Annotated in this window: 42 protein-coding genes, 2 tRNA genes, 1 pseudogene and 1 riboswitch (1 of these 46 running past the window's edge); of the genes and pseudogenes, 21 read left to right on the forward strand and 24 right to left on the reverse strand. The window is 47.8% G+C overall.

Going from position 1 to position 57,671, the window contains the following annotated elements; all coding sequences use genetic code 11:
• A pseudogene (locus H6F56_RS01180) lies at window positions 1–329 on the reverse strand (photosystem II q(b) protein); the annotation flags it as partial.
• A 209-nt stretch (window positions 330–538) separates the two neighbouring features.
• Between H6F56_RS01180 and cofG the strand changes: the two are divergent.
• Window positions 539–1,510, forward strand: a complete 972-nt coding sequence (gene cofG, locus H6F56_RS01185; protein ID WP_190664985.1) for a 7,8-didemethyl-8-hydroxy-5-deazariboflavin synthase subunit CofG — start codon at window positions 539–541, stop codon at window positions 1,508–1,510.
• On the opposite strand, the gene cpdA is transcribed toward cofG, so the two are convergent.
• Window positions 1,485–2,282 (reverse strand): 3',5'-cyclic-AMP phosphodiesterase, encoded by a 798-nt coding sequence (gene cpdA / locus H6F56_RS01190; RefSeq protein WP_190664986.1) that lies wholly within the window; start codon window positions 2,280–2,282, stop codon window positions 1,485–1,487. The two genes, cofG and cpdA, sit on opposite strands and share 26 nt — an antisense overlap.
• A 302-nt stretch (window positions 2,283–2,584) precedes the next feature.
• Between cpdA and H6F56_RS01195 the strand changes: the two genes are divergently transcribed.
• From H6F56_RS01195 to H6F56_RS01205, 3 genes are all read left to right on the forward strand, one after another.
• Window positions 2,585–2,655 (forward strand) — tRNA-Cys (locus H6F56_RS01195).
• A gap of 785 nt (window positions 2,656–3,440) precedes the next feature.
• Window positions 3,441–6,656, forward strand: coding sequence for an alkaline phosphatase (locus H6F56_RS01200; protein WP_190664987.1), 3,216 nt, complete (start codon window positions 3,441–3,443; stop codon window positions 6,654–6,656).
• A gap of 188 nt (window positions 6,657–6,844) precedes the next feature.
• Window positions 6,845–7,039 carry a hypothetical protein gene (locus H6F56_RS01205; RefSeq protein ID WP_190664988.1) on the forward strand — a complete coding sequence of 65 codons (195 nt, stop codon included), beginning with the start codon at window positions 6,845–6,847 and terminating at the stop codon, window positions 7,037–7,039.
• Between the two features lie 127 nt (window positions 7,040–7,166).
• Here the strand turns inward: H6F56_RS01205 and H6F56_RS01210 are convergent, their stop codons facing one another.
• From H6F56_RS01210 to H6F56_RS01225, 4 genes are all read right to left on the reverse strand, one after another.
• On the reverse strand, window positions 7,167–7,628 hold the full coding sequence (locus tag H6F56_RS01210; protein WP_190664989.1) for a hypothetical protein: 462 nt from the start codon (window positions 7,626–7,628) through the stop codon (window positions 7,167–7,169).
• Window position 7,629: 1 nt separating this feature from the next.
• A complete protein-coding gene (locus H6F56_RS01215; RefSeq protein ID WP_190664990.1) occupies window positions 7,630–7,989 on the reverse strand; it encodes a hypothetical protein in 360 nt (119 codons plus the stop codon).
• Between the two features lie 407 nt (window positions 7,990–8,396).
• A complete protein-coding gene (locus H6F56_RS01220; RefSeq protein WP_309236415.1) occupies window positions 8,397–8,726 on the reverse strand; it encodes a hypothetical protein in 330 nt (109 codons plus the stop codon).
• Window positions 8,727–9,233: 507 nt separating this feature from the next.
• On the reverse strand, window positions 9,234–9,407 hold the full coding sequence (locus H6F56_RS01225) for a KTSC domain-containing protein (protein ID WP_190664992.1): 174 nt from the start codon (window positions 9,405–9,407) through the stop codon (window positions 9,234–9,236).
• Window positions 9,408–10,083: 676 nt separating this feature from the next.
• Between H6F56_RS01225 and H6F56_RS01230 the strand changes: the two genes are divergently transcribed.
• The 3 genes from H6F56_RS01230 (at window position 10,084) to H6F56_RS01240 (ending at window position 12,512) form a co-directional block, all read left to right on the forward strand.
• A tRNA-Thr gene (locus H6F56_RS01230) sits at window positions 10,084–10,155 on the forward strand.
• A 268-nt stretch (window positions 10,156–10,423) separates the two neighbouring features.
• Window positions 10,424–11,011, forward strand: a complete 588-nt coding sequence (locus H6F56_RS01235; protein WP_190664993.1) for a DUF3611 family protein — start codon at window positions 10,424–10,426, stop codon at window positions 11,009–11,011.
• 508 nt (window positions 11,012–11,519) lie between these two features.
• Window positions 11,520–12,512, forward strand: coding sequence for a helix-turn-helix domain-containing protein (locus H6F56_RS01240; RefSeq protein WP_190664994.1), 993 nt, complete (start codon window positions 11,520–11,522; stop codon window positions 12,510–12,512).
• A 108-nt stretch (window positions 12,513–12,620) separates the two neighbouring features.
• On the opposite strand, the gene proB is transcribed toward H6F56_RS01240, so the two are convergent.
• The 7 genes from proB to H6F56_RS01275 form a co-directional block, all read right to left on the reverse strand.
• Window positions 12,621–13,733, reverse strand: coding sequence for a glutamate 5-kinase (gene proB / locus H6F56_RS01245; protein ID WP_190664995.1), 1,113 nt, complete (start codon window positions 13,731–13,733; stop codon window positions 12,621–12,623).
• A 293-nt stretch (window positions 13,734–14,026) separates the two neighbouring features.
• Window positions 14,027–14,551, reverse strand: coding sequence for a YqeG family HAD IIIA-type phosphatase (locus tag H6F56_RS01250; protein ID WP_190665249.1), 525 nt, complete (start codon window positions 14,549–14,551; stop codon window positions 14,027–14,029).
• A 16-nt stretch (window positions 14,552–14,567) separates the two neighbouring features.
• A complete protein-coding gene (mltG, locus tag H6F56_RS01255) occupies window positions 14,568–15,662 on the reverse strand; it encodes an endolytic transglycosylase MltG (RefSeq protein ID WP_190664996.1) in 1,095 nt (364 codons plus the stop codon).
• Between the two features lie 196 nt (window positions 15,663–15,858).
• On the reverse strand, window positions 15,859–16,446 hold the full coding sequence (locus H6F56_RS01260; RefSeq protein WP_190664997.1) for a DUF3727 domain-containing protein: 588 nt from the start codon (window positions 16,444–16,446) through the stop codon (window positions 15,859–15,861).
• A 248-nt stretch (window positions 16,447–16,694) separates the two neighbouring features.
• On the reverse strand, window positions 16,695–17,144 hold the full coding sequence (gene ruvX, locus H6F56_RS01265; protein ID WP_190664998.1) for a Holliday junction resolvase RuvX: 450 nt from the start codon (window positions 17,142–17,144) through the stop codon (window positions 16,695–16,697).
• Window positions 17,145–17,161: 17 nt separating this feature from the next.
• The gene (locus H6F56_RS01270) at window positions 17,162–18,403 is read right to left on the reverse strand and encodes a GNAT family N-acetyltransferase (RefSeq protein WP_190664999.1); all 1,242 of its coding nucleotides are present in this window, start codon (window positions 18,401–18,403) and stop codon (window positions 17,162–17,164) included.
• A 199-nt stretch (window positions 18,404–18,602) separates the two neighbouring features.
• Entirely contained in the window at window positions 18,603–19,781 is a 1,179-nt protein-coding gene (locus tag H6F56_RS01275; protein ID WP_309236423.1) for a F420-0:Gamma-glutamyl ligase, read from the reverse strand.
• A 374-nt stretch (window positions 19,782–20,155) separates the two neighbouring features.
• Between H6F56_RS01275 and cruF the strand changes: the two genes are divergently transcribed.
• On the forward strand, window positions 20,156–21,109 hold the full coding sequence (gene cruF, locus H6F56_RS01280; protein ID WP_190665001.1) for a gamma-carotene 1'-hydroxylase CruF: 954 nt from the start codon (window positions 20,156–20,158) through the stop codon (window positions 21,107–21,109).
• A 288-nt stretch (window positions 21,110–21,397) separates the two neighbouring features.
• Here cruF and H6F56_RS01285 read toward each other — a convergent pair whose 3' ends face one another.
• Window positions 21,398–21,550 carry a hypothetical protein gene (locus H6F56_RS01285; protein ID WP_190665002.1) on the reverse strand — a complete coding sequence of 51 codons (153 nt, stop codon included), beginning with the start codon at window positions 21,548–21,550 and terminating at the stop codon, window positions 21,398–21,400.
• A gap of 165 nt (window positions 21,551–21,715) precedes the next feature.
• On the opposite strand from H6F56_RS01285, the gene cruG reads away from it, so the two are divergent.
• Both cruG and H6F56_RS01295 read left to right on the forward strand, forming a co-directional pair.
• Window positions 21,716–22,891 (forward strand): 2'-O-glycosyltransferase CruG, encoded by a 1,176-nt coding sequence (gene cruG / locus H6F56_RS01290; RefSeq protein WP_199312517.1) that lies wholly within the window; start codon window positions 21,716–21,718, stop codon window positions 22,889–22,891.
• A 119-nt stretch (window positions 22,892–23,010) separates the two neighbouring features.
• Entirely contained in the window at window positions 23,011–23,811 is an 801-nt protein-coding gene (locus tag H6F56_RS01295) for a ZIP family metal transporter (RefSeq protein WP_199312518.1), read from the forward strand.
• Between the two features lie 142 nt (window positions 23,812–23,953).
• Here the strand turns inward: H6F56_RS01295 and rnhA are convergent, their stop codons facing one another.
• The 3 genes from rnhA to H6F56_RS01310 all read right to left on the reverse strand — a co-directional run bounded on the left by rnhA (window position 23,954) and on the right by H6F56_RS01310 (window position 27,679).
• Window positions 23,954–24,904 carry a ribonuclease HI gene (rnhA, locus tag H6F56_RS01300; RefSeq protein WP_190665003.1) on the reverse strand — a complete coding sequence of 317 codons (951 nt, stop codon included), beginning with the start codon at window positions 24,902–24,904 and terminating at the stop codon, window positions 23,954–23,956.
• A 268-nt stretch (window positions 24,905–25,172) separates the two neighbouring features.
• A complete protein-coding gene (locus H6F56_RS01305; RefSeq protein WP_190665004.1) occupies window positions 25,173–26,147 on the reverse strand; it encodes a hypothetical protein in 975 nt (324 codons plus the stop codon).
• A 296-nt stretch (window positions 26,148–26,443) separates the two neighbouring features.
• On the reverse strand, window positions 26,444–27,679 hold the full coding sequence (locus tag H6F56_RS01310) for a tetratricopeptide repeat protein (RefSeq protein ID WP_190665005.1): 1,236 nt from the start codon (window positions 27,677–27,679) through the stop codon (window positions 26,444–26,446).
• A 53-nt stretch (window positions 27,680–27,732) separates the two neighbouring features.
• On the opposite strand from H6F56_RS01310, the gene dnaX reads away from it, so the two are divergent.
• Window positions 27,733–30,270: a DNA polymerase III subunit gamma/tau gene (dnaX, locus tag H6F56_RS01315; protein WP_190665006.1), complete on the forward strand. Its 2,538-nt coding sequence runs from the start codon at window positions 27,733–27,735 to the stop codon at window positions 30,268–30,270.
• Window positions 30,271–30,302: 32 nt separating this feature from the next.
• Here dnaX and H6F56_RS01320 read toward each other — a convergent pair whose 3' ends face one another.
• The 3 genes from H6F56_RS01320 to H6F56_RS01330 form a co-directional block, all read right to left on the reverse strand.
• Window positions 30,303–31,634, reverse strand: a complete 1,332-nt coding sequence (locus H6F56_RS01320; RefSeq protein ID WP_190665007.1) for a DUF2254 domain-containing protein — start codon at window positions 31,632–31,634, stop codon at window positions 30,303–30,305.
• Window positions 31,631–32,623 (reverse strand): mechanosensitive ion channel family protein, encoded by a 993-nt coding sequence (locus H6F56_RS01325; RefSeq protein ID WP_190665008.1) that lies wholly within the window; start codon window positions 32,621–32,623, stop codon window positions 31,631–31,633. Before H6F56_RS01325 ends, H6F56_RS01320 begins: the two co-directional genes overlap by 4 nt.
• 715 nt (window positions 32,624–33,338) lie before the next feature.
• Window positions 33,339–40,655 (reverse strand): amino acid adenylation domain-containing protein, encoded by a 7,317-nt coding sequence (locus tag H6F56_RS01330; protein ID WP_190665009.1) that lies wholly within the window; start codon window positions 40,653–40,655, stop codon window positions 33,339–33,341.
• Between the two features lie 464 nt (window positions 40,656–41,119).
• On the opposite strand from H6F56_RS01330, the gene H6F56_RS01335 reads away from it, so the two are divergent.
• Window positions 41,120–41,917 (forward strand): glucosamine-6-phosphate deaminase, encoded by a 798-nt coding sequence (locus tag H6F56_RS01335; RefSeq protein ID WP_199312519.1) that lies wholly within the window; start codon window positions 41,120–41,122, stop codon window positions 41,915–41,917.
• A 210-nt stretch (window positions 41,918–42,127) separates the two neighbouring features.
• Here H6F56_RS01335 and H6F56_RS01340 read toward each other — a convergent pair whose 3' ends face one another.
• Window positions 42,128–44,146 (reverse strand): serine/threonine-protein kinase, encoded by a 2,019-nt coding sequence (locus H6F56_RS01340; RefSeq protein ID WP_190665010.1) that lies wholly within the window; start codon window positions 44,144–44,146, stop codon window positions 42,128–42,130.
• Between the two features lie 246 nt (window positions 44,147–44,392).
• Window positions 44,393–46,078 (reverse strand): serine/threonine-protein kinase, encoded by a 1,686-nt coding sequence (locus H6F56_RS01345; RefSeq protein ID WP_190665011.1) that lies wholly within the window; start codon window positions 46,076–46,078, stop codon window positions 44,393–44,395.
• Between the two features lie 386 nt (window positions 46,079–46,464).
• Between H6F56_RS01345 and H6F56_RS01350 the strand changes: the two genes are divergently transcribed.
• The 3 genes from H6F56_RS01350 to cobW all read left to right on the forward strand — a co-directional run bounded on the left by H6F56_RS01350 (window position 46,465) and on the right by cobW (window position 49,471).
• Window positions 46,465–47,400 (forward strand): alpha/beta fold hydrolase, encoded by a 936-nt coding sequence (locus tag H6F56_RS01350; protein WP_190665012.1) that lies wholly within the window; start codon window positions 46,465–46,467, stop codon window positions 47,398–47,400.
• 85 nt (window positions 47,401–47,485) lie between these two features.
• Window positions 47,486–47,661: riboswitch (cobalamin riboswitch) on the forward strand.
• Between the two features lie 254 nt (window positions 47,662–47,915).
• Window positions 47,916–48,317, forward strand: coding sequence for a DUF1636 domain-containing protein (locus tag H6F56_RS01355; RefSeq protein ID WP_190665013.1), 402 nt, complete (start codon window positions 47,916–47,918; stop codon window positions 48,315–48,317).
• Window positions 48,318–48,439: 122 nt separating this feature from the next.
• Window positions 48,440–49,471, forward strand: a complete 1,032-nt coding sequence (gene cobW, locus H6F56_RS01360; protein WP_190665014.1) for a cobalamin biosynthesis protein CobW — start codon at window positions 48,440–48,442, stop codon at window positions 49,469–49,471.
• A 157-nt stretch (window positions 49,472–49,628) separates the two neighbouring features.
• Here the strand turns inward: cobW and H6F56_RS01365 are convergent, their stop codons facing one another.
• Complete coding sequence (locus H6F56_RS01365; protein WP_190665015.1) at window positions 49,629–50,471, reverse strand: M56 family metallopeptidase; 843 nt, start codon at window positions 50,469–50,471, stop codon at window positions 49,629–49,631.
• Window positions 50,471–50,890, reverse strand: coding sequence for a BlaI/MecI/CopY family transcriptional regulator (locus H6F56_RS01370; RefSeq protein WP_190665016.1), 420 nt, complete (start codon window positions 50,888–50,890; stop codon window positions 50,471–50,473). Before H6F56_RS01370 ends, H6F56_RS01365 begins: the two co-directional genes overlap by 1 nt.
• 219 nt (window positions 50,891–51,109) lie before the next feature.
• On the opposite strand from H6F56_RS01370, the gene H6F56_RS01375 reads away from it, so the two are divergent.
• From H6F56_RS01375 to H6F56_RS01400, 6 genes are all read left to right on the forward strand, one after another.
• On the forward strand, window positions 51,110–53,218 hold the full coding sequence (locus H6F56_RS01375; protein ID WP_190665017.1) for a TonB-dependent receptor plug domain-containing protein: 2,109 nt from the start codon (window positions 51,110–51,112) through the stop codon (window positions 53,216–53,218).
• Window positions 53,219–53,485: 267 nt separating this feature from the next.
• Window positions 53,486–54,499: a CobW family GTP-binding protein gene (locus tag H6F56_RS01380; RefSeq protein WP_190665018.1), complete on the forward strand. Its 1,014-nt coding sequence runs from the start codon at window positions 53,486–53,488 to the stop codon at window positions 54,497–54,499.
• A gap of 105 nt (window positions 54,500–54,604) precedes the next feature.
• Window positions 54,605–55,021, forward strand: coding sequence for a hypothetical protein (locus tag H6F56_RS01385; protein WP_190665019.1), 417 nt, complete (start codon window positions 54,605–54,607; stop codon window positions 55,019–55,021).
• 211 nt (window positions 55,022–55,232) lie between these two features.
• Complete coding sequence (locus H6F56_RS01390) at window positions 55,233–56,192, forward strand: CobW family GTP-binding protein (protein WP_199312539.1); 960 nt, start codon at window positions 55,233–55,235, stop codon at window positions 56,190–56,192.
• Window positions 56,180–57,247 carry a WD40 repeat domain-containing protein gene (locus tag H6F56_RS01395; protein ID WP_190665021.1) on the forward strand — a complete coding sequence of 356 codons (1,068 nt, stop codon included), beginning with the start codon at window positions 56,180–56,182 and terminating at the stop codon, window positions 57,245–57,247. Before H6F56_RS01390 ends, H6F56_RS01395 begins: the two co-directional genes overlap by 13 nt.
• Window positions 57,248–57,628: 381 nt before the next feature.
• A protein-coding gene (locus tag H6F56_RS01400) for an energy-coupling factor ABC transporter permease (protein ID WP_190665022.1) crosses the window boundary here: on the forward strand, window positions 57,629–57,671 show its start. 716 nt of this gene lie beyond the right edge of the window; 43 of the gene's 759 nt are visible here — the first part of the coding sequence; it begins with the start codon at window positions 57,629–57,631; its stop codon lies off the right edge, out of view.

Genomic DNA, 57,671 nt, shown 5'->3' on the forward strand with positions numbered 1-57,671 from the left:
CCGCCGTTGTATAGCCATTCATCTAAGCTGGCTGCTTCCCAAATTGGGTAGAAGTGCAGGCCGATGGCGTTAGAGGAGGGCACGACTGCGCCGGAGATGATGTTGTTGCCGTACAGTAAGGAGCCGGCAACGGGTTCGCGGATGCCATCGATGTCCACGGGAGGAGCAGCGATGAAGGCGATGATGAAGCAGGTGGTTGCGGTTAGGAGGGTGGGGATCATTAGGACGCCGAACCAGCCGACATAAAGCCGGTTTTCGGTTGATGTGACCCACTCGCAGAACCGTTCCCAAACGTTGGCGCTTTCGCGGCGTTGGAGAGTTGTGGTCATTTGTTTATGATTGCTATTGATTTTTCGAGGTGCGCGGTAGTGTTTTTTCTACCTTAATATATAGATTACTGTCTATATTGAGTTTTGTAAAGTAATTTAATCAAAATATTTTTGCCATTTTAGGTTTCAGGCTCAGCCTAAAAAGGCGAGGAGGCTACGCTAGCCCGGAATAAGGATGCCTGAGCCAAGTAAAGTAATGACTTTAAACTATGTCACGGATTGTTACATACAGCTCTGCTTACACCGTAGTGCCGACTTATGAATGCTTTAACCGTTGCACCTACTGCAACTTTCGGGTTGACCCGCAGCAAAGTCCCTGGCTGGAATTAAGCGACGCCCAAAGGTTGCTGAAGTCGCTGCACGGCACCGGCATGATTGAAATTCTCATTCTCAGTGGTGAGGTGCATTCGCAAAGTTCTCGCCGGCAAGCCTGGTTTGAGCGCATTTACAATTTGTGTGAACTCGCCTTATCACTAGGTTTTCTCCCACACACAAATGCCGGCCCTCTCAGTTTGGAAGAGATGGCAACGTTAAAAACTGTCAATGTATCGATGGGGCTAATGTTAGAGCAGCTGACACCCAAACTGATGCAAACGGTTCACCGGCACGCACCCAGCAAAGTTCCAGAGTGCCGGCTGCAACAATTGCAATGGGCGGGAGAACTGCAAATTCCTTTCACCACCGGCCTTTTATTAGGAATTGGGGAAACTCTAGACGACTGCGAGGAAACGTTACAAGCGATCGCAGACATTCACCGGCGATGGGGACATATTCAAGAAGTGATTCTGCAACCCCACAGTCCAGGGACTCAGCAGACGTGGGAAGGTTCAGCGTTTAGTGTTCACCGGCTAATAGAAGTGGTTAAAATCGCCCGTCAGATTCTCCCGGCGGAGGTCGTTTTGCAAATTCCCCCCAATTTAGTGCAAGAACCGGCAGCATTACTCGCTTGTTTAGAAGCCGGCGCGCGAGATTTAGGGGGAATTGGGCCGCGTGATGAGGTTAACCCCGACTACCCCCATCCCCACCATCAGCAACTCTCAGAAATCTTAAAACCGGCAGGATGGCAGTTGGTGCCACGCTTGCCGGTTTATCCTCAATATGACAGTTGGCTGCAAGGACGCTTACAGGACGCCGTCAAACAGTGGCGCAGTGCAATTAATAACCCGTTGACGCGAAATTAGGCTGAAACGCATAATTAACGCGCTCAACCTTGGTTTCACATCTGCCGTCGGGATAGAGTTTCAATAGGCGGAATCCTGGTTCCACCTCATCGAGGGAAAACTTGTTGCTTTGCGGTTTGAACTGAATACAAGTCGAGGGGGTAGTTAAGTAACGAACTCCCCGGCGTTCCCGTTCAATTTCTTGATGAATATGACCGCATAAGACGAGTTTAACTTGGGGGTGCCGGTCAAGAACAGCAAACAGCTCTTCTGGATTTTGCAGGGTGCTGCCATCTAGCCAGTGTGAATTCACCACGAAGGGTGGGTGATGTAACGCGACAAGGGTGGGCCGGTTGCCGACGAGATTGAGCTGCCAGTCTAACCAATCTAAGCTTGCCGGTGACAGAAAACCGTGAACGTATCCCGGTACGCCGGAGTTGAGCAGTAAAAAGCTCCAGTTGCCCACGTCAAAAGCTTTGTGAGGAAAGATGGGAGGCTCAGTTAACACTTGCTGCATCACCGGCAGACAGTCATGGTTGCCTGGTAGCCAGTAAGTGGGAATTCCTAAAGGACTGACTAAACTTAGCAGGAGTTTGTAAGATTCTGGTGTCTGATCTTGGGACAGATCGCCGGTGAGTAGCAGCAAGTCTGGCTGAGGCTGCAACGCTTGCAGTTGTGCCAAAACAGCTTGAAATGACGATAAGGTTGCCAGACCCAGCAATTCCTGCTTAGCATCGGCAAACAAGTGGATATCAGTGACTTGAGCAACGAGGAGAGGGGTCACTTGGCTCATGGCTTGGCTATTCAACTGGAGTGCGGAATTTATGGTTTCTAGACTAAAAATTTTGGGCTGGGAATAAGCTTTTTTTAAACGCCCGCGATTTGATATCTTTTTACAATAGCTTTAGCGAAGTTTGTAATTAGCGATCTGAGAGGGTCTTCTGTGTGATTTCGATCACATATCCTCTGGGGTTTTGCCTTGGCGGAGACTAAGGCAGCCGGCAGCACAGATTTTTTTGCAAAGAAACCAAGCCTGCAGGATTGTGTAAAGCGCAAAACCTGCTATAATGATAAACGCTGCGATAATTACAGCGCGGCGGCATAGCCAAGTGGTAAGGCAGAGGTCTGCAAAACCTCCACCCCCAGTTCAAATCTGGGTGCCGCCTTTTAAAAAACATCTAGACCAACTGATGTTCAACTAAACCTACGAAGTCACTACGACCGCACTTCACTTCATTTATAGAAGGTTTGCCAAAATTTGTAACTGGCAAGTGATCGCGGAGTGTTTTTGTCCTTGTTTCTATGGCAGAGTAATAGCGATTTAAGGTTTGGTCGCGACACATCAATTCTTTTAGTGCTGAGGAATGAAAACTGAGAGTTTTGAAATGACTCAGTCCTCAGTTTTGTCATATCTGTAATTTTTGCTTTTGAAATTAGTATAACCTCACTCCATCCAGCCCACGTAGTCTCAAACGTACGGTTCTTGATTGAGGTTTTTATTTTTAATTCTCTATTCAGAAATATTAGAACCTTCGCTGAGGGTAAAAAGAGTAGTTTAGTCATTTTGCCCCTATAAAATTACTACCCTACGACGGAGAAAACGATTGTAAATCCATTGACTTTTTAGCTCGCTAGATAGATATTGCTCGTCTTTACTTATTCTTAACGATGTAGAGGGGGTATTCCTTAACTTGCCTTAACTTAACGAAGTAATCCTTATACGTGTTGGTCGCGTATCTAACCAAATCGTTCACCTCCAACACCGCCCTTCTGAAGATAGGCAAAATTCCAATTAACTGACTTTGTACCTGCGCCATCTCAAGGGATGTGTTGGCTATAGCGTTCTCTCAGGCGGAGATGACCAACGGCATTGATGACTGCTCAACGGACAAGTGTCATCCCAGACAACTGTCACCGCTCAACTTATCGGTTCAACTCATCAATAATCGTCATGCCAAACAACAACACGTCGGACAACAGCGCCCCCCAAAATAACAGCGTCATTTTCATTCACCCCGATGGCACGACGCCCTCTCACTATGCCCTGGCTCGTTATGAGACAGCAGGGCCTGACGGTCGCATTAACTGGGACAGAATGGATAGCGCCGGCTCCTATTTGTCACATATTAAAGATCAGCTCACGGCCACGTCAAACGCAGGTGCAGTGGTTCATGCCTATGGCGTGAAGCCCCAGGCAGATTCCTATGGATTGGATGAGGAAGGGAATCCCATCGTTTCTTTGTCGGCGCAAGAAGGCTTGGCTGATCAGGGAACGACCATTATGGAAGAGGCGATCGCGGCGGGTAAAGCAACCGCTGTGATCAACTCTGGCTTTATTGCCGAACCTGGAACAGGCGTGTTTCTGGCTGATGTGGAAAGTCGCAGTCAGACAGAAGCGATTACAGCAGAAGTGGTGGAGTCTGGCGTTAATGTCATCTTGGGTGGTGGCGAAACCGATTACCTACCTGAAGGTACCGTTGGCTTCTTTGGTGAAGAGGGCACTCGCACCGATGGACGCAACCTGATCGAAGAAGCTGAGGAGATGGGCTACACAGTAGTCTACACTCGTGAGCAGTTGCAGAGCCTGCCCGAAGGCACCAGCAAAGTTTTGGGCATCTTTGCGGCAGAAGACACCTACAACGACACCACGGAAGAAGACAACGCTGGGAATCGGTTAGACAACTACGGTCAACCGGGCAATCTTAACCCGCCTACGGTTGGAGAAATGCTAGAGGCGGCTCTGCCGATTTTGGCAAAAGATGAAGATGGCTTCTTTGTGGTTCTCGAAGAAGAGGGCACGGATAACTTTGGCAACAATAACAATGGTCGGGGCGTGGTGGAAGCCGCCATTCGCGCTGATGAGGCGATCGGCGTTGCCCAAGATTTCATTGACAACGAGCGGCCCAACACATTACTGATCACCACCGCCGACAGCAATGCCGGCGGTGTACAGGCGAATGAGACCGATGTCATAGCAGGTGGTAACGTTGGCACCACTCCAGTCAACCCCACCCTGCCCAACCGCTCTGATGCCGTTGCCGTCCCCCTGGATGGACAGAACGGACGTACAACTGAACCCTTCATCACTGGGCCTGATGAAAATGGCCTTCGCTACGATTACGGCATTTCCTATGCTGGGCTGCCTGACTTTGGCTCTGACGTAGTCAGCAAAGCCTATGGTCTAAACGCGGATCTGTTACCCAGCACCCACGACAACACCGAGATTTACCGGCTGATGTATCAGACGCTGTTTAATGAAGCGCTGCCATCTCCCGTCCCGGCTCCTGAACCCACTCCTGCGACTCCTGCTACTGAGGACAAGGGTAACGTTATCTTCATTCACCCCGATGGCACGACCCCAGCTTATTTCACGCTGGCTCGCCTAGAGGAAGTGGGACCAGATGGCCGCCTGAATTGGGACATGATGTCTGATGCGGGCGTTTACATTAATAGCCTCGAAGACCAGATGACCGCCACCTCTAACGCCGGGGCAGTGGTTCACTCGCTGGGCACCAAACCTCAAGCTGATTCCTACGGGTTAGATGAAAATGGTGATCCTGTAATCTCTCGCTCTGGAAAGCAGGGTGTCACCATCATGGAAGAGGCGATCGCGGCAGGTAAGGCAACCGCTGTGATCAACTCTGGCTTTATTGCCGAACCTGGAACAGGCGTGTTTCTGGCTGATGTAGAAAACCGCAACCAGACGGAAGCCATCACGGCAGAAGTGCTGGAGTCTGGTGTTGATATCATCCTCGGCGGTGGCGAAACCGACTATTTGCCAGAAGGCACCACCGGCTTTTTTGGCGAAGAAGGTACTCGCACCGATGGACGCAACCTGATTGAGGAAGCCGAGGAGATGGGCTACACGGTGGTCTACAACCGCGAGCAACTGCAAGATCTGCCTGAGGACGCCAGCAAAGTTTTGGGGATCTTTGCAGCGGAAGACACCTACAACGACACCACCGAAGAGGCTAACACCGCAGCGGGATTGGACAACTACGGGCAGATGGGCAACGAAAACCCACCCACGGTTGCCGAAATGTTGGAGGCAGCTCTGCCCATTCTCAATCGCGACGCCCAGGGATTTATGGTGGTGTTAGAAGAGGAAGGCACCGATAACTTTGGTAATAACAACAACGGTCGGGGATTGATTGAGGCTACCCAGCGAGCAGATGATGCGATTGGCGTAGCAATGGACTTCATCAACAACGAAGACCCCAATACGCTGCTGGTTACATCTGCAGATAGCAATGCCGGTGGCCCTCAGGTGTATGATGTGGACGCCGATGAACCCGTTGGCACAATTGAAACCAATCCCACGCTGCCGGATGACTCCGATGCTGTGGAGGTGCCCCTCGATGGCCGAGATGGTCGCAACACTGAACCCTTTGTTGCGGCTGCCGATGCCAACGGCAACGAGTATCCCTTCGCGATCGCCTACGCCACAGTAAACGACGTTCCCGATGGTGTGTTGACCAAAACTTATGGTCTGAATGCGGGAGATTTGCCTAGCTCCCACGAAAACACCTACATCTATGAACTGATGTATCGGACGCTGTTTGGTCAAAACTCACTGCCCACACTCATCGAAGGCACTCCCCAATCAGAAACCCTGCTGGGTGGCCCTGATCGCGACTTAGTTCGCGGCAATGAGGGCGATGACATAATCGCAGGCTCCGTCAATGATGACTTCCTCTACGGTGAGGAGGGCAATGACCTGATCCGAGGTGACTTAAATACGGTTCAGGCGGGCGGCAGTGCCGGTGGTGATGACCTGCTCAGCGGGGGCTTAGGCGACGATCTCCTCTTTGGTCAGGGCGGCGATGACCAGCTTTATGGCGGTGACGGCAACGACCAACTCTTTGGCGATGCAGGCGATGACCTGCTCTTTGGCGGTCTGGGTCAAGATTCCCTGGTTGGTGGAGAAGGCAAAGATCGCTTCGTTCTCGCTTCCGGTGAGAATGGCGATGTCGATACACTTAACGATTTCCGTATTGGTGAAGACTTTATCGCCATGATGGAGGGAGTTGCGTTTGATCAGCTCGTGTTCTCTCAAAGCGGCGGCAGCACGGTTATCACCGCTAATGACAGTATGTTGGCGATGATTCGCGGCATCAACAGCACTGATCTCATTGCTACAGCCGATACTACGTTTGTCATGATGTAGGAACCATTAAGCAGAAGCGATTCAGTCAAAGCGCTCACAAAAAGTAGGGTGGTGTTGGACTTCCATACATCACCCTACTTTTTTGTTGCTTATGGCGCTCACTCCCATTACAAACCTTACCGCAGTTTTTATACCAATTTAAATTGGTATGACACATAATTCTTCGCTTACGTTTTCTCTAAAAATTGATGACTAAAAAACCTCAAAGCCATATTTTGCAAAACTTTGAGACACAAAGCGATTGTGACATTTATTTCTTCGGTTTTGACACTTATTTCTTTGCCCTACAGAAATTACGGGAAAGCCCAGTGATTGTATGTCAAGGCACAGCGGTGTCAATTTTTCTCTGCCGGCTCTCATCCCCTAATGCCCATGTCCCTTAAAAATTTAATTGGGTTGTGAGCGTAATAGTCTGTAAAACAGAGGCGGCGGCAAGGGTGAGGGGTTCTAACCAGTTTGAATCTGTCAAGCCTCGATAGAATGCTGTTAGCAGTAAGAAGGTGCGATTGTTTATTTCTTCTTTCTATCTAAATATCCTTTATAGCCAAATCCGCTTCCAAAACCACCCCCAAAAATGATGAGTAATTTTAAAACGTCCTGATAAACTGCTACATCTTTGTTAACCAAGAAAACAGTTAAAAATCCTAAAAATCCTAGCGCAACGATAAATGTTAAAAAACCATATATTCTTGCTGACTGGGTATCTGCAAAAGCCCTTTCATCATCTTTCTCAGATATTTCAAGTATTTTTGAAATATGCTGCTCGTTAATTTTATCTCGAATTGGCGATAAAGGCGAGATTGGGCCAGAAAAACGCTGCATCGAATATAGGGCCGTTATACCTCTCTTGAGTTCTGGAGGAAGATTTTCTAGCTCTTCGGGAAACTTTTCAATAGACCCTACTTCTTGTTCACCTTGTTTAGCTTCTTCATCTTGCAATTTTTTTCTTGATTCTGGGTCTTGATTAGACATACTATCTCAGGCTAAGAGTTTTAGTCACTTGTGAGGTTTCAGACTTCTCTATTTCTCTAGAAAGAAAATCTTCCAAACTTGAAGAAAAATTTGTATTCCAGAATTGACTTAATTTTTGTTCTAAAACTGCTTCAACTCTAGATTCCACCTCATTTTCAATAAATATAGAGCAGGCGTAACGAACCAGCGCCTTAAGCGCTTGGTCGCTAATTTCGCCCTTAGCATTTAAGTAAGAAAAGTAAGATATAACAATTTTCAGCCTTTCTAAATTCGAGGCTTTAAACCCATTTTGCTCTAAATATCCTCCTTTTTCTGAATAAAAATCTGATATTTCTGCCACTTCTTCATTTAATGAGAACACAGGAATATACCCCCTATTAACCGTAACTAATTTATCAGATATCAGTCTTAAAAAAACAAATTTTTGTATGAAATACAGGGATCTTATTGTAAGTACATTATATTACGGATTTGCGTAGTTATACATTAGCTTTATTTATCTTTCCGGACTTGGCTCGTCAAATCTTTAACTACTAGCAAGCAATCTGCGCGAACCGGCAACCTGAAATTACGAAAAACTCAGCAATGGTACAGGATACAGTGGTGTAAATTTTTTAATGCCTGCTCTCACCCCTTAAGGCCGGCATCCACAAAAAATTTAATGGTGATGGCCTGTAAAGCAAAAGCGGTGGCAATTATCCTCGCAGGTTTACTCGGATATTGCCACCGGCTCTGATTTCCTATGAACTAGATCATTCAAACTGGTTATTAAGAAGCAAAGACCAGTTGAGAAAGCACCAAACGTTTATGTACCGGCGATTGGGCTGAAGAGTCTGTTGTCTCTTCTTTGTGATTAACCGGCACGAGCATTGAATCTGTAGAACGCACCACCATTTCTCCGCAAACAACGGCTTGCCGCAAGTGCCGGCCTGTTTTCCACGCATGAAACTTAACCGGGTTCCACCGGGGGTTAGCTGGGTAGCCGGCGAATCCTGATCGCAACGCCGGCAAATTAGCATCTGAGATGCCGGTGTGAACGAAGACTCCCTCTGCCAACTCAACCACTGGATAATTGCAAGGCTTCATTGTTTTGGTCACTGGCTTCACCCCCCTTTGTGTTTAAGACAAAAAGATTTAATTGCGTTATTTGTAGTATAAATACTACTTTTTGGCTGAAATTGCTTACCTGTCCTTTAGTTTCAGTCTCCGAGAGACGCTGAATTTGCTAGCACGACAGGATATTTTTAGCTGTGCCGATTGAGCATACTACAGCACAACCAAGTCAATCACACTTTGCTGATCGTCTTTAGCTGGAAAGTTAAATCGCTTACGTGTCTCTCTCGTTTAGAGCCGACTCAGACACTTAGTTGTGATTTATTAGAATTATAAACAATGTGTGTAACTTTTTGCAACACAAATGTGTCAATAGGTTGATTTTCTTCCGACGAACCGACACATTTCTTAAAGATATCGGCAAAACAACCGCCCAGTTCAAGATTTGGGTAATTTTTTTAAAAAAATTAAGTCTTTTGGCCTAATCTAATAAGAACAGATTCATCGCCCGCCCTTCTTCACCTGTTCGTAAGGATAGCAGTGAATTACGGCTTAGCCCATATAGCTACCTTTAGAGCCAGCTTCCAGCAGTCCCTGCCACATATCCTTGGGGGCTTGAAAGTAGCGGTAGCTTTTGCCACTATTAAAAACAACTTCCAACGGCTCGGTTGCTTCGTCATAGTCGGCAGCCTGAATCATGCTAGATTCTACCGGATGTAGTTGCATCGTCTTCGCTTCAGGTAAATTTTAAGCAAGCGGAATTGACTATTTATATTAAACTCATGGTCTGTCTAATCACGCCTGTTTAAAAAAACAAAATAATGCAAAAATTTAAGAATAATGGTTTTAATTGCGGAACTTAAACAAAAAACATCCACTCAGTATTTCAATAGTAACTGCTAGCATGAATATCACTAAAAGTTTAGTTTTATCTAAATTTGCATAATAGGAATGCACATTTAATAAATACGAAAAAGTGTCTAATTATATTAAAGGTTTTTTAATTGATCGATCAGAAAAAAGGCTCTGGATGTCGATGATGTAAAGTTAATCCCCATCCAGGTAAAATTCTCATAGAAGTCCATCACAAAGATTGACAGCCGTTAAAAGTGCTTGAGTTGCTTTCATCCCTCAGATAAATTAGGGCGGGTTTCAGCTTCCCACACGGTTTCTCTCAGGGGAAAGGTGGGAATTGGCGCAGGTTCCTGTAGCCAGCGCCGGCCTGACGGGCTGACTCTGCACTGAATCAAGCATCATACATCACTGTCTAGCTCACAAGCAGTAGTCCAGGAAATGAGAGGTTGCGGGCTAAATTGCTGAGGGATGCCGGCATTTCGCAGCCAAAAAAATCGTAAGTCAGGGTAGCGGAAGTCAGCCAAGCTTTGCTATAATACGTTTTGTTGCTGGTGTAGCTCAGTGGTAGAGCAGCTGATTTGTAATCAGCCGGTCGCAAGTTCAAATCTTGTCACCAGCTTTAAAATCTAAGTGCAACGACAAACCACTCCTGTCGCTTTAGCGGAAATAGGAACTAGCCTCGCAGACTACGGATGTTTTAGCTCTACGGATTCGACCCGGAAGCGCAAGCAGATTGGCTCGAGCAAGCAACTAGGACAGATGCAGCTTTAAAAGTCTAGCCTTAGGACGGATGGGTTTTCTCATTCCACATCCCTCTATTGGGTGGGGTAGTTCATCAAAACAAGTATCGTAAGGATATATCCTAGCCACGCCCACTGGGAATTAGTATGTCAAACAAATCAGATCGCCCTGCGCTTCCCCCATCTGTTCAGCGAGTTGTCCCTGTATTTCGCTATGCCGGCTGGAGTAGCTTCTGGGTGCAATTAGTTCTAGCTGTTGTTGCCGGCCTAATTTTCTTATTTTGTATCCCTCTGGCCATCCCGCGCGGCAACGCCGTCAACACAGCTAACCCCGGTACTGGGCCAGGGACATTTTTTGCGATTAGCGGATTAGTCGTCCTTGGTATCAGTATCTATTGGTCTTGGCGATACACCCGCGTTGCCAACCAACTTCAATCTGCCAATCCCAACTTACGCCCCAAAAAAGCAGACGCCATGAAACTTCTGCGGCGCGGATTGCTCCTAAATTTAGTAGGGATGCTGTTGACCCTTCTAGGGGCAGAAGCGATTAACGGGACTCTATTGGCCAAGTCATTCAGTTCTCAAGGCGCTTTCTTCACCGATCCGGCAGCAGTGAGTCGATTGATTCAACCCCTAGATATCTTTCTGGTGTTGGGGAACACTCACACGATTGTGGCGCACTTTGTCGGCATTGCTACAGTGCTGTGGTTGATTGAGTGGGTTAATAAAGATTAGCCGGCCCTCAGCCTTCGGGCATATTTAAAACTCGCGATCTTTGCCCAGATTAAAACCTTAGCGATCCGGAATCACTGCCTATTTTGCGAAAGACGTACTTAGTACAATTCAAGCATCCTGTGAATTAACCACTAACAGCTAGTGAGCCGGCACAACAGAAAGGGATGGTTACAGTTTTCCCCAATACTGTTACCAATTGCCCACACTCTATCAGCAGCTAAATTTGGAATTTTAGATATTGGATGTTGGTTAAAAAACATTCAAAAATCTAAGCTCTCTTTTAAAATTAGCTGAAATGAAAAATATGATGTGTGTCTCCCATCCCACTTCTGTGTGGCTTAGTTAGTCATACCAAATCCGTATCCACAACCCCCTTTTTCTTGAGACTAAAGCCCCCTTCTCACTGTTTGTCTGACTTAAGACTCACGGCTCAGAACTCAGGACTGGAAGCGGACTGCGGACTTGGTATGAGATGCTGTTTCACTCAAGCACGGAGACAATATCAATCATGGCACTGAAACCGGCGGCGCACTCTAATGTGACTAGCCAGACAAACCTTGAAGCATCTCAAGAAGCCTTACGAGTTTTACTGGGTCAAATTGAAACTGAACTCTATCAGAGTGACACCTATCGCCGCGCTTTAGCCAGTTTTGAGACGCTGCTAGGGGAAAACGATCAGGGCAGCCAGATTCTGATCAAGGCAGTGGCCAGAGAAGCAATTGGACTGGCATTAAAAAAATTTATCAAACACTATCGAGCGCTGCCAGCCGCCAACCAGAAAGGTGAGGGCGCAAGCGCTCAAGATACCCTTAACCCGTCTGCTGTTGCCGATGCCGGCAAACCGTCTGCTCAAACCGGCACTGTTCTGTCTCAAGCAATCTCCTCAGCAGGTATGAAGAGTCGAACTCAAAAACTCTCGAAAGCTCAGCTGGCAGCCCAAAAAATCGAGCTACAGCGGGAAGAGCGTTTGCGCCAGATTGGCCAAGAACTGGAACAAGCACGTCAGGCTCGTTTCCTTTCCCGCCAGCAACTTCACCGTCAAACTCTAGTCCCACTCGCTCACCTAGAAGCGTTAGAAACAGGCCATATTGAGCAATTACCAGAGGATGTTTTTGTTCGGGGTTTTATCCGCCGGCTAGCGAATGCGCTGGGGTTAGATGGTGCCGGTATGGTTGCTTCTTTACCCGCACCCGACCCTATAAAATCTGTCGTACCGTCCTGGCAGCGACCTTTATCTGAATCTGGAATGCAATTGCGAACAGGACATTTGTACGTTGGTTATACCGCCCTCATGGCAAGTGCTGTAGGCGGACTTTCTTGGATGTCTGGGCAAGCAACACCTGGAGCAATTGCTGAACCTGATCCGGCTGCTTTATCTCCTAAAACTGTCTCTGAATCAATCAAGCCGGCGGAACCAACCGCAACGCCCGGTTTAACTTCAGGTAAAAATCGCGTAGCTGCCGGCTCTGATATTGCACCGCCGGAGGCGCTTGCTTTTTAGCTAGGGAAGAGGGAGTGAGGAGGAAAAAGCTGGAATCACCCCTGCCTATACCTTTAGGGTGGCGCAGCCTTGCTCCTCTTTCCTCCATCCTCAACGAGTTCGTAGCTTCTAGTTGCTCAAAACCAGGTTATCTCGGTGAACCACGGTTTCAGCGCCGGCATAACCTAAAATCTGGGAAATTTCATCAGACTTGCGCCCTCGAATTCGCTGTAGTTCCGGGCTGCTGTAGTTTACCAATCCTCTCGCCATTTCCCGACCGCTAAGATCACATAGCTGCACAGCATCTGAGGCATTGAATTCTCCTTCAATCCCGGTGATGCCGGCAGGAAGTAACGATTTTCCCAGCTGACAGATCGCTGCCACGGCACCGGCATCTAAAAACAGCTTCCCCGCGGGAATCAAACCGTGAGCGATCCAGCGCTTGCGGGCGCTGTCAGTTCGGGGTTGGGGTTCAAACTGAGTGCCAATAGGTTCTCCCTGCAAGATTTTGTCAATATTTCTAGGATAAGCGCCGGCAGTGATCACCGTACGAACCCCCGCACCCGTGGCAATGCGTGCTGCTTCGATTTTGGTTGCCATGCCGCCGGTGCCCCAACTGGTGCCACTGCCGCCGGTTTGTACCTGTAACTCTGTCAATTGTTCCAAGCGCTGCACTAACGCAATCGGTTGGGCGTCTGGCACTTCGCGCGGATCGGCGGAGTACAACCGATCTACATCGGTGAGTATAAATAGCCAGTCAGCTTCGATCAAGCTGGCTACCAGTGCCGAAAGCGTGTCATTATCCCCAAACTTGAGTTCTTCAACGGCTACGGTGTCGTTTTCATTGACCACCGGCACCACTCCCAACCGCAACAATTCTTGGAAGGTGTTGTAAGCATTTACATATCGGCTACGCTGCACCAAGTCGGTTCGAGTCAGTAGCACTTGAGCGATTGGCTGTTGCAGGGTTGTAAAAAAGTCATCGTATACCCGGATTAGCCGGCCTTGGCCCACTGCTGCGACTGCCTGCTTCAGGGCAATGCTGCGAGGTCGTTCTTGTAGTCCCAGGCGAGCGCAACCCACCCCCACGGCACCAGAGGAAACCAAAACAACTCGGTGCCCTTGCCGACGTAGGTCTGTGAGGGTTTCTACGAGGGTAGCAATGGTGGAAAGGGCGAGGTTGCCGGTGGCCGGCACCGTCAAACTAGAAGTCCCTATTTTTACAACGATGGTTTGCGGCATGAGAAGAGATCAGGGGACTTGGTGAGGCATTAGGGAATTAGGGCCTGGGGCATTGGGGATTGGGCATCTTTCCCCTAGCTCCTAATGCCTAGCCCATCAATTGTAAAGCGCCAGCTCCTTCTCAGAGAAGACTGGCGCTTTACAAAGGTATTTATTTTTTATGGTTAGGGTCTTTATATTTGCTGACCCCATTTGAACTACAACTATCATCGCCTGAAAAAAGCGAAGTCTTCAGTTTCATAATGTTTTTTTTATATTTCGCGATGTCAGGATTCATCACGGTTTGTAAAGTTTTATTGCTTTGGAGGCGTGAGGGTGGCTCCGAGGATTTGAGAAAACCACACCTCAAAGGAACGCCACTGATACCGGCGGATCGCTTCCGTGGGATCGATGACAGGCTCAACCAAAATGGTAAACATTCCCAAGCGGTTGCCGGCGAGGACATCGGTAAAAAGGCGATCCCCAACCATCGCCACCTGATCAACCGGCAGGTTCATGCCATCAACCGCTTGCCTTAACTTGCGTCGGGAGGGTTTAGCCGCTCCCATAATGTAGGGCACGTTCAAGGACTCGGCGATGCTGCGAATACGATAGGCGCTGAGGTTATTGCTGACGAGCCAGAGCTTTGCCAGGGGTCTAATAGTATCTACCCACTGCCGCATTTCTGGAGAAGCTTCAGCAACCCGCATAGGCACCAAGGTTTCATCCACATCCAGGACTAATCCTTTCAGCTGGTATTGCTGCACAATCGTCGGTGTCAGACTCAAAATTGAGTCTCCTAAAACTAAGTCAGGCTGTAAGAGTTTGCCCCAAGACATTGTTAATTGTTGATGGTTAGTTGGGTGATTTTTCAGTAGCCGAACGCTCATCCCGAATTTTCGCTTGAGCGGCTTCGTGTTCGGCTAAGGTGCGGCTAAAGACGTGAGTTCCGTCATATAGCGCCACAAAATAGAGAAATTCTGTGTTTTCTGGATTGAGAGTAGCTTTTAAGCTCTCAACGCCGGGACTGGCAATAGGGGTTGGCGGCAAGCCGGCATTGATATAGGTGTTATAGGGAGAAGGCGTATTAACTTGGGCCAAGGTTAGGGGTTTATCGGGTGTTTGGGTAACTCCCAAGCCGTATTCAACGGTGGGATCGGCACCTAATGACATTCCTTCTTGTAAGCGCTTGGTAAACACGCCGGCAATTCGGGCACGTTCCCCAGGAATGACAGCCTCTTTTTCCACGATGCTGGCGAGTGTCACCCATTCAAGCAAGCTCATCTTGGTCTGCTGATCTCCTTTTTGATAGATCGGAAGTGCCAACTGCTCAAACCGAGTGAGCATCTGTTTTAAAACTGCTTGCGGGGTAATGTCATCACCGACTAGCTCGTAGGTGTCGGGGTATAGGAAACCTTCGAGATGGGGTAACCCATTGGGCAGCCAGGGGTACTGGGCTTGCGGAATTTCGCTAGCTGCTTTGAGAAAGTCTTCGGCTTTAAAAAACCCTTGTGACTCAAAGTAGGCAGCCATTTGCTTGAGTGACCATCCTTCGGGAATGGTGAAGTTGAGCTTGACAACGTCGCCAGCCCAAATTTTATTGGCAATCTCTTGCATCGATTCTGTGGGGGCGATGTTATAAGTGCCGGCTTTAAAATCCCCACCCCCATTGCGTTGCATTAACCACCGCGCCCATAGTTTCCAAGCAGACGCGGAACGGATCAAACCGGCTGACTCTAGATCCTGGCCAATTTGTTGAGCCGATGTTCCGGGCGGAATTTGCAGCTGAACCGCTTTGTCTTGGGGTGAGTTTCCCGAAGCAACCGAGCCTGCCGGCGGCGCACTGGCCCAACTCCACCAAGACCAGCCCTGCCAAGCACAGACTCCTAGGGTCGTCAGTATGATAGCGAGGAACAACGACCACTTGGAAATGCGTTTGACAACTTTCATATTTAATGCTATTAAACAATCAGTTTCTACAGAAAAGTCGTGAATGCGTGGGGGCGTCAGCCTTTGCCGGCATAGCCTGCCCCCTGATTAAGTCAGCCCTAGGCGCTAAGAGAGCAAGCTTCGCCCTTAGGAGCGCGATGAAAGCCGGGATTTTGAGATGGGAATATTTAAGCGGCAAAACCCAAACTTTCCAGGCTTACTCCTCTAGTTCCTCGTCAAAGAGCCGATCTTCGATCAGTCCTTCTAGAGCTGGCAGCATTGGCTCTAGCTTTTGGAACTCTTCAGGGGAGAGCAATTCAGGCTCACCGTCGTCATTAATCCGAGCTAGAACAAAGAAGGGATCGAGGGGCGTATAAATGGCATACTCTAGCTCTTCGTGGTAGAAGCTCGCTAGCCACTGTAGCTCTTCATAATCACCCTCTTCTGTATCTTCATCTTCCCCGATATCCTCGGAGGATAAATCCGGCAAGTCACCTTCAACTGTGAGGGTGATGGCTGTGCGTTTGAGGGTGAGGTTTTGCTCTTCGAGAACAGCTTTGGCTATCGAAAAGAGCGGATCAACGTCCTCGTCTTCTATAGGGACTGCTTCCTCGTCATCCCCTTCTGCTTGCCAAGCAAAAATTTCGACGGGAGAATCGATGGGCAGGAGTAAAACGTATTCCTGACCTTCTAACTCCAAAGAATGCTCAATAGAACAGGTAAGCGTCCGTCCAGATTCATCCGTCAAGGTGACGGTATCTGAGGAAGGACGCCCATTCTCTTTAGGGGATTGGGATTTTGTCATTTGTCATTTGTCCTTTGTCCTTTGCCAGGTGTCAGCGGCCAGTTGTCAGCAGTTATGAGCGACTGACAAGTGAGCGCAGCCCACTGAGCAATGACCTAGGGGATGAGAACAGGGTGGATAGGTTGACAGTTTGGGGCAGTTTCCAAGGTCACTGGGAATAAACCAACGCTGAAAGCTCAATGCAATCGCCGTTGGTTTAACGTCTATTGGACGACTCTAGTGCATAGCAAATTGCACTCACCAGAATATCACGGTAGAGTACCTTCCCTCTTCGGCTGTCGGCGCTCGTCTAGCCACTGCTGTAAAATCAGGGCAGCTGCTTTGCGGTCAATCAGTCCTTTATTACGCGAGGGAGAGCGATTTTCTGCAATGATCATTTGCTCCGCCTGAAATGACGTTAAGCGCTCATCCACATATTCCACCGGCAGTTGCAGTGCCTCAGAAAGGCGGTTGGAAAATTTCTGCACGGATTTGGCTTGGAAACCCACATCGCCATTCATGGAATAGGGTAAACCGACAACAAGCACTTGCACTTGTCTTTCCTCGACCAATTGACGCAGTTGTGCCACATCTCGGTCAAAGGAGGTGCGCTCGATGGTCGTCAGTCCGGTGGCAATTAAGCCTGTGCCATCACAGCCGGCCACCCCGATGCGCTTGCTGCCAAGATCCAAACCCAGAGCTGAAATTCTCGCTGCCATAGTTATTAATTAATGTCTCAGTTTGTCAGTCCTGAGTCTCCTGGATGAAGTTCTGGCTCAGTTTTTTTACAGATCGCGCATTCTTCAGGGCTTACGACTACATTGAGTGCCGGCTGCGGTTCAGTAACCGGCTTGTTTTTTTGCAGCGGATTAAGCCACGACATCCGGCCCGGTACAGGTTTGCGTGCCGGCTGGAATCCCTGAAGCACATCAGAAAGCTGTAAAGCTTCCAGGGCGTTGAGTTTGGACTCACGCAACTTGTGCCAAACTGAGCGAGACATCAGCAGCGTGTGGGAAATACGCTCGGCTCCGATTTGCTCTAAATACTCTTCCCGTTCTGGCTGATAATCTGCAGAAGCCAGATGTAAGGATTGGGGCGGGAAATCCTTAGCAATGCGGGCCATTTGGGACAGCAATTCTGGATAAAGCCAAGTGTAAGCCGGGTGGACGGTCAACTGAGCGACATGAGGCTGTGAGCCATCGCGACTGAGCTGCACTTGAAAGTAGCCGATCGCTGCTTTTCGCTGCGGTTCAAACACATAGCCGCTCACGACTTCGGTGTGAGCAAGCCACTGTCTAAAGCCTTCAATTAAAGCGCTGACCAGGCCGGTTTGAAAATCTTGGATGTGGCGGTCGAACACCTGGCGAAGCAACGGCGGCATGGCCGCTGTGTCCAACTGGCACAACAGTTGAGCGTCGGCATTGCTCACCGGCAGCAAAGTGGGCAGATCCGGTTCCCGATTGGCCAATTGCTCTTGCAGTGCCGGCCCGATTGTCCAGTAGGTCATTTGGGCCAAGGGCTGAAACCCATTTTGCCGGTAGAGAGCTAGAGCGTTTTTATCATTAACATTCACCTCTAGCAGCCAAGTGCGAGCCTCCCAAACCACCTCTAAGCAGTGGCGCAGCAGCACCGAACCAATTCCCTGACTAGAGGCGGCTGGATCGATGACTACTCGCTCGACTCGCCAAGTGCTCCGCGTGCGGTTAAATGGTGAGATTTGAATCATGCCCCGAAACTTGCCTTCTTGCTCGGCAACATGACAGCAAAAGAGGTACTGGTAAGGATTGGGAAACAGGCTCAGCAGCTTTAGCCAACCAAACCAGCGCCGAGCTTGTGACAATTGCTGGCAAGTGTCAGTTAAACGGCTGTGTGTTTCGGCTTCAAACTCCTCCGCACAGCGTTTTTCCATCACTTCCAGATCCCGGTACTGGATGGGGCGGATCGTGGTATTGGGGTTCTGGGGTGAGACAGGAGCCATTAAACCTTCTACGCGGCCTCTATCCTTTTTGAACGAACAATGTAGAGGTTAGAGTTTTTTCTCTTTTCTCCATTTTCCATTCTTCATTCTCCAGGGGAGCCGTGCCCTCCATGTATACGACGATTCACCCTGTTTTTGCGGGAGGCAATTTTTTAAGTTGCTTCTCCAGTCAGGAACGGGGCAAAACCTGTATGAGCGATTAACCCTGAGCTTTCGGTCGAATCAAAACCAGCGGAGTTTGCTCATCAGCATTGCCGGCTGGGTTAGTTCTTAAGGCTTGTTCTAACAAAGCCGCTGACAGATCGGGGGTCGCTGCCAATATCTTAACTGCTTTCAAGTCGTTCACGTCTACAATGGCGGCTGATAATCCCGTCTCCTGTTGAATTCGTTCTACAACTTTTTGAGGATCTTCAGGGCCGAGGACGATGAACTGGTCATAAGGAGGCAAGGTGCCGGTTACGTCGTCAATTAGCCGCGCTTGCTCACCGGCAAGTTGGTAAAATACCCCAGGCTTGCCAAATACTTTAGCAATTGCCCCAACGACAAAGGCGAAGACCACCCGTGCCGGCCCGACGATATTCACTAAGGTTTGCATCCCGCAAGCGGTGGCCAAACTAGAGGTGGGCATGAAGAAATAACACAGCCGCTTGGCCACAAATCCAGGTTTGATATCGGTGGGATGGTGCCACCGGCCTTGCATGATGGCGATGGGAGTTTCACCAATCGTCACCACGTCTCCTTTTTGGGAGTGGGGGAAGATGTAACGCTTAACGATTTCTACCGGATCGTCGAGGTGCGTGAGTATATGGGTTTTCACCGGCAGCACTTCTGCCACAGTTGTAGATCGCCAGCTTCCAGCCGTTGCCCCGGGTTCTGGATATTTCAGCGGCACAACTACATGGCGGACTTTGGGAATGCGTCCCTGAGGGCCATAGGTGATGTAATTGACTTTGATCCAGGCAGTTTGCAGTTGGCTCAGATCCGGCCCTTGAATCTCGATTGATACTTTAATGCGCGTTTTCTTGCCGGTTTTGACAATATAGCCAAACCAATATCCATCATCCCGTGCGGTTGCGTCTGGATGTAGGGGAATTACTTGGCTGCGGCAAGTGATGCCTTCTAAGCTACCTTTCGACAACAGGCTGACTTCCGAACGCACTTCCGGCAGCATGATTTCTAAACTATGCGTCTGGTTATGAAACTCCATCTCGCCGACCAAAAGATAGCGGTTGGGTTCCACAACTTCTAACTTCCAATCTCCCTGCGACAGCTTTAAATCATTGCCGGGACGCCGCCGGTACTGTAACTCTAGCGCCAACCCAGCGAACCCTAGCAACAGAGCCGCGACTCCTACACCAATTCCTATGCTTTCTGCGATCACCACAATTGTTTCCGAATTTTTGTTCTGCGAGTTTATTCAGGCTGACCCTTCTGCGGACGGGATAGAACGAGGGGGATAAAGAGTCCTGAGTCCTGATTCCTGAGTCCTGAGCTTTTGAGTGGGAGGGTGGGAGAGTGGGAGAGAGTAATACAACACTTAATTTTCCCAATGCCCAATGCCCAATCCCCAATGCCCAATCCCCAATGCCCCTTTTATCCTATAACGACTGTAACGAGGGTTAGAAAGCCTACAGAATTGTAAGGCCCTTGGATTAGTTTGAGAAAAGCCTATCTCGATAGCAAGATTTTTGTTAAACATTTGTAAACTGTTAAGAAGCGCTTTTTAAGGTTTACATTTCTTAAAGGAGTTCCATGAAGCTACTGATTACTGCCGAGCGCTATTTCCTGATTGGCCATGTTGGGGCGATGGCGTTCGGACTGGCAGGGCTGCTGCTGGTTTTACCCAATCCAGAATTAATTCTGAGTTTATCGTCTGTCGGACAAAGCATCTTCCAGTGGAGTATGGCCGGTGGGGGGGTGGTTTATATCATCTTCGGAGCGGCTGCGGTGGCGATTTATGCCTATCGGCAGCTAGGACTGCGGCTGTGGCTGGCGTTTATGCTGCCATCTGTATTTCTGTCTTTGGGGAGTGAGCTGCTGGGCACCAGCACCGGCTTCCCGTTTGGCCATTACCAATACTTAAGTGGTTTGGGCTATAAAGTAGCCGGTTTGGTGCCGTTTACAATTCCTTTGTCTTGGTTTTATATGGGGCTGGTGTCCTATCTACTGGCACGTGCCGGCTTAGAACGCATCGGCATGGCTAATTGGGTTCGCCACATCGCGGCGATTGCCTTGGGTTCACTGTTACTCACGGCTTGGGACTTTGTTCTCGATCCGGCAATGAGCCAGACAGCCTTTCCGTTCTGGGAATTTCAGGAAGTCGGCGCTTTCTTTGGGATGCCTTACCGCAACTTAGCCGGTTGGATGGGCACCGGCGCACTGTTTATGTCTGTGGCAGCTTTGTTGTGGGGAAATACACGGATTTCATTGCAGCGCTCACAACTGGGTTTACCTCTAATTGTTTATGTGGTTAACTTCGCCTTCGGTGCGATTATTACCTTGGGTGCCTTAGATGCCCGGTACTTGCTTCCCACGTCGCTGAGTGTGTTGCTGGGTGTTGTGCCGGCTGTGATTCTATGGTGGATGGCTGCGCCGGCAACGCAAACCGTGGAGGATGCCCCCTCTGAGGCAGATTCCCAGATTATCGAGCGTGCTGAACTGCCGGCTCCTCCTGTGGAAGTCGCCGCAAAATCAGGCGGGAGGTAGACTTGACCGGCAGCGCAGGGCCAGTGCAATTTCATTTCGGTTTTGGGGTACGCTGCCAACCCCCAACTCCTTTAATCTTTGATTGGTTTTTTTCCCCTCACGTCAGGCAAAAGGTAAGAATACTCAATTTTCCTCAAAACCGCACGCCAAAGATGAGGGGAACTTTCAATTTGAGGGTTCCTCTGCTTCTAAAGTAGATTTGTTCAATTTTAAGAATTTGGTTAAAAGCAAACTAGATCCTTCACAGTTGGGTTTCTCTGGCCTGTTGTATGCTTTTAAAGCTTACTGTTAGCGTCTTTTCTGATTCTGTAGCATCAGGCCGGCAAAACATAATAAAAGTATGAAAAACAACACACCAAACACACTTGGATCAAAATGGCCATTCGTAACGGGTGTCAAACCTCCGTATTCTTGGCCGGCATCATAAAGAAGGTCGTTCATCTATACAAACTCACTAAAGTTTTGCTGTTTGATGAAAAAATTTTAAACTTCTAGTCTGTTATTTGTCCTCCGTGTGAGCGTGCGGACAAATGACCTGTTAACGATGAGAAAGGTTTTCTTGTGCTTACCAATTTTTTTTCTATCGCAAACCCTATATCTACTGATTTGTCAATAAATTATTGGTCATTGGGGTTGTTGCTGTTTCAGGTGCCGGCGGTGGCGATTTTGCTGTCGCGTCTGATTAAAGGGCCAACCCGCAAGCTGCCGATTGAACCGCAACCGGCAACCCTAGATTTGTTCGGAAAAGTAAGTGTGGTTGTGCCGACGCTGAATGAGGCAGAACGAATTGGCCCATGTTTAGCCGGCTTGACTCGCCAGAGTTACGAAGTTCGGGAAATTATTGTGGTTGACAGCCGATCCCAGGATGGGACAGCAGAAATGGTGAAGGCTGCCGGCGAGCAAGATCCTCGATTTCGTGTGATTACAGATGATCCGCTGCCTGCCGGCTGGGTGGGGCGTCCTTGGGCGTTGCACACCGGCTTTTATCACACTTCTGATGGCAGTGAATGGTTTTTAGGAATGGATGCCGATACCCAACCCAGTCCCGGTTTGGTTGCCGGTTTAGTGGCAACGGCTGAGGCGGAGGGTTACGATCTGGTGTCTCTGTCGCCGCAATTTATTCTGAAATATCCAGGGGAATTGTGGTTACAGCCGGCACTCTTACTCACCCTCGTCTACCGATTTGGCCCAACTGGCACCGGCGCAGATACGGCAGAACGAGTGATGGCAAACGGCCAGTGTTTTCTATGCCGGCGGTCTGTTTTAAAGCAGCTAGATGGCTACAGCAGCGCCCGGAGTTCCTTTTGTGATGATGTTACCTTAGCCAGAAACATCGCCGCCAAGGGCTTTAAAGTAGGCTTCTGGGATGGGGCGAAGGTGTTGAAGGTGCGGATGTATGAAGGGGCGGCAGAAACTTGGCGAGAGTGGGGAAGATCGCTTGATCTCAAAGATGCTTCTTCATCGGGTCAGATTTGGGGCGATTTGTGGCTGCTGCTAGCCATTCAAGGTTTACCCCTGCCTATTTTACTGGGCTACCTGTTTCTGTCTCCCCCGCTTGCTCTTGCCCCCTCTCTGCCGCTTTCTCTGTTGGGATTAAATTTGTTTCTGCTGGCAATTCGGTTTGCTTTAAACTTTGCAATTGCCCCCTCTTATGATCGCTCACAAGCATCTGCCGGCTGGATGTTTTGGCTGTCTCCGTTGGCAGATCCTTTAGCTGTCGTGCGAATTTTTCTTTCAGCCATTCAAAGACCCACTCAATGGCGGGGGCGAAAATATGACTAAGCCTGATATCTTGCACTTCTAAGGCTACGTGCCGGTATAGGGGTTGGTTTTGACGCTAAAATCCTGCTGATTTTCTTCAATTACCTGCCCCTCTCTCAATTTTTTGCTGAGATTAAAAGATGTTTGAAATCTCTAAGGATATTCCCGTTGTTTATCTAGGCTTAATTGGCAGCCTGTTTGCTGGCTTGGCAACGGGGATTGGGGCAATTCCTATTTTTTTGATTCCTAATATAACAAAAAGAATTCAAGGAATGATGATGGGGTTTGGAGCTGGCGTGATGCTAGCTGCCACCTCATTTTCGCTAATTATTCCGGCAATAGAAGCAGCTTCAGATAACACCGGGAATCGGACTCATGCTGCTACGATTGTAGTAATAGGGATTCTTTTAGGCGGCGTTTTTTTATTATATAGCAATCAATATCTTCCCCACGAACACTTTTTTAAAGGGCATGAAGGAGCTGATAATAATAATTTAAAAAGAGTTTGGCTATTTGTGATCGCAATTGCGATTCATAACTTTCCCGAAGGATTAGCCGTGGGTGTCGGATTTGGTGGGGGAAATGTTGCCAATGGCATCGCCTTAGCCACCGGCATCGGGTTGCAAAACTTACCAGAAGGGCTTGTCGTCGCTTTAGCCTTGCTGGGTGAAAGATATTCTAAACGGAATGCTTTCTTAATTGCGCTGTTTACCGGCTTAGTTGAACCCATCGGCGGCGTGATTGGGGCGGGAGTGGTTTCTCTGGCCCAATTTTTTATGCCTTGGGCAATGGCGTTTGCTGCCGGTGCAATGCTATTTGTGATTAGCGATGAAATTATCCCCGAATCTCACCAATTGGGTTTTGAAAAAGAGGCAACCTTTGGGGTGATGATCGGTTTTGTGGTGATGATGTTTTTGGATGTCACCTTGGGGAGTGGCTAAAAGCTTTCTTAGGGTGGGCATGAGGGATGAGGGGCATAGGGCAAGGCTTCGCCAACCTAAAGGTATGGGCATCGGTAATAAATAGTAGAGAATACTCTCCGACTATTCCCTAGCCCCTAGTCCCTAGTCCCTAGCCTCTCTATTAGTCCACTCGTTCTAGCTGCCAGAGGATTTGGTTACCCTCACGCCGCACTCGTGAGACAATCCAGTTTCGCCACACCCAGTTGTCTCCTCGACTGGTAACGGCGCTGGCGTTGACATCCATTAAGTCGGCAAGTTCGGAACTGGTGATTAGGTAGCGTTTCTCAGCGATTTCATCGGCGATCCTTAGGGTTTCTACTAAGTCCCGCAGTTGAGAGACTCTGAATTCGCTAGGTAAGTGGGTTTCGGTGGAGTCAGCAGCAAAAGGGGCAGTCGAGTCCGTCATGGCAACATCCGATGTCGAAAGGTCAGAGGGTACTGAACTGGATTGTATCGTTTTGTTTCCAAAATCGTTAGTTGCTGCTGAACTAATTACCTGTTTCACCGGCATCTGTTGCACAGAAGCGGGTTTATCGGCAGCATAGGTGGGGGCGATGGTGTCGCCGCCGTTCGTTGCGGCTGAACTAATGAGCTGTTTCACCGGCATCTGTTGCAAGGAAGCGGGTTTACCTGCAGCGTAGGCGCGGGCAATGGTGTCGCAGCGATCATTGTAAAAGTTGCCGGAGTGTCCTCGGACGTGTTGCCAGTTGACTTGCCGGCAGTTGAGTTTGTCGAGCACTTCCCAAATGTCTTGATTGAGGACGGGTTTGCCGGTGGAGGTTTTCCAGCCTTTCTTTTTCCAGCCTTTAATCCATTGGGTGATGCCGTTTTTCAGGTATTCGCTGTCGGTGTAGAGAGTGATGGGTTCATCTTGACTGGCAATTGTGAGGAATTCTAAGGCAGCAACGGCGGCTTGCATTTCCATGCGGTTGTTGGTGGTTTGGGAGTCGCCCCCGCCGAGTTCATGGGTGGAACCATCAGCGTAGCAAACAACGACTCCCCAGCCGCCTGGGCCGGGGTTGCCGGTGCACGCGCCATCGGTGTAAATACTTTGGATTTTGCTAGAAGACATTAGCGAGGAATTAAGCGATGGATTCCCAAAATTATCACGGCAATCGCTATGGGAACAATACTCCATACCAAGGCCGGCGATTTCATGAAAAGCTGTCTTGAGGAGACGGCTGCTGGGTTGCAACGACAACTGCCTACCTGATTTTTTTTAGAATGGGTTAAATTTCTCCTGCAACACGCCGGTTATACCGGGCTTCTTCATAGTTAGGATTAATCTCTACAGCGCAGTCCAAAGCGGTAATTGTGCCACGAAAATCCCCTCTCATGTATTACTGATCAACTCGCTTAAACTCCGCCTTTGCATCTTCACCGGCACTTTCTTCTTCTTCTTTCTCCTTTGCCTTCGGCGGATTATCTAATCCATTTCCAACAAATACTGCTGCATCTTCACCGGCACTTTCTTCTTCCTGTTCCTCTTTTGCCTCTGGCGGATTATCTAATCCATTTCCAACAAATACCACTGCATCTTCACCGGCACTTTCTTCTTCCTCTTTTGCCTCTGGCGGATTATCTAATCCATTTCCAATAAATACCGCTTCAATCACTTGTCCTGTCCAAATCTCCTCCCACTTAGAAACTGGGGGAAGTTTTTCTAATAACTGCGTCCCAATTGTTAGCGCCTCTTCTGAGAGTTCTCCATCGGCTATTTCTTTCAGCGCTATTATCCGAGTTGCCAACTCTCGATCCGGTGCTTCCTGCAATGTTTCGCCAAATCGGCGCAACCACTGCACCCATTGTTCTGTAGTGGCGCGGTATTGCATATCCTGCCAAAAATTTAAGGCGGTTGCTTCACCAAACGGCACTTTAGCTAACAGTTGGCGAAACAAAGATTCATATTCTTCCTCACTCAGCGCTTGAGATTCCCTTGCCAGCAATTGAGTGCCAATTTCTCCCGAAATTTCCCCAATTTCTTTGCAACCTATCTCACTCAGCTTCACCATCCGCGTTGCTAATTCATGGTTAGGTGCGGGAGATTTTAACAGGCGATCTCGACCAAAGCGCTTGAGCCAAGAGATAAAAAATTGGTCGTGAATGCGATTTCCCAAATGCTCTAAGATCGGCTCTTGCTGCCAACCCTCTCCAATCCCATCCATGAGCTGCATAAAGAAGTTTTCATAACCGGCATCACTCAAAGGATTAATGGGGACTGGGGTTTGATCTCTCTTCTCTTCTTTTGATGATGTAAAATTTTTAAATAACTGCTGGAAAAATTGTACAATCCGATTCCATATTTTTTTTAGCATACTTTTAACTTACTGTTTGCTTGTTTTTACAAAAGTGTAAAGATTCTGTAGAGCAATCCTATTTGAATTGCAAAAAATTGAAGTCCGGGCATCTTGCTATATAACGCGAGCGAGACACTGGTATTACCGGAAAGTCTCATAAATAATTTAGGATTGCTATATCAATCTATCAATTCTAGAACATTATCTTTTTTAAGAATTAATAAAATAATGCTATATTTTAGTCTTAATTAGAGGCAAGTAGATAGTAGAAAAATCTACGATCTACTAACAACTAATTAACCTGACCGGCTCACCTACCCCCAGGCAGGCCCCTCAGAAGCCGGTGCATCTCCCTCGGCTTCTAGTAGCAGACGGGCAGCCTCCCGACCGGCCAAGGCGACGGAGTCCTCCGGCTGAACGCTCAGCGCTCTGTCAAAGGAGGTGATCGCTTCCTGGTGCCGGTGCAAACTGGTGAGGGCAACGCCTCGGTTAACCCAAGCCGGCCCGTAATCTGGGGCAAGGGAGACCACTCGATCAAACGATTGCAGCGCCTCCTCATGCCGGTGTAAGTAACTCAGCGCCAACCCCCGGTTAAACCAAGTTTCAATTTCACTCGGTTCCCTGGCAACGGCTTCGTTATACGCGTTGAGAGCCTCCTCATGCCGGCCTAAAGCCATCAGCGCATCGCCTTGGCTATGCCACCCTTGGGGGAGGTCGGGCTGTAGTTGCAGCGCTTGCTGATAGCAACTGACGGCCTCTTCATAGCGGTTGAGTTTGGTCAGCGCCACCCCTCGGTTGTGCCAAGCCGCTGGGAACTCTGGATTCACTTGCAGCGCTTTTTCATAAGAGTTGAGTTCCTCTTCGTGCTGCTCTAAAGCCGAAAACGCTAAACCTCGCAAATACCAAGTGTTAGGATTGTGAGGCTCAACCTTAATCGCAGCCTCAAAGCAGGCGATTGCTTCTTCGTACCTTTCCAAGTAGAATAGCGCTCCGCCCCGGTTCAACCAAGCCGCTGTTAACTCTGGATCGAGTTGCAAAGCTTGGTCATAAGAGGCAATTGCCCCTGACACATCCCCAACTCCTAATTGCTGATTTCCTTGCTCCCACCAAGCTTCAGCATTGTCTGGTGGAGGCGCTGCAGGGGCATTAGGAGCAGCCGGTGCCGGCACCCCCCGTTCTCGCGCCAGCAACTGGCTGCCCAGTTCGTATGCCACATCTGCCAAGTCCCCGCAATTCATTTGTCCTAAACCGAGTAACTGTCTGGCTAACTCAGGATTCGGTGCCGGCGTGGCCAAAAAGCGTTCGCCATAGCGCCGCAGCCAAGCCGCCCACAGTTGCAGGTTGCCGCGTTCTCCGAGATCGTCAAAAAACTTCAACACTCGTTCGCGATCCCAACCTCGTTTTACCCCTTCCAACAATTGGGTGAATAGCAGTTGATAATCTGCATCCTCCAATGCCGGTGGCGGTTTCATTCCGGCTGATATAGGCTGAGATTTTACAATTTCCCTTTTTTCACTGCCAAAAAACCGCTGCCACATTTCCTTTAGCATCTCCCGCACCCGCGCGTCACATATTCTAGATTGTAGGCAACGCTTACACCTCCATGTCCTACGAACCTCTCCACCACAAATACAGACCCCAAACTTTTGGGGATCTAGTGGGTCAAGACGCCATCGCCACGACCCTCAGTAACGCTATTCGTCTTGATAAGATCGCGCCGGCATACTTATTTACCGGCCCAAGAGGCACCGGCAAAACCTCCAGCGCTCGGATTTTGGCCAAATCTCTTAACTGTTTGGCCAATAACGTCCCCACAGATAAGCCTTGCGGCGTTTGTGATGTGTGCCGGTCTGTAACCAACGGTTCATCTTTGGATGTGATAGAAATTGACGCAGCGAGTAACACTGGCGTTGATAATATCCGTGAATTGATTGAAAGAGCGCAATTTGCGCCCGTGCAGTGCCGGTATAAAGTTTATGTGATTGATGAATGCTTAACCGGCGACTCACTTATACAAACCCGCGAAGGTTTGATTCGCATTGATGATCCCAACATTAAAGGGAAAGAAGTTCTCAGTTATAACGAACCTTTAGCAGTTTGGGAATTCAAAAAAGTTTTGAGATGGTTAGACCAAGGAGAAAAGCCAACCTTGGTCATTAAAACAACCAACCGCGAAATTAAATGCACCGGCAATCACTTAATTCGGACTGATCTAGGATGGGTGGCAGCGGCTAAGTTGCAATCAGGGATGAAAATTCTGTCACCTTTAGCTTGCACAAGCTTAACAGATTGGCAGAATTTAAACAATGTAAGCTTAGAGCCGACGTTTTCAGCAAAAATACCTGAATTATTGCCAATTGGCTTACGGAAAGGAGAGATTAATCACCAACAAAATCATACTTTAACAGTAACAAAGTCTAATACATTAGCCAAAAAGAGTTGGCCGACTGCTAACAATATTCAATTTGTGACTAATTTGGAGACAGTCGAGACTGTAACCCTTGGTAGCGTAGAAAGTGTTTATGATATTGAAGTTGAAGACAATCATAACTTCGTGGCAAACGAGCTTTTAGCTCATAATTGCCATATGCTCAGCACGGCAGCATTTAATTGCTTACTCAAAACTTTAGAAGAACCGCCTAATACCGTTGTATTTGTCTTAGCAACCACCGACCCTCAACGGGTTTTACCAACGATTATTTCTCGGTGTCAGCGGTTTGACTTCCGCCGCATTCCGTTAGAGGCGATGGTGGGGCATTTAAAATACATTGCCGAAAAAGAAACGATTAATATAAATAGCGATGCGATAACCCTCGTTGCTCAAATCGCTCAAGGGGGATTAAGAGATGCGGAAAGCTTGCTCGATCAACTAAGTTTGCTCGCACCGCCGGTTAGCGTTGAAAAAGTTTGGGATTTAGTTGGCGCAGTGCCGGAACGAGATTTGATGACACTGCTAGAAGCGATTAATAATAATAACCCCGCAGAGGTTCTTGACCAAACCCGCCATATTATGAACCGGGGGCGAGAACCGTTAGTTTTACTGCAAAATTTTGCCGGCTTTTACCGGGATTTACTCATTGCTAAGACAGCGCCGGCGCGGAACGATTTAGTTGCCATAACACCCCAAACTTGGAAACAAATGTGTGAGTTTGTTCAAAGTTGGGAAATCAGCAACATATTAGCCGGCCAAAAACACCTGCGCGACAGCGAAGTGCAATTAAAACACAGCACCCAGCCGCGCCTGTGGTTAGAAGTCACGTTATTAGGATTATTACCGGCAGCCTTCAACAGCCAGCCGGCACCGGCAAACCCGCAGCCAACTGCCTTTGCTAAAGCTTCCCCGCTACCCCAACAGCAACCCCCACAAGCTCAAATCCCTCAATCCCCAAATCCCTCACCGGCACCTTCTCAGACACCGAAACCAGAGATGCCGGTACAGTTAGCCCAACCACAAGCCGATCCCCTTCCCCCACCTTCAAGCGAGGCAACTGCACAAGGGTACGATCCGCAAGAAGTTTGGCAAGCCGTATTGGGGAATCTACAACCACTCGGAACGAAAGAACTGCTGCGCCAGCATTGTCGATTGATCAGCTTTGACGGTACGGTTGCGCGGATTAGCATTAGTTCTAATCCCCTGTATAAGCTAGCGCAGGGAAAAATGCCGAATGTTGAAGCAGCTTTTTTAAAGCTTTTTAATTACAAGATCAAAGTAACTTTAGAAGTTGCCGGTGCCAACCAAACCATAGCAATGCCGACACAAACAGAATCGGCAGGTTTTAACGAGAATATTCCCCCGCCGGCAGCAGACAACAACACATATCAGCAGCCGCCGGCACAACCACAAAGAGACTTTCCCAGTGCCAATTCACCGGCAACGAATAATTACCAAGCTGCTGCAACACAACCGCCTGCATCTGTGACAAATGGCTTCCAGACGGATGCTTCTCGCTTGCGGCAGTCACCTGAAGATGAGTTAGAAAGTGCCGTTCAAATACTTGTTAAGTCGTTTAACGGAGAAGAGATTGAAATGAGCAATAAGGTGGAAAATCCCACACCGGCAGCTTTGAATGAGGATGAGTTAATTGAATTCCCAATGGAGGAAGAAGACTATGAAGAAGACGACGATGATATCGGTTTTTAAAGTTGTTGCTGCCGTGTAGACAGGTTGCCGGTTTAATTTGATGGATTAGAGAGCAATTTCACCGTCGCCAAGTATTGTTCCTCAACATCCTTGCGATCATGTTCCTCAGATAACGTTTGGCTGCCGCGCTCAATCATGGTTGCATGATGCAAAAGTGCCTCACGATCCTTGCGGTTGCGAGTGTACTGTGCGATCGCTGCAATTGCTTCTAGTAAGCGGATTGTTACTGCCACATCCGATCCCCCGTACTGCCGGATCTGGTTAAAAGCGTCATCAGTTAGCCCCGGAAATGTCACGGAATTGGCGATCAGCTTTAGGTTGTGCTCGTCATCGTAGCGATAAGGCGAGGGGAAATCTCTTTGAGCCAGCCGGCACAGCGCGGCGCTAAGCTGGTCAATACACTGAATTGCCGTAAACGGATCGTTGATGCCGGGGGAAATCGCCCGAAGTGCAATCTCGACCAATTGGTTAATGCAAAATTCTACATCCTGCTGCTCAGTGCGCTGCAAACCCAAAATAAATGCTTCCTCGATTTGCCGGTAAAGTTTTTCATTCATTCGTTCCCCAGGCCAAACCATCACCAGTTTGCTGTCTTGCACAATAAACTTGCCAGGACGGTATTTGAGACGCAGCAGAAGGTTGTTTGACTTGGCAATTTTCATCAATCGCTTGTCATCAACCGCCTGCAAATAACCACTCTTAGTTGCCAGAACCGGCGACGCTTCTTTATCAAAATTCACCGGAATTTCGTCAACCCATTGCTGCTTTTGCTCTGGTTTTCCCTGTCCGATCTTTTGGGGAAATAAGTGGTCGATGGCATGGTTTAATTCTTTACTCACTTCCCCGATCACGTGCCACGACTGAATAGAGGTTGAGGCGTGATGGATAAAGTAGATTAACACCCCAATGCTGGCGATCGCTAACACGATGCCGAATGTCACGGCTATCTGCGGGACAAATAGGTTGTAATCATCGCCCCTGATGGTTCGCAGGACAAGTAAGCAGTAAATAAAGGTGCCGATAAATGTGCCCAGCACAACTTGATTGCCGGTGTCCTGCATGAAGTTTCGTAGCAGTCGCGGGCCAAACTGTGAAGAAGCCAGAGTGAGGGCGACGATGACGATTGAGAAGGCAGTACCGGCAACGGTGATCATCGAACCGGCAACCGTTGAAAGCAGTGTCCGCGCCCCTTCTGGGCCGCCGGTATAGATCCAGGCGAGCTGTTCAACTGGGCCAGATTTGCCGGCCCGATCAAGCGCCAGCATCGCAAACGCCAGCACCATTGCACTGCCTGACATGAGTGCCGGTACAAACCAGTAGCTAGAGTGCAGCGAATCCCAAAGCTTGCTCAGCTTGATATTCATTCGCCACCGTTACCATCTCGTTGCGAACGCATTTCAGCCAGCTTTCTGAGGGAACCACCGATGCTGCGCGGTTTCGGGACTTCATTGTTTCCTGCCGGCCATCCTTCCCGCTGACGAGCGCGATCACCATCAGTTTCTTCGGTTTGATCGTGGAAAAGAATTTGCTGCGTTGGGAAGGGCAGATCGATGCCATTTGCAACCAACTTATTCTTAATCGCAATGAGAACTTGATCTCGCGAATCAAGGGAATCCGCACGTCGCGGCGGTTTTATCCACCACCGGGCGCGGATATTTACCGTACTCTCTGCGAGTTCCATTACAAGGGCATCGGGTGCGGGATCGTGCAAAACCCCATCCACACTGTAGAGTGCTTCCAATATGAGTTGCTTCGCCCGATCAATATCATCCCCGTATCCAATCCCAACATCATATTCATTCCGCCGTTTTTCAAATGCTGTGTTGACGGTTACTGAATTCGTGAAAAGTTCAGCATTTGGAATCACTATGCGACGGCCATCGTAAGTTCTAATGATTGTGGCGCGTGTCTGGATATTTTCAACCGTCCCTTCAAAATCTTTAAATACGATTTGGTCTTCAATTTGAAACGGTTCTGTCAAAAGAATTAAGATGCCGGCGAGGAAATTTTGGAGAATATCGCGGAAAGCAAATCCAACCGCTACCCCACTGATCCCCAACAGTTGAACTAAATCTCCTGCCTTAAATGAAGGAACAACAATCGATAAAGCGACAAATAAGCCGACTAAAATGACAGTCCCTTGGGCTAAACGTCCCAGAACCAGCCCTAAATTCCTCGCTTGCCGGTGCCGGCTCGTCAGACGCCTGACAAGGGTTCTGATCGTCCTTGCTGCAAAAAAGAACAACGTAAAGACGATTAAAGCCAAGATCACATTTGGCAGCATCGTAATCGTGCCGGAGATCATCCCCTGAATTTTCGTCCAGGCTGCTGATACTGATGCTTGCAGATCCATGATTTTTCCCGATTAATAAAACATTGCCGAGCGTTACGATGCAAAAGCTGAACGCCTTGCTATGCAAGTTTTTGACAATTATGCCACCGCTCTTTTTATCAACTTTGATAGGTGTTTGTCTTGCCGTACATCTATCTTAGGTATTATTTATTGAAAGATTTGGCGCTAGCAACGACTCGATCATTAATGACGAGTTAAGGCTGTGTATTAGTTTTTTAGGTGATTTTAGGAAATGGGTAAAAGAAAAAATCTTGGGCTTTGGCGGCAGCTCAGGAAAATAACAATAATCAGTTTAATAGTAAGTTTTTGCGAGTTTAATTTTGCCTAATTTTTAATTTGTTGAGCTGGGAGAATTCTGAACAAGGTCGATAATGTACTTAAAAAATAATTAAAATATTTTTTAACCGTAGATAAAAGTAGATAAAATCAAGGATTTGATATATTTAATTATGAGTTTATCAGATTCTTGAATTGTGCTACATCATGTAAGTTTAGTAGAGAAATTCGTTGAGTTCTGTACTGCTTTCGCAAACTGATTCATCTTTCGCATTCCTTTCTAACATGGGGATAAGATAGGAAAAAAAAGGCATTTTCTTCGAGATTGTTACGGCGAACTCAGGTACTTAAAACGTAACCGGAGTGCGAACGTAACCAAGAAGAAAATGCCCTAGGAGAAGCGTTAAAGAAACAGAGGAGACACTTGAAAAACTTGTCCTTAATCTTCTGCTGATGCCTGCTCAAGGCAAGCCTTTAACTTCGATGCTAGAACCTGTACATTGGGTTGTTTGAGAATACCGATATGGTTGCCCGGTACATCGTGTACCTCTAACCCTCCAACTGTAAAGGGAGTCCAGATTTTCGGGTCAGTGTAATAGCTTTCAAACTCACTACGCTGCATAGCCCGGAATAACGTCACTTTACCTGGGTAGGGCTGCGGTACATAATTCCTGACTGCCTGATGGCGCACAGTCCGGCGGGCATCATTGCTGGTGATTTTTTGCAGGGACTTAGACAAGGATCGCTCGCTTCCCTGATCAAACTTGCTGGACATTTTGCCGACGAGACTGAGAACTTTATCTTTGGTTGAGGCAATCTTTGCCTGGATTCTATCGAAGATGTAGGTGTGGCCTTTTTGCATGAAAGTCTCTAAGTGAATCGCCATCCGCCGCCCCAAAGGCAGCCCTTTCATCCCATCGGGCGCAAAGGTATCAAACAAGGCGACTAACTCGACTGTCTCACCTTCCGCACGTAGCTGATGCGCCATCTCGAAGGCGACTAAGCCGCCAAACGATTCACCGGCTAGATAATATGGCCCTACAGGTTGGCGCTTGCGGATTTCTTTGAGATACAGACTCGCAACGCCAGGGACACTGTTTAAAGGAGACTCTTCTTTGTTGACGTTATCCTCTTTGAGCAGGTCAACTTCAGCCTGGAGGTAAATGCCATACACGGGCCGATCGCCGCCTAGATGCTTTGCTAAATCGTGGTAGAGCAAGATTCCGTAAATACAGAACAGTGGGGGTTTGTCGCCACCCGGACTTAGCAACACCAAGGATTCTGTGGGGGCTGCCCATCGTTCTTGGCGAATTAGACTCGCCAGTTGCTCAATCGTTGGTGCTTGGAAGAGGGTTGCGAGGGGGAGATTTTTGCCGCAAATTTTCTCAATTTCAGTGAACAGGCGCACCGCTAGCAGCGAGTGTCCTCCCAATTCAAAGAAGTTGTCCTTGACGCCAATGGGTGTGACACCGATAACCGTTTCCCAAATTTTTGTTAACTGAAGTTCCAAATCATCGCGGGGTGCAACGAAGGAACCTTCTGATTCGCTGCGGGAAGTGTCGGGTGCCGGCAATCCTTTGCGGTCGATTTTCCCGTTGGGCGTTAGGGGGATGCTTTCCAGGATTACAAACGCTGAAGGCACCATGTAATCAGGCAGCTTTGCTTTAACAAAACCGCGTAGTTCACTGGATTTGAGTTCGGCTTGTTGTTCCTTCGGAACGACATAAGCGACTAGACGTTTCTCTCCGGGTACATCCTCACGGGCGATTACGACACTTTGCCGCACGTTGGGATGCTGCCATAATACTGCCTCAATTTCTCCGGGTTCAATCCGGAAACCCCGGATTTTCACTTGATTATCAGCGCGACCAACGACTGATATATTTCCGTCGGGTAAATACCGGCCTAAGTCGCCGGTTTTATAGAGCCGGTCTTCGCTGCTTTGAGTAAATGGATTGGTGAGGAATCGCTCAGCCGTCATCGATTCATCACCCAAATAGCCTTTGGCTAAATAAGATGTGCGAATGTAAATTTCTCCGATTTCACCGATTCCTGCGAGCCGGTGGGCAGAATTTAACACCAGTAATTGCACATCTTTGATGCCCCGTCCCAAGGGGATTCGACCTTGGTAAGTTGGGGAATTTTCTCCTTGTTGAGTTGGAACCGTATAATACCCCATTGCTTGCGGGGTTTCTGTGGCTCCATAGAAGTTGACACAAGTGATGTTCGGGGCAAGCAATTGTAGTTTTTCAACATCACGAGTGGTTAGTACGTCACCTCCGAAGAAGGCATAACGTAGGTTAGTTAGTTGTTGGGTTTGGGAAGTTTCTGTTAACAGCACTCCCATTGCCGGTGTGAGGTGGCTGATGGTGATTTGCTGTTGCTTCATCCACTGACTTAACTTGCCTGGAGTACCAATTTCTTCTGGGGCGGGAATGCAGAGGGTTGCGCCCAACCACAGAGGTGTGAAAATGTCTCGCAGCAAGGGATCATGGGCGAGTCCAGATAGCACGCTGAATCGGTCTGATTCATTTAAATTAAAGGTTTGTGCGTGCCATTGCAGGAAGTGAGAAAGCGGTTTGTGGGTGCCTAAGATACCTTTTGGTTTGCCGGTTGAGCCGGAGGTGAAGGCGATATAGGCTAAGTCATCGGGGTTAATTTCTGTGTGGGGATTTTCTGTTGAATAATCCTTTAACAGTTCACCGATTTCACCGGCAGCACTGGGAAGTCTCAGCCGGCACTGCGTTGATAATGCCCCGACAAAGGTTTCTAAACTCTCAGGAAGCTTTCCACCGGCTGACATTTGCAGCCAACCTTTAGGCTGTGTGAGTTGAAGGCAATCAATTAACCGCTCAGCAGGGTAATTGGCATCTAAGATGGTGAAGGCTGCACCGGCTTTGAGAATTCCCAGCAACGCCACGACGATTGGGGCGCTACGATGTGCGTAAATCGCCACAACATCTTGAGAGCCAATGCCATTTTTGTGCAGGTAATCCGCAACTTGGTTACTGATTTTATCCAATTCTGAATAAGTCAGATTTCCTTGCCGATCAATTATAGCGGTGCTATTTCCCACTCGCTGTGCCTGTTGGGAAAAATGCGTGTGAACAGCGCCTTCCCAGCAATCTTCAATTGCCTGATTTGGATTTGGTAAAAGTTCTTGAGTTTGAGAAGTAACCAGGGAGAAATGAGTAATTTGTTCAGATGGATTCTTGACAATTTGCTCAAGCAGATGTTGGAGTTGTGCCAGCATCTCAACCATTCTCTGCCGGTCAAACAAATCAGTGTTGTAAACCAATTCCAGCTTGGTTCCCTCGTTTTGTTCCTGAGCATATAGCGTGATATCGAACTTCGACGCTTGTTCAGTAAACGAGAGATGATCGAGGGTTAATCCCGGTATTTCGATTTGGTTGTCTTCATAGTTGAGCAAATTAAACCACACCTGGAATATCGGGTTGCGGCTGCGATCTCGCTCTGGTTGCACAGCTTCTACCAACTTCTCAAACGGCAACTCTTGGTGAGCGTAGGCTCCCAAAGCCACCTCACGCACCCGTTCCAGTAGCTCCCGGAAACTGGGATTGCCAGATAAATCGTTACGCAGCACTAAGGTATTGACAAAGAAGCCAATTAAGTGTTCAATTTCAGCGCGGTTGCGACCGGCAATCGGGGAACCGACAATAATATCTTCCTGTCCGGAATGCCGGCACAGCAAGGTATTGAAGGCTGCCAGCAAGGTCATAAATAGGGTGGCACCTTCCCGACGCGACAGCGCCTTAATTTCCTCGCTCAGTTCCTGAGAAAGCACCAAAGATTCCTTGGCACCGTTAAAAGTCTGCAACGGCGGGCGCGGGCGATCAGTGGGCAATTCCAACACCGGCAGCTTGCCGCCGAGTTGTTGTTTCCAGTAAGAAAGCTGGGTCTCTAAAACCTCATCTTGGAGCCAGTGCCGCTGCCAATGGGCAAAGTCTGCATATTGTACGGACAATTCTGGCAGAGGTGAAGGGTTGCCCGCATTGAAGGCTTCGTAAATCGTTGCCAGTTCCCGCATCAACAAGCCAAATGACCAACCATCGGAGATGATGTGGTGGATCGTCAGCAGGAATAAATGCTCGTCTTCAGCCAGGCGCACCAGTTGAGCGCGAATTAACGGCTCGTTGGTAAAGAAGTCATAGGATGTGTCGGCTTCTGCCAATGCCAGCCGCTGTGCCTCCTCAGATCGCTGAGGTTCAGGAATCGCAGATAAGTCTACCACCGGCAGCTCTACGGTTAAGGCTGGGGCAATGACCTGAAACGGCTGCCCGTCTTCCTGCTTGCCAAAGGTGGTTCGCAGCGATTCGTGCCGGCGCACAATTTCGTTGATGCTGCGCTTCAGGATGCCGGTGTTAAGTGTTCCTTTGAGTTGCACAGCGGCGGGGATATTATAAGCAGAGTTACCCGCCTCCAATTGTTCGAGGAACCACAACCGCTGCTGGGAAAAGGACAGGGGGAGGTTAGTGTCCCGTGAAACCGGCACGATGGGGGCAGTTTTCTGAATTTGCCCGCCCCGCAGCCATACGTTAATTTGCTCGCCCAATTCCGCGACTGTCGGGCACTCAAACAGTGAGCGCATCGACAGATTCACCTCGAAGCTTTCGCGCACGCGGGAGAGGACTTGGGTTGCGTGCAAGGAATGCCCCCCCAAGTCAAAGAAGTTGTCGTGGATGCCAACTTGTTCAACTCCGATGGTTTCCCCCCAGATGCCGGCGAGTTCTTCTTCAAGGAGGCTGCGAGGTGCGACATACTCGGTTTCGCGAGGGAGGCGTGTCCATTCGGGTGCCGGTAGGGCTTTGCGATCCTGCTTACCGTTCGGTGTCACCGGCAGCGCTGCCAGCGTCACAAATACCGAGGGAACCATGTATTCAGGCAGTTTTTCCCCCAAGAAGTGCCGCAGCGCACGGCTGGCGGGGGCAGGTTCTTGCTGTAGGACGAGATAGCCGACGAGGCGTGTTTCACCGCTCTCATCGTCTTTTGCCGCCACAACTGCATCTTTAATGGCTGGATGCTGCCGCAGGACAGATTCAACTTCACCCGTTTCGATACGGAACCCGCGCAGTGATACTTGAAAGTCTGTGCGCCCCAGTAATTCAATATTGCCATCGGATTGATAACGCCCGACATCGCCGGTTTTATACCACCGTTGATTGTCGATCCAGACATATTTTTCCTGGGTCAAATCTTCCCGATTTGCATAGCCCCGTGTGACGCCGGCACCTCCGACGTAAATTTCCCCAGAAACGCCGGCCGGTACTAAATTTTGCTGCTCGTCATAGATGCGTATCCGCACATTATTAAACGGGCGGCCTACAATATTCTTTTCGGCTTTGATGTCTGTGGGAAGTTTGTAATTCAAACACAGGGTTGTTGCTTCACTGCACCCATACATCACATAGATTTGTGCATCTTGGAAGAAAGGTTTGACATCTTCGAGTAGATCCGGGGCTACGGTGTCGCCTCCCATGAAGACCCGGCGGATGTTTTTAAAATCTTTCGCCTCCAATCCCTGTGCTCTGATAAAATCAATGGCCTTCCGCATTAAGCTGGGGGTAAGGTGAACATTGGTTAACTGGCCGAATCCGCCCACCAGTTTATTCATGTCCAGCACATTTTCTCGTGAGAGAACAACGACGCTTCCGCCGGCCATCAACGGCGCTAATAATTCAAACAGAGAAATGCTGAAGGAAAAGCGAGCAATACAGGGCATGACATCGGTTGTGTCAAATTGGAATCTGTCCTGTGTTGCCAAAATATAGTTGATTAAATTGCCGTGTTCTGCGACAACGGCTTTCGGCTTGCCGGTGGTTCCGGAGGTGTAGATCACATAAGCCGCATGGGCTTGCGTTGTGGGAGAAATTAGATTTTCATCGCTTTGCTGGCTGACTTCTTCACCCACTGCATCCAAACACACAACTTGTCCATTGTGTTCCGGTAATTGCTCAACCAAATGGGTTTGCGTTAATAACACCGGCACCGCGGAATCTTCTAACATAAATGCCAGACGATCTTTGGGATAGGTCGGATCTAATGGCACATACACGCCGCCGGCTTTGAAAATTGCCAGCAAGGCTTCCACAACTTCCAAAGAACGATCCGCGCAAATTCCTACGCGAACTTCTGGTTTTACACCCAATGTTTGTAGGTGGTAGGCGAGTTTATTCGCTCTGGTATTAAGCTGCCGATAGGTTATTTTTATGTCTCCAAAAATAACCGCAACTGCATCGGGCGTGCGTTCTACCTGAGCTTCAAATAGTTGATGAATGCACGCATCCTTGGGGTATTCTGCGGCGGTGTTGTTCCACTCCACCAGCATTTGCTGAAGCTCTTGCTCGGTTAGCATTGGCAAGTCCTTCAGTTGTCCTTCAGGATTGGCTGCCAAGCTTTCAAGCAAGGTTTTCAGGTGTCCCAGCATCCGGTTAATCGTGCCGGCATCAATGCGTTGGGTGTCGTATTCGAGTTTAAGTAAAAATTCTGGCTGGGCGTAGCCGGTTAATGTCAGAGGGTAGTTTCTCTGGTGCCGGTGCTGAAGCTCTCGATTTTCCCAGCTACTTCCGTGTAATTCTAGAGCGGAATCTAACAGGAAGGAATCTAATAGGTAATTCTCAAAAACCAGAATACTTTCAAATAACGGAGTTTCTGATGGGAATTCACTCCACTGCTGGATCTGGGTTAAGGGGGTATGTTGATAGGCTTGCAATGCTTTGTAAGTCTGCCGCAGTTCTGTCAGCCAGCTTACCGGAGACTGAGCCGGCGAGACATGAACGCGCACCGGCACGATGTTGCTGAAAAGTCCCACTACAGACTCTAACCCAGGAACCGACGGGCGGCCTGTGACAGTGGCTCCAAAAACCACATCGCTCTGGCCACTATAGCGGCTGAGCAGCAGCGCCCAAGCGCCTTGTAGCAAGGTTTCCAGGGTTAGTTGGTGTTGTTGCGCCCAAGCCTGCAAGCGCAGGGTATCAACCGGCGATAGGCGAATTTCTTGCGTGACAAAGCCGATTTCTGGTTGCGCTTTGTCTGCTGCTGGGGGAATGGCTGGCAGGACTGCCGTGGGTGCTGTCAAGCCTTGCAATTGCTGCCGCCAAAATACCTCTGTTTGGGAGAAATCCTGCTGTTGCAGCCACTCGATGTAATCTCCGTAAGCACGGGGTTGTTTGAGTGATAAATCGTAGCCGGCGCTGAATGCTTCGTAAAAGGCAAAAACTTCTTTGAGGGCGATTTCTACAGACCAATTATCGAGCAGTACGGGGTGGAAGCTCCAGATCGCGCGGTATTCAGCTGCGGCGACTTGCAAAATTGCCACGCGCATCAGGGGTGCAGCGCTCAGTTCAAAACCAATTTGCCGATCTGCTTCTAGAAATGCTGCCAGCCGGCTTTCAATTTCGTTCGCCGGCAGATCGCACCAATCTTGCTGCTGTAGGGTAAGGGCAACTTGTTGACGCACTTCCTGACACGCTTCGTTAGAGCCTAAGTGATGGAAGCTTGTTCTCAAAATTGGGTGCCGGTCTACCACTCGCGCCCATGCTTGCTGGAATGCCGAGACGTTCAAGCTTTCGCGCAAAACGACGATGACCTGCTCAATATCCGTTCCGGATTGCACTGTAGTAAGACTCGCAAAAAGTCGGCTCTGTTGCTGGGGTGAAAGCTGGTAAGAATTTATAACCGGGAAGTTTTCTAAAGAATTGCTGCCACTTTCGTAATTAGTAAAATCAATACTATGCATAATTTACACCCCTAAAACCAACGTTCACTTTTGTTCATTTTCTGGCCTGTCTTGCTGTTGTTGTTCTTTCAGTTACACATTGACAACCGCAACCCCACTTAATGAAATGTTAAACCCTTAATTCTGCGTCTGCATTAAGTTTTATTGTATCTTTAAAAACTTGAACCTGCTGAGCTAAAGGTTTCATTAAATTTAAACTTTTCGTGAAGTTGTGATGAAGGATACTGAATAACAGCAGAATCAGTTTTTAGGCACAAACTGTTGAGTTCGGTTTCTTTTGAAAAATTAGTTGCCCGACGATACTGAGACTTGTGTATTTTCAATAGTTTAGGTAATAAAATCCTATGATTGTTGCCAAAATGGCAAGTTTGTGTTGAGATGCCCGAAAGCGATAAAAATTTTAGGCCGGCTATAAATCCTGGGTCAGGAGTGCCGGCAGCTTCGCTGTTGGAATCAACGCCTCTATGTTTAACACATCAATTACTGCAAAAGGAAAGATGCCGGTACAAATGTTTGCAATTGATGCCTTATCGGTGCGAGTCTACAACTCGAGCGTCGAAATCGCTCACGACGCTGCCCAAATCGCCCAAACCTATTTGCAGCAATGCCTCGCGCAACAGGCAAGCGCTGCAGTGATTTTAGCCACCGGCAACTCTCAAATCCAATTTCTTGAAACGCTGATTTCTTTGGGAGGCGTAGATTGGTCACGCATTACGTTTTTTCATCTGGATGAGTATTTAGGAATTGAGCGCGATCATCCTGCTAGTTTCCGCCGCTATTTACTCCAGCGAGTGGAAAATCAAGTGAAGTCCTGTACGTTTCACTACATAGAAGGTGATGCGATGCAACCGCTGAATGAATGCGAACGCTACACCAAACTTTTGCAAGCGCAACCGATTGATCTCTGCTGTTTGGGTATTGGAGAAAATGGACATTTGGCGTTTAATGATCCGTCTGTCGCTAATTTCAATGATCCGCATCACATTAAACTTGTGAAGTTGGACACTGCAACACGTCAGCAGCAGGTTGATGAAGGTCATTTTCCCCATCTTGAAGCTGTACCGCAATACGCGTTTACCCTGACGCTGCCGATGATTTGCTCTGCAAAAAAAATATTGTGCCTTGCGCCAGAAAAACGCAAAGCGCTGCCGGTGAAAAAGATGTTACATGAAGCGATTAGTACGGTTTGTCCTGCTTCTATTCTCCGCCGGCAAGCCAATGCTATGTTATTTTTAGATTCGGATTCTGCCGGCTTGCTGTGAGTGACGATTGGGTTTGCCTTCACCTATGAGTGTAATTTTTAACGGGGTGAGGGTAAACTTTAATATTATTTTTTGAATTTTTTAACCGCCTATAAACGCAGATAAATGCGGATTAATGCAGATTTTGTTAATAATCTGAAGCTCAGGAATATTACCCGGAGTAAGGGGTAGAAGATTCAGTTGAGTGGGGCATCGGCAGCGAAAAAAAAGCTAATTAATTTGCAGGGTTAAATTGTAGGAAATTGGCTCTGTGGCCTCAGAAACAACGACAATTTCATAGTAACCGGCTTCAGAAAGTTTATTAGACCAAGTGACTTGTTTTGAATCTTCTAATAAAGGCGGGTTCTTGCCGCTGGGAGTGTAGAGGGACAGCCGGGTTGATTGAGGCGGCGCGTCTAAAGTTAATTTCATCACTTGATCTTTGCTCAATTTAGCAATATAAGCTTTACCGGCACCGGGTTCAAGATTGCCGGCTAGTTGCGTGCTAGTGCTACCTCGATCAAATTTAATTTCTTCTAAAGCAGTTCCATCTCCTACACCTTGCACAAAGTCGGTCGCGATTGCTTGCCAAACTTGACCAACAGGGTTGTCGAGTAAATTCTGACCTTTGGGTTGCTCTGGAAACAGATAGAAAAACTTGGCATCTGTTAAGTCATTGAGCGCCCGACTACTCAAGTGCCGCAGATTAATTTGTGTTTTCCATCGATCAATATCGGCTGGAGTATAACTGCCCAACCGGCGACGAGATTGATCACTAAGGGCGGCAAGTTGATTAAGCTGTTGATCGGCTAAACTATCCCAGCGAGCTCGCCACGCTTCATCAACAGATTCATCACTAAGAACGCGTCCCTGTTGCTCTGGATATTTGGTATAAAAAGCCTCATTCACCAAATCAATGTAGAAATTGTAATCAATCCCCAAGGCTTTACGGCGATCACGAAGGGCATCTTTGCGCTGTCTTTCTTCGGCGGAATAATTATCCGATCTGTCTGGAGGGGGAATGGAGTGATCCCCTTGTCGTTGTTTGTCTACCCAATAATTACCAGCCCACCAGCCCACCACACCCATGCCGGCAATCACGATGCCCATTAGCAGCAGGTTTAGCCAAAAAGGTGCAGCCGCTTTCCGCTGGGGAGTCACGACAGCAGGAACCGGCTGTGGAGGTTGTACCGGCTGTGGGGCTTGTGCCGATCTTACTGGCGAGACAGCTTGGGTTGCTTGGGTGATATTCGGTTGTGGCGGAGGCGGAAGGGGTGCCGGTTGTGGCGGGGGAAGGGGTGCCGGTGGAGTGCCGGTGAGGGCTTGTAGTGCCTCTTTTGCCGATTGGTAGCGTTCACCAGGCCGATAAGCCAGCATTTTATCAAACACTGCCCCTAAACTGGGGCTGAGGCTGACGTAATTGCGCCACTTCCAACTCAGCGTTTGGGGATCTCTAAGTTCTTGGGGTTCCTTGCCGGTGAGTAGTACCAACACCGTCACAGCTAAGGCATATAAGTCACTGTGGGGGTAAACAGCGCCCATTTGCATTTGCTCATCTGGGGCGTATCCCACCTTACCCAATCGCGTTGCCGGTGCATTACTTCCTCCCACAAACTCAGACGCTACCGTTGCGGCGACTTGTTTAACGCCGCCAAAGTCTATCAACACCGGCAGCAAATCGGAATTCCGCAGCATTAGGTTATCGGGAGAAATATCTCGATGCACGACGCCTTGGGTGTGGATGTAGTCTAAAACCGGCAGAATTTGCAGCAGCATTTGCGTGATTTCTGCCTCGCTAAATAGCCGGTTGTGTACGCGCCGGTTGACTAATAAGGAACGGTAAGTTTGACCGTCCACATAATCTTGCACCAAAAACAAATGTCCCTCACCGTCCAAATTCGCCCGAAACATCTCCCGGAAGCGTGGAATTTGCGGGTGTTGCAGCTTGTAGAGAACGCCGGCTTCCCGTTCAAACAATTCTTGACCTTTTTGCAGCGCATAGGTGCCTTGCACTTGGGGGGCAAATTCTTTGAGAACACACTGTTCATTGAAGCGGTTAACATCTTCAGATAGGTAGGTGCGTCCAAAGCCACCTTGCCCAATCTGGCGAGAAATGCGGTAACGTTCGCCCAAAATCATCCCTTGAACAACACCAGAGGTTGCCGGTGCCTGTAGCTTTTCCCCACATTGAAGGCAGAAATTGCTGCCAGAGGGGTTTTCGTGTCCTTGATTGCAATAGACGGGCTTCATTGGCCTAGGGCGATTGTAAAAGGGTTCAGTATGGGTATAACAAATTCACTGAGATTGTACCAACTGGCTGCTTTATCTCGATTTTTGAGTTGGGATTGAAAAATCCAGTGCTGAACTCAAAAAACTGCACGTTTCTAAATATTTCTTTACAGATGCGAGAGGCAAAACGCTTATCTGCTCTCGCACAGCGTCTTTGCAAACGGGTAACGTATTTTATTTTATAAAATCAACCTTAGCACTCAGCACTCATCTATTCTCGGCTCGATTGGCAGCAATTGCGTACCAAATTTGACCCCATGTTTCTGGGTTGAGTGTTTGCCCCTGTTGTTGTGGAAATAGTTGATAAAATTGCTCGTCAGTCTGGCGAATTAGCTCCTGGGTGCTGAGATTGCTCTGCCGGCTTTGATAATTTTCTTCGGTATATCGCCCAATTTGCCGGCGCGATTTCTCACTTAAATTTGCCTGCTCTAATTTATTTAGCAAAGCATCAGCGCTGTCATACCATTTTTGCCGATAACCATCATCTTCTTGATTATTTGTCAAGAGGCGATCTTTTAATTCTGGATGTCGGCTGTAAAACTGTTCATTAACTAAAAGATTGAAGAATTCTTCAGGAATTTGCAAGGCTTCGCGGCGATCAAAAATATTGTCTAGGCGAGACTCTTCTTTAGAATTAGAAATGGTGGTTGGCAACTGTGGCGGTGTCCAAGAAATAAACTTGGGAAACGCCCAAGAAGCAACCCCGGCTAGTAATAGCAAACCAATGCTAATGGCAGTCAGTGTGCGAAAACAATGCCATAGAAAACGGATGGGAAACAGGAGAATACCGACAGGATTTAAACGCCCGTGACCGGCAGCAGGAACAATGGGTGCCGGCTGATGTACCACAATGGCTGGTGGAGGTGCCGGCGCGGGTTTAGGGGGCGCAGGCAGGGCTTTTGGCGCAACGACAACGGTGTTGATCTGGGTAATATTACTGGGCTGAGTTTTTAAGGCAGAAGGTTCTAAAGCTTGAATAACATCACCGGCAGTTTGATAGCGCTGGCTAGGATTTCTGAGCAACATCTTCTCTAAAATTGCCGCCAGATTTGGGCTAATACTGACGACCTGCCGCCATTGCCAAATCGCTTTAAAGCTGTTGTATAAGTCTTGGGGTTCCTTGCCGGTGAGCAAAACCAAAGCGGTTACTGCTAAGGAATATAAATCGCTGCTGGGAAAAGCTTTCCCTTTTTTCAGTTGTTCTTCTGGGGCGTATCCGGGTTTGCCAATATGTGTGGAAAAGGCAAGCTGACTGAACTTAGAAATGGCAGAAACCGCGACTTCTTTTACGCCGCCAAAGTCTATTAACACCGGCAGCCGATCAGAATTCCGCAAAATCAGGTTTTCGGGAGAAATATCGCGGTGAATTACGCCTTGGGAGTGGATATAATCCAAAACCGGCAGCAGTTGCAGCAACAGTTGGGTGACTTCTTCCTCACTAAACAACTGTCTTTGACTTTTACGGCTGTTTAATAATTCTCGGTAAGTTTGTCCCTCAATATAATCTTGCACCAAAAATAAAGACTCAACACCGGCCATTTGCCCGCGAAGCAACTCTCGAAAGCGCGGAATCTGCGGGTGTTGCAGCTTGTAGAGAACGCCGGCTTCTCGTTCAAACAGTTCTTGGGCTTTTTGTAAGGCGCTGCCACTTTGAACTTGGGGGGCAAATTCCTTTAAAACACAGCGTTCGTTAAAACGATTGATATCTTCAACCAGATAAGTCCGTCCGAAACCGCCTTGCCCTAACTGGAGGATAACCCGGTAGCGATCATCCAGAATTATCCCCGCAGACATCCCACCGGCTACCGATGGGGCAAGTTTGTCGCCACATTGGTGACAGAAGCGATTGCCGGCTGGATTTTCATGTCCTTGCGTGCAATAAACGGGCGTCATTGTTTTGTATTAACGAGTTCCGGTGAAGCTTCAGCAATGGTAAAGCCCATTTACTGAGATTGTACAAGCGCTTGGGGAGTTGCCGGCTTATGAGAGTGCCGGTAAGAAACGCTTGAGTTCCCTTGATTCAAATCTAAACTGTAAACTCCAGATATGGGGCACTTTGTAGATAACAACAACAGACAAATCACCATCCCCGGAAACCACTCAATCTATTTGCCGGCTAAATATTACTGCTAGACGTTTCCACCACAATCTCCAAATCTCTAAAAACCAACACTCTAGCCAAGCTCAACCTTAATAAGCAGCCGTGGCAACGCCTTAATTAATCAATCGAAAGTGAAAGCCACTGGTATTGTGGAGAAAGACCCAGTTCGCTTTCCACTATGGCCACCACTGTTGACCCGACTTCTGCATCTACCACCGACCCATCTACCGGCATCGGTGGCACTGTTTATGAATATCTCTGGACTTGGAAAAAACGCCAGGTACAGATCACTTATGAAATTATGGGTGAAGGAAAGCCCATCTTATTATTGCCGGCCTTAAGTACGGTTTCCACACGGGCAGAAATGCGCGGCATCGCTGAACTCTTGGCCCCTCAATTTCAGGTCATTGCCTTAGACTGGCCCGGATTTGGCAGCTCAGAACGCCCGCCTTTTAACTACGAACCGACCCTCTACTACAGCTTTCTAGCCGATTTCGTGCGCGATACGTTTACTGAACCCATTGTTGTCATTGCTGCCGGCCACGCTGCCGGTTATGTGATGCATTTGGCCCAGCACAAGCCGCCGATGTGGTCGTGGGTGGTTTTAGTTGCCCCGACTTGGCGCGGGCCTCTGCCGACGGCAATGGGCGAAAATCGCTGGTTCTACAAAATTTTGAAGCAGTTGGTGTGCTTGCCGGTGTTGGGGCAGTTCCTCTATTTTTTAAATACCGTAGCGCCCTTCTTAACTTCAATGTACCGGCGTCATGTTTACAGCAACCCCAATGCCGTAACTCCCAGCCTGATTCAACAAAAGCAGCGTATTTCCAGGCAACCAGGGGCACGATTTGCCCCGGCTGCGTTTGTCACCGGCAGCCTCGATACGGTGAAGGCAAGACCCCAGTTTATTGATTTGTTTCAACCCTTGCCAGTGCCGGTGTTAGTAGTGATCGGTGAGCAAACCCCACCGAAGTCACGCATGGAAATGGAAGTGCTGGTGAGTTTCTCTGGCGTGCAAAAGTGCCGGCTTCCCGGTTCTTTAGGATTACATGAAGAATATCCAGTGGCTTTGGCCGATACGATTTTGCCTTTTCTTAAAAAGTTTCTCTCGCGTTAATCGCTCAGTTCCAGGGTATTTCGCTTAAAAATCACAATTTTATGTTTTTGTCAAGGCCGCTTCCAGTTAGGTGACGGACACGGTACTATATTGAAGTCGAGCCGGTTCTAGCGGGGTTCAGCCGCTGGAGGTAACGGGGAAAGTGCAGTGCAAATCTGCCGCTGTCCCGCAGCTGTAAACCGATTTTGGATTTGGGATTGTCTTATGTTCTTATCTAAAATTGAGTGAGTCAGAATGCCCACCGGCAAAAAAGTTAATTATTCAACACATCTGCGAGGTACGGATGAACGTTCATTTAATCTTTTAACAATTTGTTAGTTCGAGTCTGCGGTTGCCGGCATCCTATTTGCTGAGGATGGTTAATTACCAGTTCAAGATTCGGAAATTCAACATTTATCTTGATAATGCGGAGAGAAAAAGCAGTTTCTTTTCGCGTCAATCTTGAGTCAGCTTTGGGCGATTGGCTAGTTGCTATTCGCTAATTTTACGGTCAATAACTAGGAAAAGAACGTTTGATGAAAACACCCCATACTTTATTTGTTTGTACAGCCTGCGCTTCAGTTTGGAAGGATGGAAAGCGAGAGGGAAAAAGTGGAGGTCAGGATCTTTTAGAACAGATTAATGAACTTCATCAGAATTGGGATTTACGAGAGGATTTCCCCATTCAAGAAGTTGAATGTATGAGCGCTTGCAGCCGTTCTTGTGCGGTTTCATTCGCGGCAGCCGGCAAGTACACTTATTTGTTTGGCGATTTACCCGTTAATGAAAGCGCTGCGGCTGTGTTGCAATGTGCGAGTCAATATTATGCTAAACCCGATGGTTTATTACCGTGGTCAGAACGACCTGAACCCCTAAAAAGGGGAATTTTAGCAAAAATCCCTCCGCTTCCAACGTTAGAGTTCGTCGCTCAAAAATAACGCTTTGGGGAAATCTAAGTTCATAAAATTTCCTCACCTAAAAACTGCAAGGGCGGGTTCAACAAATAACCTTTCCCAACAAACCGAAAACTTCAATCAAACCCTGCCCACAAAACGAACAAATGCACAAAATTCCTGTCACTGTAATCACCGGCTTCTTGGGTGCAGGTAAAACCACCCTGATTCGCAACCTTCTGCAAAACAATCAAGGACGCAGAATTGCCGTCATTGTCAATGAATTTGGCGAAATTGGAATTGATGGAGATTTGCTGAAATCTTGCCAAGTTTGCGATGAAGACGACAATCCCATCGGCAACATTATAGAACTAACCAATGGTTGCCTTTGCTGCACCGTCCAAGAAGAATTTTTACCGACAATGCAGCAGATATTGCAACGTCGAGAACAGATTGATTGTATGTTAATCGAAACATCTGGACTCGCCTTGCCAAAACCCTTAGTGCAAGCCTTCCGATGGCCAGAAATTCGTACCGGCGCAACCGTTGATGGTGTTATTACCGTGGTAGACTGTGAAGCCGTAGCCGCCGGCACTCTGGTTGGTAATCTTGACGCATTAAATGCACAGCGACAAGCAGATCCGAATTTAGAACACGAAACACCGATTGAAGAATTGTTTGAAGATCAGTTAGCCTGTGCGGATCTTGTATTGCTCACGAAAGTGGATTTAGTTGATGCTCAAACGCGCCAAAAAGTAGAAAATTGGCTGCAACAAGAATTACCTCCCGGCGTCAAAGTTGTTGCGTGTGAAAGTGGTCAAATTAACCCAGATGTGCTGTTAGGATTTAATGCAGCCGTTGAGGATAATTTAGAAAGTCGGCCTAGTCATCACGACACGGAAGAAGACCACGATCATGATGACGATATTAACTCGGTACACTTTATCGGCGACAACGAATTTGAGCCGCAAGCATTAATATCTAAGTTGCAAAAATTAGTGCAACAGCAAGAAATTTACCGAGTTAAAGGCTTTGTTTCAGTGCCGGATAAAGCAATGCGTTTGGTTGTGCAAGGCGTGGGTTCTCGCTTTGATCATTTCTATGATCGTCCTTGGCTAGCAACGGAAATTCGTCAGACACGATTAGTCTTAATCGGTCGCGATTTGGATGAATCTGAGATTCAGACAGTTCTGCAATAGCGCTAAAGTTAGGGGGGTAGGTGCAGCACTCATACTGAGTCCTGAACCTACCCCTAACGAAAATAATAAAAACCCCTGACTCAACGCACCAACCCTCAATTTTATCTGTGTTTATCTGTGTGCATCTGTGGTTAAAAATCAATCTTAAATTGTGCAATTAACCGTGAAAAGGCACAGTAAGCAAAGGCAAAAAAGCCAAAAGTAACCACATCCAAAACCACCGATTAATCGAAGATTGCTCCTCTGGCTGCGCCAAAAGCGCTTCTATACGCTCCTCTAACCGGCTTCGAGGCGCAACAGCACTGAGTGCCGCACAGAAACTTTCAGAGGGTGCCGGCAGCACACTAACAACCAGTAACAACGATTCAGCTAATATCAAAGAGTCTACCTGTTGCGCTGCTTTTGCATCAGCACGCAGTTCCCGCAAAACTAATAATTCTTGCCATAAAGCTTCTGTATTTGGCAACCAAGTGGTGCAAGAACGCACCCAGCCAAGCCAGAAAAACCAAAAGGTATCTCGATAATAATAATGCGCTTGCTCGTGAGCGAAAACTGCCTCCAAATGAGCGCTATCAAGGGTCTGTAACAGCCCTTCGCTGACGACTAATTCCGGATGCCAAAAACCTATCTGAGCGGTAAATAGGGCATTTGTGTCGAGAATACGAGCCGGTATGCCATTAATATTGCGCCGGCAATAAGTGCGAGTTTTTTGCAGCGTTTTCCAACCCTGCGTTGCTAGCTTTACGCATAAAACTCCTGCCAATCCTAAAAAACCAGAGGCAATTGCATAGCTTAACCAGTCTGTAAGCAAGCCGACCATTTGCCCAGATGGACCCATAAAAAGCACGGCTATTGCTGTCATTATTAGCAGCAGTGGAGGAAACAGAAAAAGCATAATTGCTCGTTGCCAGCGTTCTCTCCAGTTTCCTGCCGACGTCACCCATCTCTTTCTCACACACCACGCAAACGCCAGCGCTGCCAGAATCATCAACAAATGCATTATTTTTCCTCCCTGGCTTTGCGTGCGGCTTGAATTCGTTGGGCAATTGCTTCTAATTGATCTAAACTTGCACAATCGAGGCTATCAGCAAAAGCTGCAACAATGTCCGGATTACTCACTTCCAAAAATCGGTGCAATTTTTCGTAAGCCTCCAATACTTTTGCTTCCTCACGAGACACTAAAGGTCGCCAAGAGAATATGCGCCCTTTGTTATCGCAAGCAAGCCAACCTTTTTGGGTAAGGCGACGCAACACAGTTGTAACTGAAGTGTAGGCTAATTCCCGGTCAGGATCAGCCAAAATGCGTTCGTGTACATCCTTAACAGTAGCGGAACCGAGTTCCCAGATAATGTTTAAAATTTCTGCCTCTAATGGGCCGAGGGAAAGTTGTTTAGGACGGTAATTTGGCAGCGGAGTCATAACTGTTTAACACGCTAGCATTGGTTTTCTATATAGCACATTACACTTATAACTTTCATTTTTTAACAAATATAGAGAAGTTTGACAGCCTGTCTTTTGACTTAGATAACAAGCTGTCCCACAATAACGTGTGGCTTTGCTTTATCATGATCCCAAAACAGCGATTCCTCTTAATTTTATTGAGGGGAAGATTTTGAGTGTCTACTTTTATTACTCAGCATGAAATTATATTTTGTTGTGTTTGGCGTCAGTTGCTTCTGTTGGGGAATTATGCCGGCAGTCTTAGCAAAACCCCATTCTCTTGCACCTACAGAAGTTTCGCAGCCCGAACAATCTTTTTCAGATATTCCCCGGTTGAGTGATATCCGGTTTCCCCACACTCGTGCTGAGTTGCTGGTTCAACAGCCAATTTTACCTGCATTTAATCTGCCAAAAAAACATCAAGTTGAAGCGAGGCCGGCTGTATCTATTTCACCAGAACAGCCGGTAGATTTAATTGTTACAGCGGTGAGAAATAGAGTTCAGCAATCTACGCCGGCATACGAAATTTCTGCTGAAGAAATCCAACAGCAAGGTTCTAGCAGTGCAGCAGAAGTGCTGAGAGGTTTACCGGGGTTTGCTATTAATGATGCGGGTAAAGGAGCGGATATTCACACCGGCACTTACTATCGCGGACATTCGATTAATCAATCTGTTTTTTTATTAAATGGTAGACCGATTGGCAGCAATATTAACACTTATCATGGTGCAACTGACTTGAATAGCATTCCGGTTGAATCAATTCAACGGGTAGAATTATCGAGTGGCACCAGTACGACTTTATACGGTTCTGAAGCTTTTGGTGGCGTTGTAAATATTATTACTAAACAGGGGCAGGGTATTCCAAAATTCAATGGCTTGGTTGAATTTGGCTCTTTAAATCAGTCTAACTATCATGCTAGCTATAGTGGATCTACTGGCTCTTTAGATTTTAATTTAAGTTATGAAAAATCCGAAATAGATAATCGCTATCGTGTCCCGGAAGGTGCAGCAAATCGTGATGAAACGGGACGTTTATTTAATGGCGACACGGCGACTAGCAATTATTTTGGCAGTGTCAAAATCGGCTTAAATCCTAGAAATACTCTAAGCTTCGATGCTTACAAAATTAGCAGCCGGCGGGGTCTTCTCTATTTTGGGTTTCCTTTGCAAAGAGATAGACTCGATCATGATGTTTTTAATGTCGGTTTATCTTGGAATAGCCGGCTGAGTGATAATGATGATTCGATTCTTCAAACAACGATTGGTTATAACCAAGATTACTTTAATACCTACGGGCCAACACAAAATACATTTTACCGCCAAGGGTCGCTCAATTCACAAGCGCTTACAGCTAGGGTAGAACACCAATGGCGTACAGCTTCTAACAATAATCTTCGCTGGGGATTAGACGTGCAACAAACTTTTTTAACCGGCGATGTTTTAAGCACCATTCCTGAAAGAGCCGGTTTGAGTGAAACTGATGATACAAATCGATTTAATGGGGCGCTGTTTGCCTTAAATACTTGGGAAATTACCGATACGTTTCAAGCTGAACTTGGGATTAGGCAGAATTTTAATAGTGAGTTTGGCAGTTATCTCAATCCTAGCGCAGGGTTGCGGTGGGATATCAACCCAAGCGTTGCTGTACGCGGTAGTTGGGTTTCAGTCCAGCGTAACCCTGGTTTAGACCAATTATATGTTTATGATACCGTCCATAACTGGTTGCCCAACGCAGATTTAGATCCCGAAAAAGGTTCTTCTTGGACAGCCGGCTTTGATATTAATTTTACTTCTAATTTGACCGGACAGTTTACTTACTTTGGCAGTCGCTTGAATGATCGCCTAGGAATAGAAGCCGGCAAGTGGGCAAATATTGGTCTTGTCAATACAAACGGTTTAGAAGCAGCGTTGAAGTGGCAAATTGCTCCGGAATGGGCAACTTTTCTCAACTACACCTATACCAACGCACGTATCGAAACCGGCGTAGATAAGGGTTTACAATTAGGCTTAGTTCCTTATTCGGTTGCTAAAGCCGGAATTGGTTATGGTAGTGCCGGCTGGGAAATTAATTTATTTGCAAGTTATAACAGCGGTTCTCGGAGAGCTTTTTTTAATAATTCAGATGATAAGAGTACCGATTTTTCTCCATCTTTCCTTAATTTAGATTTGAGCGCCAGAGTTCCCCTAACTCGATACTTAGGGCTGACAATTTATTTAGAGAACTTAACTGACAAAACTTATGAAAGAGTTAATCGAATTTATCAACCCGGTTTAACTTTCCGCATCGGTTTACAATCCAATTTTTAAGCATTAGAAAAAATCTCTCAATTTCCCTAATATCCTCAAAAAATAAAAAGTCAGCCGAATTCCACCTTTGCTTTCCACCTATATTGAGATATCATGAAAATGATTCTCACTTTAATCTCTTATGTCTTCCGGTATGCCACTACCAAATTCCCTCACTCGGCTTGTTCAGTGCTTCCACCGGCTATCCAACCCAAAGCAGGGTTACGAGTTGCTGATGCCAAAAATAATTAAACTGTAAAAATCGCAAAATCGCTTAGGAACGATCACATGACGAATCCTTCAGTTAATCATCCCCTAGAAATGCCGAAACGGGGAATGCCGGTGACAATTATTACCGGCTTCTTAGGAAGTGGTAAAACGACCGTCCTCAATCACGTTCTGCACAACGCCCAAAATTTGAAAGTCGCCGTTTTGGTCAATGAATTTGGGGATATTAATATCGATAGCCAACTTTTAGTTTCTGTTGATCAGGATATGGTAGAGTTAACGAATGGCTGTATTTGTTGCACAATTAATGATGGTTTATTAGATGCCGTTTACAAAGTGCTAGAGCGTGGAGATCGCATCGATTACCTTGTCATAGAAACTACAGGAATTGCTGACCCACTGCCTATTGCTCTGACATTTTTAGGGCCAGAGTTGCGAGATTTAACGCGCCTAGATTCTATCTTAACGGTCGTGGATGCGGAAACTTTTACCCCCTCACATTTTGAAAGTTCCGCAGCCTTCAATCAAATTGCTTACGGTGACATTATTCTGCTCAACAAAACCGATTTAGCAACTGACGAGAAAATTGCTCAATTAGAAGACTACATTCACACAGTAAAAGCCGGCTCCAGAATTCTCAGATCCCAAAAAGGTCAAGTTCCCCTTCCCCTAATTCTTGATGTGGCACTTACTCAGCCGGCATCCTATCCATCAACAGAAGAATCTAGCCACCATCATCATGATCATGAACATCACGATCATGAACATCATCATCATTCCCATCACTTAGAAAATGATGGGTTTGTTTCTGTGTCTTTCCAAAGTGACCGGCCTTTTTTAGTCAATAAGTTTGAGAAATTTTTACAAGAGCAATTGCCCGAAAATGTCTTTCGCGCCAAGGGACTGATTTGGTTTCAAGAAAGTTCCGACCGGCAGATATTCCAATTAAGTGGCAAACGCTTTGACATCCAGGCAGATAACTGGCCAGAAAAACCCAGCAACCAGCTTGTTTTCATTGGGCGCAATTTAAATGCCACTCAAATTCAAGAGAACCTGAATAATTGCTTAGCTTGATGGGTGAGATTTCCTAATTTATCTGACATCCCTGATCCAAAGTCCGCTACCTTGAAAAGATTAGCGAAAACGCTGAGTTTGTACAAAACTCTTGAAAGGTAACTGATGAATAAACTCGTACTGACTTTACTTTCTACTTCCACCGTTTTCAGTTCGCTGCTGTCTTTGTTTGCGATCGTAAATCCTGCCCACGCTGCCGAACCCTTTCCCCGCACCCTAGACGCCTTAACCTGCCAACAACCGGCTTTGGCGAAGAATTTAGTCTGTATGCGCCTCTCTCAAGCGGTGAATGTTCCAGACTCAACTGTGCCGGCTTCCGCAGAAATGGTCACATTTGACGATTCTGAGTCAGGAATTCCCATTCCTGTGGAAATGGTGACACCGGACGATTCGGCGGCAGAACCGGCCATGTTGGAGTTCACCGAGGAAGAAAGCGACGCTGCCATTGCTCAATATGGCTGCGATTGCATTGTTTGTATCAACTTTATCCGTCAGATGCGAGGTATGGCTCCCATTAGCTAATTGGGAATCGGGAATGGGGCATGGGGCATGGGGCAAGGCTTCGCCAACCTAAAGGTAGGGGCATAGGGCATTGGTTGCATTTGCCTCTATCCCCATTTCCCACACATCCCCTCTTCCCTGTAGGTATGTCTGTGGCGAAAATCTATTATACTGCTTTGAGACTGATTATCATTTTAATGTTTTAGAGGTGTTCCTCGTGATACAAGCTGCAATGTCCAGTTCGGTGCCGGTTACAGTGCTCACCGGCTATCTGGGTGCCGGTAAAACAACCCTCCTCAATCGCATCCTGACTTATGAACACGGCAAAAAAGTTGCCGTAATTATCAATGAATTTGGGGAAGTGGGAATTGATAATCAATTGGTAATCAATTCTGTTGATGAAGAAATCTTTGAAATGAATAATGGCTGCATCTGCTGCACTGTTAGGGGCGATTTAATTCGCATCATGGGCAACTTAATGCGGCGCAGAGATAAGTTTGATCATTTAGTCATAGAAACAACCGGCCTTGCTGATCCAGCGCCGGTGATCCAAACATTTTTCATGGATGAAGATGTTCGCAGCCAAACCAATTTAGATGCAGTCGTCACAGTCGTAGATGCCAAGCACATTTGGGAACATTGGGGTAGCAGCGAAGCGCAAGAACAGATTGCATTTGCGGATGTAATTTTGCTGAATAAAACTGATTTAGTTACGCCAGAACAGCTTGATGAGCTAGAGCAGCGCATTCGCTCAATGAATGCAATGGCAAAAATTTATCGCACTCAGAACGCAGAATTAGATATGGATTCGCTGTTGGGTGTAAAAGCGTTTGATTTAGATCGGGCGCTGGAAATTGATCCACAATTTTTAAATGAAGAAGCCCACGAACATGATGAATCGGTGTATTCCGTGGCATTCGTAGAAACCGGCGCACTGGATGGGGAAAAATTAACGAATTGGCTAGGTAATTTATTGCAAACCAGAGGGCCAGATATTTTTCGCATGAAAGGGATTTTAAATATTGCCGGCGAAGAAAACCGCTTAGTATTCCAAGGCGTTCACATGATATTTGACGGGAAACCGGATCGCCCTTGGAAGCCTGGAGAAACCCGGAAAAGTGAACTGGTTTTTATTGGTCGCAATCTTGACGAAGCTCAACTGAGAGAGGATTTTCTCAAGTGTTTGGCTTAGGAATTGCCGGCCAAGAAATCGTGGAACTGAAATGGCAAGGAACCCTTTCAGATTACGTCACTGCTATTGCGTGGTCGCCCGATGGCAAAACTTTAGCAGCCAGTTCATCTGCCGGCGACGTAGTTTTGTGGCAAGGCGTAGAAGCTGTCACAACCTTGCAAATGGGTGCCGGTGACTCGATAGATTCCCTTGCCTTTTCTTCAGATGGCGAACTGCTAGCGGCTGCCGGCCAAGATGGCACAGTCAAGATTTGGCGCGTGTCTGATCAGTTGCCCTTGTATTGCCTGGAAAACGCGCCGGCATGGGTTGACCGGCTGGCGTGGAGTCCCATCGGCAACCAACTGGCATTTAGTACCGGGCGTTACGTGCAAATATGGGATGCCGGCAAGGGAGAGATCGTAGCCAAGCTGAATTTTGAAGCCTCCTCAGTTTTGGATCTAGCTTGGCATCCCACCGTTGAATATTTGGCGATTGCCGGCTATCAGGGTGTCAAGATTTGGAACACTCAAAATTGGGAAGACGATCCCTACTCCCTGGTAATTCCCTCTGCAACTGCCGTCGTCAAGTGGTCACCCGATGGCAAATATTTAGCCGGCGGCAACCTGGATAAAACCCTCACCGTTTTAGAATGGGGCAGCCCTCATCCGTGGTTGATGCGGGGTTTTCCCGGCAAAGTGCGCCAGTTAGCTTGGTCAGATCAAGCCACCGAATTAGGTGCGCCTTTGCTAGCGGCTGCCAGCGCCGGCACCATTTCCGTCTGGGAAAAGCAACTGGAAGCAACTGCCGGCTGGGAAGCTTGGGGTTTAGAACTTCATGAGGGGGTAGTGGGAACCCTAAGCTTTCAACCGACTAGCTTTCTCCTCGCCTCAGCCAGTGAAGATGGCCACGTTTGTCTATGGCAAAAAGCTGAGGAACTCGCGCAAATTTTGGAAGGCGCACCGGCTGGGTTTTCTTGCTTAGCCTGGGACAGCCAAGGACACCAACTCGCTGCCGGTGGTCAAGAAGGCCAATTATTAATTTGGTCAAAATCCCAACCCGCCAAAGCTTTTGTCTGATTGCTTGTCCCCACTCCAGTAATTTCCAAAGGTAATCATTTCAACCCTCTTTTCCCTACCTATATAGGCATTAGGCTGCGACACCAAAAACAGTACACCCCCATGCCCATACCTTTAGGTTGGCGTAGCCTTGCCCCCTGCCCAATGTCCCATCCCCAATGAATTTATCAAACTATCCCTTTCTTAAACAGTTAGAATGCTTTAACCTCTTAAAGCTAAGTCGGTTCTGGTGGCTGTCACCAGACGTAAGGGGGAAAGTTCGGTGCCGAGTCCGACACTGTCCCGCAGCTGTGATGTAACCGCCACGGGTGGTTACTAAGTCAGAATGCCCACCGACTGCTGAAAAACCTGTTATCCATCTGCGAGGTACAGATGATAAGGATGAAAAGACGCTTGTTAAAACCTAGTGGATTATTCCTAGCCG

Source organism: Microcoleus sp. FACHB-672 (genome assembly GCF_014695725.1).
In the GTDB taxonomy this organism is placed as follows: domain Bacteria; phylum Cyanobacteriota; class Cyanobacteriia; order Cyanobacteriales; family Oscillatoriaceae; genus FACHB-68.

Bases quoted from the DNA above. Each gene is read 5' to 3' on its own strand.
- H6F56_RS01350 (WP_190665012.1), top strand. From the start codon at position 46,465: ATGGCCACCACTGTTGACCCGACTTCTGCATCTACCACCGACCCATCT.
- H6F56_RS01260 (WP_190664997.1), bottom strand. From the start codon at position 16,446: ATGACAAAATCCCAATCCCCTAAAGAGAATGGGCGTCCTTCCTCAGAT.
- H6F56_RS01235 (WP_190664993.1), top strand. From the start codon at position 10,424: ATGTCAAACAAATCAGATCGCCCTGCGCTTCCCCCATCTGTTCAGCGA.
- H6F56_RS01370 (WP_190665016.1), bottom strand. From the start codon at position 50,890: ATGACTCCGCTGCCAAATTACCGTCCTAAACAACTTTCCCTCGGCCCA.
- H6F56_RS01285 (WP_190665002.1), bottom strand. From the start codon at position 21,550: ATGAACGACCTTCTTTATGATGCCGGCCAAGAATACGGAGGTTTGACA.
- cruF (WP_190665001.1), top strand. From the start codon at position 20,156: ATGAAGCTACTGATTACTGCCGAGCGCTATTTCCTGATTGGCCATGTT.
- H6F56_RS01385 (WP_190665019.1), top strand. From the start codon at position 54,605: ATGAATAAACTCGTACTGACTTTACTTTCTACTTCCACCGTTTTCAGT.
- H6F56_RS01325 (WP_190665008.1), bottom strand. From the start codon at position 32,623: ATGGATCTGCAAGCATCAGTATCAGCAGCCTGGACGAAAATTCAGGGG.
- H6F56_RS01365 (WP_190665015.1), bottom strand. From the start codon at position 50,471: ATGCATTTGTTGATGATTCTGGCAGCGCTGGCGTTTGCGTGGTGTGTG.
- H6F56_RS01210 (WP_190664989.1), bottom strand. From the start codon at position 7,628: ATGTCTAATCAAGACCCAGAATCAAGAAAAAAATTGCAAGATGAAGAA.
- H6F56_RS01240 (WP_190664994.1), top strand. From the start codon at position 11,520: ATGGCACTGAAACCGGCGGCGCACTCTAATGTGACTAGCCAGACAAAC.
- ruvX (WP_190664998.1), bottom strand. From the start codon at position 17,144: ATGGCAGCGAGAATTTCAGCTCTGGGTTTGGATCTTGGCAGCAAGCGC.
- H6F56_RS01375 (WP_190665017.1), top strand. From the start codon at position 51,110: ATGAAATTATATTTTGTTGTGTTTGGCGTCAGTTGCTTCTGTTGGGGA.
- H6F56_RS01390 (WP_199312539.1), top strand. From the start codon at position 55,233: ATGTCCAGTTCGGTGCCGGTTACAGTGCTCACCGGCTATCTGGGTGCC.
- cofG (WP_190664985.1), top strand. From the start codon at position 539: ATGTCACGGATTGTTACATACAGCTCTGCTTACACCGTAGTGCCGACT.
- H6F56_RS01305 (WP_190665004.1), bottom strand. From the start codon at position 26,147: ATGCTAAAAAAAATATGGAATCGGATTGTACAATTTTTCCAGCAGTTA.
- H6F56_RS01225 (WP_190664992.1), bottom strand. From the start codon at position 9,407: ATGCAACTACATCCGGTAGAATCTAGCATGATTCAGGCTGCCGACTAT.
- H6F56_RS01200 (WP_190664987.1), top strand. From the start codon at position 3,441: ATGCCAAACAACAACACGTCGGACAACAGCGCCCCCCAAAATAACAGC.
- H6F56_RS01205 (WP_190664988.1), top strand. From the start codon at position 6,845: ATGACTAAAAAACCTCAAAGCCATATTTTGCAAAACTTTGAGACACAA.
- H6F56_RS01270 (WP_190664999.1), bottom strand. From the start codon at position 18,403: ATGGCTCCTGTCTCACCCCAGAACCCCAATACCACGATCCGCCCCATC.
- H6F56_RS01250 (WP_190665249.1), bottom strand. From the start codon at position 14,551: ATGTCTTGGGGCAAACTCTTACAGCCTGACTTAGTTTTAGGAGACTCA.
- H6F56_RS01380 (WP_190665018.1), top strand. From the start codon at position 53,486: ATGACGAATCCTTCAGTTAATCATCCCCTAGAAATGCCGAAACGGGGA.
- mltG (WP_190664996.1), bottom strand. From the start codon at position 15,662: ATGAAAGTTGTCAAACGCATTTCCAAGTGGTCGTTGTTCCTCGCTATC.
- cpdA (WP_190664986.1), bottom strand. From the start codon at position 2,282: ATGAGCCAAGTGACCCCTCTCCTCGTTGCTCAAGTCACTGATATCCAC.
- rnhA (WP_190665003.1), bottom strand. From the start codon at position 24,904: ATGTCTTCTAGCAAAATCCAAAGTATTTACACCGATGGCGCGTGCACC.
- H6F56_RS01320 (WP_190665007.1), bottom strand. From the start codon at position 31,634: ATGAATATCAAGCTGAGCAAGCTTTGGGATTCGCTGCACTCTAGCTAC.
- dnaX (WP_190665006.1), top strand. From the start codon at position 27,733: ATGTCCTACGAACCTCTCCACCACAAATACAGACCCCAAACTTTTGGG.
- H6F56_RS01335 (WP_199312519.1), top strand. From the start codon at position 41,120: ATGTTTAACACATCAATTACTGCAAAAGGAAAGATGCCGGTACAAATG.
- H6F56_RS01310 (WP_190665005.1), bottom strand. From the start codon at position 27,679: ATGCTAAAGGAAATGTGGCAGCGGTTTTTTGGCAGTGAAAAAAGGGAA.
- H6F56_RS01355 (WP_190665013.1), top strand. From the start codon at position 47,916: ATGAAAACACCCCATACTTTATTTGTTTGTACAGCCTGCGCTTCAGTT.
- H6F56_RS01330 (WP_190665009.1), bottom strand. From the start codon at position 40,655: ATGCATAGTATTGATTTTACTAATTACGAAAGTGGCAGCAATTCTTTA.
- H6F56_RS01340 (WP_190665010.1), bottom strand. From the start codon at position 44,146: ATGAAGCCCGTCTATTGCAATCAAGGACACGAAAACCCCTCTGGCAGC.
- proB (WP_190664995.1), bottom strand. From the start codon at position 13,733: ATGCCGCAAACCATCGTTGTAAAAATAGGGACTTCTAGTTTGACGGTG.
- cobW (WP_190665014.1), top strand. From the start codon at position 48,440: ATGCACAAAATTCCTGTCACTGTAATCACCGGCTTCTTGGGTGCAGGT.
- H6F56_RS01295 (WP_199312518.1), top strand. From the start codon at position 23,011: ATGTTTGAAATCTCTAAGGATATTCCCGTTGTTTATCTAGGCTTAATT.
- H6F56_RS01345 (WP_190665011.1), bottom strand. From the start codon at position 46,078: ATGACGCCCGTTTATTGCACGCAAGGACATGAAAATCCAGCCGGCAAT.